Origin of the sequence: Mesorhizobium sp. LNHC232B00 (assembly GCF_000502435.1) — a bacterium.
GTDB lineage: Bacteria > Pseudomonadota > Alphaproteobacteria > Rhizobiales > Rhizobiaceae > Mesorhizobium > Mesorhizobium opportunistum.
The window spans coordinates 1-56,600 of the sequence record NZ_AYWP01000004.1 but is presented as its reverse complement, the minus strand read 5'-3'; the positions used below and the strand labels follow the sequence as shown (position 1 = coordinate 56,600).

54 protein-coding genes and 5 pseudogenes (1 of these 59 running past the window's edge) are annotated in these 56,600 nt (G+C 62.4%); 36 read left to right on the top strand and 23 right to left on the bottom strand.

Annotated elements, in window-relative coordinates:
• Positions 1-1,167, bottom strand: partial view of an FAD-binding oxidoreductase gene (locus tag X743_RS161060; RefSeq protein ID WP_023764684.1) — the 5' portion only. The gene continues 180 nt to the left of window position 1, outside the view; the window shows 1,167 of its 1,347 coding nt (coding positions 1-1,167); its start codon is at positions 1,165-1,167; its stop codon lies beyond the left edge, outside the window.
• Between the two features lie 310 nt (positions 1,168-1,477).
• On the opposite strand from X743_RS161060, the gene X743_RS161065 reads away from it, so the two are divergent.
• The 3 genes from X743_RS161065 (at position 1,478) to X743_RS161075 (ending at position 5,819) form a co-directional block, all read left to right on the top strand.
• Entirely contained in the window at positions 1,478-3,376 is a 1,899-nt protein-coding gene (locus tag X743_RS161065; RefSeq protein WP_023764683.1) for an ABC transporter ATP-binding protein, read from the top strand.
• A gap of 48 nt (positions 3,377-3,424) precedes the next feature.
• Positions 3,425-5,317, top strand: coding sequence for an ABC transporter ATP-binding protein (locus tag X743_RS161070; RefSeq protein ID WP_023764682.1), 1,893 nt, complete (start codon positions 3,425-3,427; stop codon positions 5,315-5,317).
• A gap of 172 nt (positions 5,318-5,489) precedes the next feature.
• Positions 5,490-5,819, top strand: coding sequence for a hypothetical protein (locus X743_RS161075; protein WP_023764681.1), 330 nt, complete (start codon positions 5,490-5,492; stop codon positions 5,817-5,819).
• A 44-nt stretch (positions 5,820-5,863) separates the two neighbouring features.
• On the opposite strand, the gene X743_RS161080 is transcribed toward X743_RS161075, so the two are convergent.
• The 8 genes from X743_RS161080 to X743_RS161115 form a co-directional block, all read right to left on the bottom strand.
• Positions 5,864-6,646: an ABC transporter ATP-binding protein gene (locus X743_RS161080; protein WP_023764680.1), complete on the bottom strand. Its 783-nt coding sequence runs from the start codon at positions 6,644-6,646 to the stop codon at positions 5,864-5,866.
• 10 nt (positions 6,647-6,656) lie between these two features.
• On the bottom strand, positions 6,657-7,424 hold the full coding sequence (locus tag X743_RS161085; protein WP_198028421.1) for an ABC transporter permease: 768 nt from the start codon (positions 7,422-7,424) through the stop codon (positions 6,657-6,659).
• 124 nt (positions 7,425-7,548) lie between these two features.
• A complete protein-coding gene (locus X743_RS161090) occupies positions 7,549-8,556 on the bottom strand; it encodes an ABC transporter substrate-binding protein (protein ID WP_023764678.1) in 1,008 nt (335 codons plus the stop codon).
• A 245-nt stretch (positions 8,557-8,801) separates the two neighbouring features.
• A complete protein-coding gene (locus tag X743_RS161095; RefSeq protein ID WP_023764677.1) occupies positions 8,802-10,094 on the bottom strand; it encodes a hypothetical protein in 1,293 nt (430 codons plus the stop codon).
• 108 nt (positions 10,095-10,202) lie between these two features.
• Entirely contained in the window at positions 10,203-10,934 is a 732-nt protein-coding gene (gene hutC / locus X743_RS161100; RefSeq protein ID WP_023764676.1) for a histidine utilization repressor, read from the bottom strand.
• Positions 10,935-10,965: 31 nt separating this feature from the next.
• Entirely contained in the window at positions 10,966-11,991 is a 1,026-nt protein-coding gene (locus X743_RS161105) for a zinc-binding dehydrogenase (protein WP_023764675.1), read from the bottom strand.
• 15 nt (positions 11,992-12,006) lie between these two features.
• Positions 12,007-13,329: a histidinol dehydrogenase gene (gene hisD / locus X743_RS161110; protein WP_023764674.1), complete on the bottom strand. Its 1,323-nt coding sequence runs from the start codon at positions 13,327-13,329 to the stop codon at positions 12,007-12,009.
• An 82-nt stretch (positions 13,330-13,411) separates the two neighbouring features.
• Positions 13,412-14,185 (bottom strand): glucose 1-dehydrogenase, encoded by a 774-nt coding sequence (locus X743_RS161115; protein WP_023764673.1) that lies wholly within the window; start codon positions 14,183-14,185, stop codon positions 13,412-13,414.
• 380 nt (positions 14,186-14,565) lie between these two features.
• On the opposite strand from X743_RS161115, the gene X743_RS161120 reads away from it, so the two are divergent.
• The gene (locus X743_RS161120; protein ID WP_023764671.1) at positions 14,566-15,849 is read left to right on the top strand and encodes an FAD-binding oxidoreductase; all 1,284 of its coding nucleotides are present in this window, start codon (positions 14,566-14,568) and stop codon (positions 15,847-15,849) included.
• A gap of 304 nt (positions 15,850-16,153) precedes the next feature.
• On the opposite strand, the pseudogene fghA reads toward X743_RS161120, so the two are convergent.
• A pseudogene (fghA, locus tag X743_RS01000000168755) lies at positions 16,154-16,985 on the bottom strand (S-formylglutathione hydrolase).
• Between the two features lie 230 nt (positions 16,986-17,215).
• Between fghA and X743_RS161125 the strand changes: the two are divergent.
• Positions 17,216-17,413 (top strand): hypothetical protein, encoded by a 198-nt coding sequence (locus X743_RS161125; RefSeq protein WP_023764670.1) that lies wholly within the window; start codon positions 17,216-17,218, stop codon positions 17,411-17,413.
• Between the two features lie 32 nt (positions 17,414-17,445).
• Here the strand turns inward: X743_RS161125 and X743_RS1000000170430 are convergent, their stop codons facing one another.
• Complete coding sequence (locus tag X743_RS1000000170430; RefSeq protein WP_023764669.1) at positions 17,446-17,595, bottom strand: hypothetical protein; 150 nt, start codon at positions 17,593-17,595, stop codon at positions 17,446-17,448.
• A 43-nt stretch (positions 17,596-17,638) separates the two neighbouring features.
• Between X743_RS1000000170430 and X743_RS161130 the strand changes: the two genes are divergently transcribed.
• Positions 17,639-18,448, top strand: coding sequence for a substrate-binding domain-containing protein (locus tag X743_RS161130; RefSeq protein WP_023764668.1), 810 nt, complete (start codon positions 17,639-17,641; stop codon positions 18,446-18,448).
• Positions 18,449-18,516: 68 nt separating this feature from the next.
• Here X743_RS161130 and X743_RS161135 read toward each other — a convergent pair whose 3' ends face one another.
• A complete protein-coding gene (locus X743_RS161135; RefSeq protein ID WP_023764667.1) occupies positions 18,517-19,545 on the bottom strand; it encodes an ROK family protein in 1,029 nt (342 codons plus the stop codon).
• Here X743_RS161135 and X743_RS1000000173245 point away from each other — a divergent pair.
• The 8 genes from X743_RS1000000173245 to X743_RS161170 all read left to right on the top strand — a co-directional run bounded on the left by X743_RS1000000173245 (position 19,472) and on the right by X743_RS161170 (position 26,859).
• Positions 19,472-19,744, top strand: coding sequence for a hypothetical protein (locus tag X743_RS1000000173245; protein WP_245264178.1), 273 nt, complete (start codon positions 19,472-19,474; stop codon positions 19,742-19,744). The two genes, X743_RS161135 and X743_RS1000000173245, sit on opposite strands and share 74 nt — an antisense overlap.
• A 123-nt stretch (positions 19,745-19,867) precedes the next feature.
• On the top strand, positions 19,868-21,133 hold the full coding sequence (locus tag X743_RS161140) for an ABC transporter substrate-binding protein (protein WP_013897043.1): 1,266 nt from the start codon (positions 19,868-19,870) through the stop codon (positions 21,131-21,133).
• 66 nt (positions 21,134-21,199) lie between these two features.
• Positions 21,200-22,135, top strand: coding sequence for a sugar ABC transporter permease (locus tag X743_RS161145; protein WP_023764666.1), 936 nt, complete (start codon positions 21,200-21,202; stop codon positions 22,133-22,135).
• Positions 22,128-23,033 carry a carbohydrate ABC transporter permease gene (locus tag X743_RS161150; protein ID WP_023764665.1) on the top strand — a complete coding sequence of 302 codons (906 nt, stop codon included), beginning with the start codon at positions 22,128-22,130 and terminating at the stop codon, positions 23,031-23,033. Before X743_RS161145 ends, X743_RS161150 begins: the two co-directional genes overlap by 8 nt.
• Before the next feature lie 67 nt (positions 23,034-23,100).
• On the top strand, positions 23,101-24,207 hold the full coding sequence (gene ugpC / locus X743_RS161155) for a sn-glycerol-3-phosphate ABC transporter ATP-binding protein UgpC (RefSeq protein ID WP_023764664.1): 1,107 nt from the start codon (positions 23,101-23,103) through the stop codon (positions 24,205-24,207).
• Positions 24,208-24,240: 33 nt separating this feature from the next.
• Positions 24,241-25,020: an SDR family oxidoreductase gene (locus X743_RS161160; protein WP_031257543.1), complete on the top strand. Its 780-nt coding sequence runs from the start codon at positions 24,241-24,243 to the stop codon at positions 25,018-25,020.
• A gap of 29 nt (positions 25,021-25,049) precedes the next feature.
• Entirely contained in the window at positions 25,050-26,027 is a 978-nt protein-coding gene (locus X743_RS161165) for a sugar phosphate isomerase/epimerase (protein WP_031257542.1), read from the top strand.
• A 19-nt stretch (positions 26,028-26,046) separates the two neighbouring features.
• Positions 26,047-26,859, top strand: coding sequence for an SDR family oxidoreductase (locus X743_RS161170; protein WP_023764661.1), 813 nt, complete (start codon positions 26,047-26,049; stop codon positions 26,857-26,859).
• Between the two features lie 95 nt (positions 26,860-26,954).
• Here X743_RS161170 and X743_RS161175 read toward each other — a convergent pair whose 3' ends face one another.
• Positions 26,955-27,863 carry a LysR family transcriptional regulator gene (locus tag X743_RS161175; RefSeq protein WP_023764660.1) on the bottom strand — a complete coding sequence of 303 codons (909 nt, stop codon included), beginning with the start codon at positions 27,861-27,863 and terminating at the stop codon, positions 26,955-26,957.
• A 275-nt stretch (positions 27,864-28,138) separates the two neighbouring features.
• Here X743_RS161175 and X743_RS161180 point away from each other — a divergent pair, with 275 nt between their 5' ends.
• The 4 genes from X743_RS161180 to X743_RS161190 all read left to right on the top strand — a co-directional run bounded on the left by X743_RS161180 (position 28,139) and on the right by X743_RS161190 (position 30,963).
• Entirely contained in the window at positions 28,139-28,873 is a 735-nt protein-coding gene (locus tag X743_RS161180) for an SDR family oxidoreductase (protein ID WP_023764659.1), read from the top strand.
• Positions 28,874-28,947: 74 nt separating this feature from the next.
• Positions 28,948-29,547 carry an NADPH-dependent F420 reductase gene (locus tag X743_RS161185; RefSeq protein ID WP_023764658.1) on the top strand — a complete coding sequence of 200 codons (600 nt, stop codon included), beginning with the start codon at positions 28,948-28,950 and terminating at the stop codon, positions 29,545-29,547.
• 3 nt (positions 29,548-29,550) lie between these two features.
• The gene (locus X743_RS01000000168750) at positions 29,551-29,943 is read left to right on the top strand and encodes a hypothetical protein (RefSeq protein WP_245264177.1); all 393 of its coding nucleotides are present in this window, start codon (positions 29,551-29,553) and stop codon (positions 29,941-29,943) included.
• A 207-nt stretch (positions 29,944-30,150) separates the two neighbouring features.
• Complete coding sequence (locus tag X743_RS161190) at positions 30,151-30,963, top strand: SDR family oxidoreductase (RefSeq protein ID WP_023764657.1); 813 nt, start codon at positions 30,151-30,153, stop codon at positions 30,961-30,963.
• 301 nt (positions 30,964-31,264) lie between these two features.
• Here the strand turns inward: X743_RS161190 and X743_RS161195 are convergent, their stop codons facing one another.
• Positions 31,265-32,761, bottom strand: coding sequence for an aldehyde dehydrogenase family protein (locus X743_RS161195; protein WP_023764656.1), 1,497 nt, complete (start codon positions 32,759-32,761; stop codon positions 31,265-31,267).
• Between the two features lie 784 nt (positions 32,762-33,545).
• Between X743_RS161195 and X743_RS161200 the strand changes: the two genes are divergently transcribed.
• The 3 genes from X743_RS161200 to X743_RS161210 all read left to right on the top strand — a co-directional run bounded on the left by X743_RS161200 (position 33,546) and on the right by X743_RS161210 (position 36,586).
• Positions 33,546-34,514 (top strand): GAF domain-containing protein, encoded by a 969-nt coding sequence (locus X743_RS161200; protein ID WP_013897060.1) that lies wholly within the window; start codon positions 33,546-33,548, stop codon positions 34,512-34,514.
• 143 nt (positions 34,515-34,657) lie between these two features.
• Complete coding sequence (gene adh, locus X743_RS161205; protein ID WP_023764655.1) at positions 34,658-36,175, top strand: aldehyde dehydrogenase; 1,518 nt, start codon at positions 34,658-34,660, stop codon at positions 36,173-36,175.
• Between the two features lie 66 nt (positions 36,176-36,241).
• Entirely contained in the window at positions 36,242-36,586 is a 345-nt protein-coding gene (locus X743_RS161210; protein ID WP_013897062.1) for a DUF779 domain-containing protein, read from the top strand.
• A 50-nt stretch (positions 36,587-36,636) separates the two neighbouring features.
• Here X743_RS161210 and hemN read toward each other — a convergent pair whose 3' ends face one another.
• Positions 36,637-37,986 (bottom strand): oxygen-independent coproporphyrinogen III oxidase, encoded by a 1,350-nt coding sequence (gene hemN / locus X743_RS161215; RefSeq protein ID WP_023764654.1) that lies wholly within the window; start codon positions 37,984-37,986, stop codon positions 36,637-36,639.
• Between the two features lie 162 nt (positions 37,987-38,148).
• Between hemN and X743_RS161220 the strand changes: the two genes are divergently transcribed.
• Positions 38,149-38,877 (top strand): Crp/Fnr family transcriptional regulator, encoded by a 729-nt coding sequence (locus X743_RS161220; RefSeq protein WP_023764653.1) that lies wholly within the window; start codon positions 38,149-38,151, stop codon positions 38,875-38,877.
• 6 nt (positions 38,878-38,883) lie between these two features.
• On the opposite strand, the gene X743_RS161225 is transcribed toward X743_RS161220, so the two are convergent.
• The gene (locus X743_RS161225) at positions 38,884-39,375 is read right to left on the bottom strand and encodes a hemerythrin domain-containing protein (protein WP_318013426.1); all 492 of its coding nucleotides are present in this window, start codon (positions 39,373-39,375) and stop codon (positions 38,884-38,886) included.
• 150 nt (positions 39,376-39,525) lie between these two features.
• On the opposite strand from X743_RS161225, the pseudogene ccoN reads away from it, so the two are divergent.
• From ccoN to X743_RS161265, 10 genes and pseudogenes are all read left to right on the top strand, one after another.
• Positions 39,526-41,210, top strand: a pseudogene (gene ccoN / locus X743_RS01000000168745) (cytochrome-c oxidase, cbb3-type subunit I).
• An 11-nt stretch (positions 41,211-41,221) separates the two neighbouring features.
• Positions 41,222-41,953, top strand: coding sequence for a cytochrome-c oxidase, cbb3-type subunit II (gene ccoO, locus X743_RS161230; RefSeq protein WP_023764651.1), 732 nt, complete (start codon positions 41,222-41,224; stop codon positions 41,951-41,953).
• Between the two features lie 12 nt (positions 41,954-41,965).
• Positions 41,966-42,115: a CcoQ/FixQ family Cbb3-type cytochrome c oxidase assembly chaperone gene (locus tag X743_RS161235; protein ID WP_023764650.1), complete on the top strand. Its 150-nt coding sequence runs from the start codon at positions 41,966-41,968 to the stop codon at positions 42,113-42,115.
• A gap of 2 nt (positions 42,116-42,117) precedes the next feature.
• The gene (gene ccoP / locus X743_RS161240) at positions 42,118-42,981 is read left to right on the top strand and encodes a cytochrome-c oxidase, cbb3-type subunit III (RefSeq protein ID WP_023764649.1); all 864 of its coding nucleotides are present in this window, start codon (positions 42,118-42,120) and stop codon (positions 42,979-42,981) included.
• Positions 42,982-43,153: 172 nt separating this feature from the next.
• Positions 43,154-44,724, top strand: a pseudogene (gene ccoG, locus X743_RS01000000168740) (cytochrome c oxidase accessory protein CcoG).
• A complete protein-coding gene (locus tag X743_RS161245) occupies positions 44,721-45,218 on the top strand; it encodes a FixH family protein (protein ID WP_023764648.1) in 498 nt (165 codons plus the stop codon). The pseudogene ccoG and the gene X743_RS161245 overlap by 4 nt, the downstream one beginning before the upstream one ends.
• Positions 45,215-47,521, top strand: a complete 2,307-nt coding sequence (locus tag X743_RS161250) for a cation-translocating P-type ATPase (RefSeq protein WP_023764647.1) — start codon at positions 45,215-45,217, stop codon at positions 47,519-47,521. The genes X743_RS161245 and X743_RS161250 overlap by 4 nt, the downstream gene beginning before the upstream one ends.
• Positions 47,518-47,679, top strand: coding sequence for a cbb3-type cytochrome oxidase assembly protein CcoS (gene ccoS / locus X743_RS161255; RefSeq protein WP_013897073.1), 162 nt, complete (start codon positions 47,518-47,520; stop codon positions 47,677-47,679). Before X743_RS161250 ends, ccoS begins: the two co-directional genes overlap by 4 nt.
• Before the next feature lie 203 nt (positions 47,680-47,882).
• Entirely contained in the window at positions 47,883-48,989 is a 1,107-nt protein-coding gene (gene nirK / locus X743_RS161260; protein ID WP_023764646.1) for a copper-containing nitrite reductase, read from the top strand.
• Positions 48,990-49,042: 53 nt separating this feature from the next.
• A complete protein-coding gene (locus X743_RS161265; RefSeq protein WP_023764645.1) occupies positions 49,043-49,912 on the top strand; it encodes an SUMF1/EgtB/PvdO family nonheme iron enzyme in 870 nt (289 codons plus the stop codon).
• 68 nt (positions 49,913-49,980) lie between these two features.
• On the opposite strand, the gene X743_RS23805 is transcribed toward X743_RS161265, so the two are convergent.
• The 3 genes from X743_RS23805 to X743_RS161275 form a co-directional block, all read right to left on the bottom strand.
• Entirely contained in the window at positions 49,981-50,286 is a 306-nt protein-coding gene (locus X743_RS23805; protein ID WP_280801281.1) for a cytochrome b/b6 domain-containing protein, read from the bottom strand.
• Between the two features lie 101 nt (positions 50,287-50,387).
• Entirely contained in the window at positions 50,388-51,563 is a 1,176-nt protein-coding gene (locus X743_RS161270) for an NnrS family protein (protein ID WP_023764643.1), read from the bottom strand.
• 118 nt (positions 51,564-51,681) lie between these two features.
• On the bottom strand, positions 51,682-52,116 hold the full coding sequence (locus X743_RS161275; protein ID WP_013897078.1) for a pseudoazurin: 435 nt from the start codon (positions 52,114-52,116) through the stop codon (positions 51,682-51,684).
• Positions 52,117-52,268: 152 nt separating this feature from the next.
• Here X743_RS161275 and X743_RS161280 point away from each other — a divergent pair, with 152 nt between their 5' ends.
• Positions 52,269-52,970: a Crp/Fnr family transcriptional regulator gene (locus tag X743_RS161280; protein ID WP_023764642.1), complete on the top strand. Its 702-nt coding sequence runs from the start codon at positions 52,269-52,271 to the stop codon at positions 52,968-52,970.
• 3 nt (positions 52,971-52,973) lie between these two features.
• Here X743_RS161280 and X743_RS161285 read toward each other — a convergent pair whose 3' ends face one another.
• Entirely contained in the window at positions 52,974-53,189 is a 216-nt protein-coding gene (locus X743_RS161285; RefSeq protein WP_023764641.1) for a DUF1858 domain-containing protein, read from the bottom strand.
• Positions 53,190-53,372: 183 nt separating this feature from the next.
• Between X743_RS161285 and X743_RS1000000171960 the strand changes: the two genes are divergently transcribed.
• Positions 53,373-53,477, top strand: a complete 105-nt coding sequence (locus tag X743_RS1000000171960; protein ID WP_348625895.1) for a CBS domain-containing protein — start codon at positions 53,373-53,375, stop codon at positions 53,475-53,477.
• An 83-nt stretch (positions 53,478-53,560) separates the two neighbouring features.
• Here the strand turns inward: X743_RS1000000171960 and X743_RS161295 are convergent, their stop codons facing one another.
• Positions 53,561-53,830 (bottom strand): DUF6455 family protein, encoded by a 270-nt coding sequence (locus tag X743_RS161295; protein ID WP_023764639.1) that lies wholly within the window; start codon positions 53,828-53,830, stop codon positions 53,561-53,563.
• Between the two features lie 208 nt (positions 53,831-54,038).
• Positions 54,039-54,851, bottom strand: a complete 813-nt coding sequence (locus X743_RS161300; protein ID WP_023764638.1) for a universal stress protein — start codon at positions 54,849-54,851, stop codon at positions 54,039-54,041.
• 148 nt (positions 54,852-54,999) lie between these two features.
• On the opposite strand from X743_RS161300, the pseudogene X743_RS161305 reads away from it, so the two are divergent.
• Positions 55,000-55,321, top strand: a pseudogene (locus tag X743_RS161305) (PAS domain-containing sensor histidine kinase); the annotation flags it as partial.
• 83 nt (positions 55,322-55,404) lie between these two features.
• On the opposite strand, the gene X743_RS161310 reads toward X743_RS161305, so the two are convergent.
• Positions 55,405-55,677, bottom strand: coding sequence for a hypothetical protein (locus X743_RS161310; RefSeq protein WP_318013424.1), 273 nt, complete (start codon positions 55,675-55,677; stop codon positions 55,405-55,407).
• Positions 55,678-55,912: 235 nt separating this feature from the next.
• On the opposite strand from X743_RS161310, the pseudogene X743_RS01000000168735 reads away from it, so the two are divergent.
• A pseudogene (locus X743_RS01000000168735) lies at positions 55,913-56,600 on the top strand (aminotransferase class I/II-fold pyridoxal phosphate-dependent enzyme); the annotation flags it as partial.

Here is a 56,600-nt window from a genome sequence, read left to right as displayed (position 1 = left end):
GGCGGCGCGATCAACGATGGGCACGACGTCCGGCATCGCATCGATCATGCCCGCCCAGCTCGCCTTGAGCGGCACTGTCTTGAACTGCGGGAAAAGTGCAGTGAATTCGCGGTCGATATTGCGTAGCGCGGAGGCTTTGGGGGCGGGATCCAGGATACGCATCCGTTCGAACGGGCTTTCCTCGTCCGCGTTCCATTTGCGCGGGGTCGACCAGCTGTCCGGATAGCCTCGCGGCGCCGCCGGCAGGTAGCGGATGCCAAGAGGATTGGCCATCAGGGCGGGAACATATTTGCGCGCGTGACGAAACGCGTCAGGCCCGACATAGAGTTGACTGGAGCCTCCCGATGCGAGCGTGTAGCCGCCATCCTGCCTGCGCCGGAATGCGATATGCTCATCGGCGACGGCACCCGAATGGATTTCAGGCATGGGTTGGGTCGCGGCGACCGTCGACCTGACGCTGAGCTGCGGGATGGAGACGCCATGTGCACCCAGGAAGAGCGACGTCCACGCACCACTCGCGACGACGACGTTCGAGGTGACGATACGACCCTGCTCGGTCCAGACACCGCTGATGCGTCCCGCCGAAATGTCGAGCATCCGCGCCGCACAATTCTCGATGATGGTGACGCCCTGCCGGGCGGCCAGGCGAGCAAGTGCCGGCACCGCTACCCAGGGCTCGGCGCGCATGTCCGATGGGGTGATCATCGCGCCCTTGAAGGGACGCGACATAGAAGGGATCAGCCTGGCCGTCTCGCCCTGGTCAAGCAGACGCGTGTCGACGCCATGCATCTGGGCGATCTTCAGGAACTTGGCGAAACCGGCCATCTCCTTGTCGGTTCGCGCGAGATAGGTAACGCCCGTTTGCTTCAACCCGATGTCTTCGCCGCAGTCTTCGGCCAGTTGACGCCAGAGCCGTTGCGCTTCGATCACGATCGGCAGTTCATCGGCATCTCGACCCTGCTGCCGGATCCAGCCCCAGTTCCGCGACGATTGCTCGCCGGCAATGCGCCCCTTTTCCAGCAATGTCACCGAAATGTTCCGTCGCGCCAGGAACAAAGCCGTCGTCACGCCGATGATGCCGCCTCCAATGATCACAACCTCCGCATCCTTCGGCAACGGCGCCTGAAACTGGATCGGCATGGCTTCGGTGAAAGGAAAACGTGTCAAAGAATACGATCCTCCTGGTATTCCACGGCGGTGGCTGGCCCTTGGCCGCCTTGGCCGCTTGCGTGGAATGTCGGCGATACCTGACCGAACTGATAGTCCGTCATGGCTGGGCCGGGCTGGAGAATCTGCGTGCCAATGCAATAAAGTTGTTGATGCAGATGGGACCCAATCGCCGCGCCGCTTCAGGCACAGTGCGATGCCGCCATTGGCCCCTTGAACGGTCAAGTCGGACACGCGTAACATCGCACCATCAGAACTGAGTCTGTTTCATTCGTCCGGGCTAATGTCCGGATTGGACTGGATATTTTCCTTGCTTACGGATGCAACCAGCAGCGCGGCGAAGCGCGGCAAGTCGTTTGCCCATGTGGCGGAAGCCTCCTGGGGCAAGGGCCTCAGCACGCTGCTGCGCATCGTGCGCATGACGCTGCGCCATCCCTGGCAAGTCGCCATCACCCTGGTCTCGACCTTCATCGCCGCGACGCTGCAGCTCTTCATCCCACGCCTCTTGGGACGCGCCATCGACCAGGCGCAAGGCGTGATGGCCGCGGGTGCCGGCGCGGCGGCGGAACAGGCGCTGTGGAACACGGCGCTGACGCTGCTCGTGGTCAGCATCCTGCGCGGTCTCTTCACCATGGCGCAGAACTACTATGGCGAGGCCGTCGGCCACCGGACCGGCTACGAATTGCGCCTGGCGTTCTACGAGAAGATCCAGCGCCTGAGCTTCTCCTTCCACGACAAGGTCCACACCGGCGATCTGATCACGCTCGGTCTGCTCGATCTCGACGGCGTGCGCATGTTCTTTTCCACCGGCATCCTGCGCGTGGTGCTGCTCAGTGTGCTGATCGGCGTCGGCGCCTATCTCCTGATCAGCACCGATCTCGTGCTCGGGCTGCTCAGCCTGAGCTTCGTGCCGTTCGTCGCCTGGCGCTCATCGGTGACGCAACTGGCGCTGCGCAGCACCTGGCTGACGCTGCAGGAGCGTCTGTCGGTGCTGAGCCGGGTGATGGACGAGAATCTCGGCGGCATCCGTGTCGTGCGTGCCTTCGCGGCGCAGCGGCACGAGCTCAAAAAATTCGACCGTGCCAAGCAGGATGCGCTGGACCTCGCCAATAAGCGCGTCGACATCCGCGTCAGCAACACCAGCGCCATGAACTTTTCCTTCCTGGCCGCCATGGGCCTGGTGCTCTGGTTCGGCGGCCAGAAAGTGATCGCAGGCCAGATCAGCGTCGGCACACTGGCCCAGTTCCTCACCTTCATGACCATTTTGCAGATGCCGGTGCGCCAGCTCGGCCTGATGGTCAACTCGTTCGCGCGCGCCTCGACCTGCGGCACGCGGCTGTTCGAACTGCTCGATGCCGAACTCGATATCAAGGATGCGCCCGACGCGAAGGAGCTCATCGTCACCGAGGGCGTGCTGCGCTTCGATGATGTCGGCTTCCGTTACGCGGCCTCAGGCGGCCGGCCGACACTGTCGGGTATTTCGTTCGAAGCCAGGTCCGGCGAAACCATCGGCATTGTCGGCCCGCCGGGTAGCGGCAAGTCGACCATCGCGCATCTGATCCCGCGCTTCTACGACGTCACATCGGGCGCGATCACCATCGACGGCCAGGACATCCGCAAGGTCACGCTGCAATCATTGCGCAAGGCGGTCGGCGTCGTGCAGCAGGACGCGTTCCTGTTCACCACCTCGATCGAGAACAACATCGCCTATGGCAATCCGTGGGCGCGCGAGACCCGCATCGGGCAGGCAGCCGAATATGCCCAGTTGCACAACTACATCATCGGGCTCCCCGCCGGCTACACCACGGTCGTCGGCGAACGCGGCGCATCGCTTTCCGGCGGCCAACGGCAGCGCCTGACCATCGCGCGCAGCCTTATGCTGCGGCCATCGGTGCTGGTCTTCGATGATTCGACCGCAGCCATCGACGCTGGCACCGAGCAGCGGATACGGGCGGCGATGAAGCGCTTCGCCAGGGATCGAGTGACGCTGATCATCTCGCATCGGCTGAGTTCGCTGATGCATGCCGACCAGATCCTGTTCGTCGAAGGGGGCCGGATCGTCGAGCGCGGCACGCATGAGGAGCTGCTGGCGCAAGGTGGACGCTATCGTGCGCTTTACGACCTGCAATTGCGGCCCGACGAGGACCGACCCGTGGCGAGAGCAATTCCAGGAAAAGTGGAAACCGGTTTTCCCGGGAAAAGCGCGTAGCGCTTTCCCTTGGGAATTGCGTCAAAACTAAAGAGATAGAGCCGCGTGATGTCGAAACACATCGACGATGAGAAGGAAGACACCAGCGGGCGGCCGACCAAGGCCGTCGTCGGATCGCATCGCGACGAGGAAGAGGTTTTCGGCAAGGCTTACGATCCGCGCATCATCAGGCGTATCTGGAGCTTCGTCAGGCCGTATCGGGGCCGGATTTTCATCTCGGTCGCCGCTGTGCTGGTGTTCACGCTGACGCAGCTCGCAATCCCGCTGGTTATCCGCTACGCCATCGACCACGGCATGGCAGCGGGCAAGCTCGACCGCTCGGTGATGATCTCGGCGACAGGCGTCTTCGCGGTGATCATCCTCATCAACTATGCCGCCAGCCATGTGCAGGAAAGCGTCGTCGGCAAGGTGGCCGAGAACGTGCTGTCCGATTTGCGTCGCGCCATGTTCAGCCACCTGCAGCGGGTCTCGCTGAGCTTCATGGACAAGACCGAGGTCGGCCGCCTGATGTCGCGCCTGCAGGGCGACGTCAATTCGATGCAGGAATTCCTCGAGACGTCCGTGATGTCGGTGGGCGACATCGTGCTCTTGTTCGGTATCGTCTGCGTGCTTTTGTGGCTCGACTTCCGGCTCGGGCTCTTGACGCTGTCGACCATGCCGGTGCTGTTCATCGTGCGCCTGTTCTGGCTGCCGCGCGCGAAGGTCGCCTTCATGGCGGCGCACGAGACCAACTCGATCGCCAACGGGGCGCTCGCCGAAGGCATCCATGGCGTGCGCACCGTGCAGAGCCTCGAGCGCCAGCATGTCAATTTCGACCTCTACGACGAGAAGGTGCTGGCCAATCTCAATGCCCATCTGCGGTCGGCCAAATACGCGCAGGTGATGGTGCCGATCGTCGATACGCTGACCGGCATCGCCATGGCGACGGTCATCGTCGTCGGCGGTTCGATGGTGTTGTCGCACAGCCTCGACGTCGGCGTCATGGTGGCGTTCCTGTTCTACATCCAGCGTTTCTTCGACCCGATCCGCTCGCTCACCATGCAGTACAGCGTCATGCAGCGCGCCATGGCTTCGGGCCAGCGCATCTCCGAAGTGCTCGACGTACCGGTGGATGTCAGCGACAAGGAAAATGCCGTGACGCTGTCGCGCGACATGGACGGTTCGGTCGAGTTCAGGAACGTCACCTTCGGCTACCGGCCTAACCAGCCGGTGCTGAAGAACATCTCGTTCCGCGTCAATCCGGGCGAGACCGTCGCCCTTGTCGGGCCGACCGGATCGGGCAAGTCGAGTTCCATGGCGCTGGTGCACCGTTTCTACGATGTCTGGTCCGGCGAGGTCCTCGTCGGCGGGCACGACGTGCGCGACCTGACGCAGGACTCGCTCGGCGACCAGGTGGCCATGGTGCTGCAGGAGCCGTTCTTGTTTTCCGGCACCGTGCTGGAGAACATCCGCTATCACAAGACCAGCGCCACCCGCGAGGAAGTGGTGCGCGCGGCACAAGCCGTCGGCGCGCACGACTTCATCGAGCACCTGCCCAATGGCTACGACACCGAACTCGAGCAGCGCGGCGGCAATCTCTCGCTCGGCCAGCGCCAGCTGATCAGTTTTGCACGCGCACTGGTGGCCGACGCCAAGATCCTGGTGCTCGATGAGGCCACGGCCAGCATCGATTCCTACACCGAGATGCTGATCCAGAAGGCGCTGATCAAGCTGCTGGAAGGCCGCACCGGGCTGGTGATTGCCCATCGGCTCGCCACCATACGCGGCGCCGACCGCATCATTGTCCTGCAGAACGGCGAGATCGTCGAAAGCGGCAACCACGAACAGCTGATGCGGAAGAAAGGCCTCTACGCCCGCCTCTACAACATGAACTACGCTTCGTTCGACGACATTTCCGAGGAGGAAATGAGAATGGACGCGGCTGTCGGCAAAGCGACGTGAGGGTTGCGGCAGAACCGGACAGGAATGGAGAGCAGCGGGATGATCGCTGTCAGCGGTTGCCCAGGGACACAATGCATCCGGCGAATCCCTGTCCCGATTTTGTGAAGGAACGCATCGGGTGCGGAGGCCGTTTTCTGGTCATGCATGTCTCGCATGAACAGGAGGCATCCTCATGAAACGGCAGATGATGTTCACCGGTGTCATCATATTGGCGGCCGCGAGCGCGATTTCATTCAGTTCCATCGCCGATGCCGCGGTCAGGCACCATGCGGTCAGGCACCATTTTGTCCACACCACAACTCATCATGGTGACAGGTATCGGCACGCCGTTCACCACGAATATGTGGTGGTTGGCGACGGTTTGACTGGCGACAACTCGGCCGGCGTCAATGGCGGGATGGACAGCTACTACAATGGCTACGGCAGCTATCGTGGGTATGTCGGCGGCTTCTGCGGAACCATTGCATGGACGCTCGGCATATGCAGTCCCCATGGTCCTTGAGTCCTGACCGCTGAGCGGATCGGCAAAGTGTGAGCGCGCGGATGCTACGCCATTTCGGGACGTCTTGACGCCTCGCGGATCGCCTTGTGCACGCCGCGCTGCAAATCCATGAAAGCCGGAGTTTCCATCACCTCTTCCCGGCGCGGACGCTCGATGTCGACGTTGAAGGTCTGCATGATGCGTCCCGGGCCGATCCCCATGACGACGATGCGGTCCGACAGATAGACGGCCTCCTCGACGTCATGCGTGACGAAGAGCACGGTGAGCCGGTGCTCCTCCCATATCTGGGTCAGCAGTTCCTGCATCTGGTGCCGGGTCAAGGCGTCCAGCGCGCCAAAAGGCTCGTCCATCAAAAGCATCTTGGGCCGATAGGAAAGCGCGCGCGCAATGGCGACGCGCTGCTTCATGCCGCCCGAGAGCTCCGATGGATAGCGCTCGGCGCTGTCCGACAGCTTGACGAGATCGAGATGCTCGAGCGCGATCTCGCGGCAGGCCGCGCGATCGTAACCGGCGGCCTTGAGGGCAAACTCGATGTTCTGCCGCGCCGTCAGCCACGGAAGCAGCGTGTAGGACTGGAAGACGACGCCACGATCGAGACCCGGCTGCAGGATCGGTGCGCCATCGATGCTGAGATCACCGGCGTCGAAGTCCTGCAGTCCGGCCACGATCGACAGCAGTGTGCTCTTGCCGCAGCCCGATGTGCCGACGAGAGAAACGAATTCGTTGTCGGCAAGATCGAGGTTGATGTCGCGCAGCACCTCGGTGCGCCGCTCTCCCGTGCCGAAGCTCTTGTGGAGACCCGCGATGCGCAATTTGGGAGGGTTCATCGGCCGTTCCTCATTGCGAGTGGCCATCCTGCCTGAACAGCACCTTTTCCAGTGCCTTCATGACCTGGTCGGTGATGAGGCCGAGCACGCCGAGCAGCAGGATGTAGCCGATGATGGTGTTTGTCTGGAAATAGCGCTGCGACACGGTAATGCGATAGCCGAGGCCAGATGTCGCCGCGACGAGTTCGGCCAGCACCAGCCAGGTCCATGCCCAGCCCAGGCTGATGCGCAGCGTATCCCAGATGCCGGGCAAGGCACTGGGAACGACGATGCGCGTCAGGATCTTTCGGTCCGGCAGGCCGAGCGTGCGGCCGAGGCCGATGAAATCGGCCGGCACCCGCTTCACATTGTCCATGATCATCAGCACCTGCTGGAAGAAGGTGCCGATGAAGATGATCAGGAATTTCTGCGTGTCCCCGGTGCCCGCCCACAGGATGGAGAGGGGTACGAAAGCGACGACCGGCATGTAGCGGATGAAATCCACCAGCGGCTCGATGGCCGCTTCCCATGAGCGGAAACTGCCGATCAGCACGCCGATCGGTATGGACAGCGCCGAAGCGATGAGGAAACCAATGGAAATACGATACATCGAGGCCCTGAGATCCAGCCACAACGTACCCTCGGTCGCGAGCTTGGCGATCTGGGTCGCGACACTGCCCGGCGACGGCAGGAAGATGGGCTTTACCCATCCCAGGCCGGTCGCCGCCCACCAGGCGAGACCAAGCCCGACAAAGACGGCTACGGCGATCATCAGGAAACGCGACCTGGCGATCGGCACGCCGATCCCGGAGGATCGACGGCGCCTTGCCTGTTTCGTGACCGATTCCGGTGCGGAGCGAGCCGGGGCCGTTTTCGCGGAGGGTTGTGCGGACATCTGCGTCACCACCGCGATCCGGCCGTCGTCATTCCGCCGCCTTGACGAAGGACGGGTCGATCATCTGCTCCGGCGTCACATCGGCCTGCAGCAGCTTGGCGTTCTTGGCCGCCGCCTCGACATCGGCGAATGTCTTGGTGGTGAAGTCGCCGGTGAGCGCCGTCTTGTTTTCGGCGAGCGAATAGTAACGCACGCCATCAAAGGCGGTGTTGAGATCCTTGACGTCCGAACCGACGGCCTTGGCGATGATGGCGCGGCCACCAGGCGTGTCGGCCTTGTAGTCCTTCAGCGCCGCATCCCAGGTTTTGATCATGGCCAGTACCTGGCCGGGCCGTGACTTGATCACCTCGTCGCGCACCACCAGCACGTCGCTGATCAGGCCGGGATCCTCGCCTGCGGTGAACAGCAGCTTGACGTCCTTGTTCTGCGCCATGGCCACAGTGAGATACGGCTCGTAGGTGACCGCGACCGGTACCTGGCCCGCGATCAAGGCACCACCGGCATCGGCGGCAGGCATTGGAACCGGCTGGATATCGGCGACCGACATGCCGTTCCTGGAGAGCGCGTATTTGAGCAGGATGTCGCTCGTCGTGCCTTCCTCGAAAGCGACCTGCTTGCCTTTGAGGTCGGCGATGGAGGTGACGTCCTTGCCGGCGATGATGGCGTCGGCCGTCATGGAGACATCGAGCAGCAAAACGATCTTCACCGGCAGGCCGGCGGCAACCATCCCCATCGCCGTGTGGGTGGCGATGTTGGCGGCGTCGAGCTGGCCGCTGGCGAGCGCGGCATTGATGTCCTTGTCCTCGGCGAAGTTGACGATCTGAACGTCCGACAGCCCGTTTGCCTTGAACAGGCCCTTGGCGTCGGCGACATGCCACTGGCCATAGCCGAGCCAGGGCTCGATGCCGATCTTGAACGATCCGGCCTCAGGCGTCGTGGGAATGGCCGCATCGGCCGCGTGGGCTGCCGGGGCGGCAGCGATCCCGATGGCGGCGGCCATCACGAGCGCGCGAAATTGTCCTGCTAGCTTGTGCATCTGAGTTCCCCTTGATGATCAGACCGCTCTTTTACCAGGCGTCCGGTCTGGTGAGACTGCGGGGTCTGCTCTTGCGGCACTGTGCCTCGGCGTCTTGCCCGCCACTTCATGGTGAAGTGCGAGGATATTTCAGCGTTAGCGGAAGCGGATGTCAAGGCTAAAATACATACATGCATATACAAGTTGGAGTGACTCAAATTTTCGCCGTGGCCAGGCTTTCCGCCCGCATCCCCCGCAGCCATCACTCATGCTCTTTCAGGATCGATCCGGTCGAGGAAATCGCTCACCCGATCGGCTCCGGTGTCAGGCTCGCTGCCGACCATGACCGCGACCGAAAAGGCAATGAGGGAGGAGACCGGCGTGTGACTGCGCGCACCGGCCCGCAGGTTCATGACCAAGGTCGGCGACAGGAAGAGCCCTGAGCGCAGGACCGATCGCCAATCCGCCGGGAGCATGCCGCGCCGCTTGAGTTCCAGCAGCAATGGCCGCCACAGTGCGGTCGCCTTGACCTCCAGCAAGTCGCGGCGGATCGGGCTCAGATCCCAGTCCGTGTCGACATGGAGCAGGTTCCCGTCCAGCCGCGCCTGCGCGCGAAAAGCCTCGGTCGCGATGGCCGGATCGTAGAGCCAGAACGGATGGGCGAAGATGTTGTGGAACGTCGCCTTCACTTCCGCCAGCAGCGGCGGGATATGCGAGCCGGCAAAGGCGGGATCGAAGAAGGACAGTACCGCCCTCCCCGTTTTCTCGGTGTACCAGACATTGGCGTTGTGGGCGTCACCGTGCGCGACCACGCCGCCGGCATCGGCAAGCCGATCCGGCCGCAAGCGCGCGGCCGCGGCATCGAAAAGCTCACCGATGCCCTTGGTGTAAAGCTGGCCGTTGATGACGAACTTCAGCCGCGAAAACCGGTCCCAGTCGAGTTCCGCGCCGGGAAAGGCAAACGACTTGCCGACATAGAAATCGGCCAGCCGGCCGCCTGGGGATGCGCGTGTATCCGGGTCGATCAGCCGCTCATAAAACAGCCGGTGGATCGGCTCCGCAGACACTTCCGCGGCGGTCACGGGATGCAGCGTCTCGAGATAGACCTCGAGCAACCTAGCCGACAGCTCGCGCTCGGCAAGGACCGCCTGTCGCCTTTTCTCGGGATCATCTTCGGCATCCAGCGCGAACAGAACGTCCGAAAATCTCGGATCCGTGCGGCGGCGATAGACAAGGATCTGTTCGCCCGGCTGGGCCGACATATGGACGGGCTGGTCGACCGGGAGGCCGGCGCGCGACAGAATCTCGGCCCGGTAATACTCACCGGTCATGCCCTCCTCCCGTTCCTCCTGATGGAACTTGAAGAAGTAGGCCTCGCCGTCGCTATCGAAGAAACCGTTCAGAGAATTGAGGCTGTATTTGTCCACGTTTATGCGGACATTGCCGGGGCTCATCCCGAACAGATCGCCCAGCAATGCCGATAGCGCGTGCTGCGCCGCCACGACATCATGCTGCGCGAGAGTCCGGATTCGCGCCGTGCGGCTCTGTGGCTGTGTCATCTGCCGTCCCTTCCAGCCAGGCCCTCCACCAGAGGTAAAGCCACCTTCATCAATACATGTATATACATTTACAGCGAATCCTCCGCGGCTTGTGCTTTCTCGTTGACGTCAGTTGGTTCTGGAGGGGGAATAGCGGCTGCCGAGCGAATAGCGGCTGCCGACGTAGGTCAGCTTGCTGATCGTGGCGACGACCGCGCCCGTCCACGTGCGGCGGTGCAGGAGAAGGCAACAGCTGCCGACATCGATGCCCAGATGCCGCGCCGTCTCCTTGTCGGCCGGAATCGCGGAGATGATGTGCTCGACCTCGGTCACCGGGGTCTTCTGCATGAGGTAGTCGTAGGTCGCCGTCTTCGAAAAATCCTGCTTGTCGTAGTCGGGTATCAGGCTCGGATTGACGAAGCGCTCTTCCAGCTGCACCGGCAGGTCGTTCTCGAAATTGACGACCACCGAATGATAGATCGAGACCCGCTTTGAAAACTCAAACGACAGCGCGAGCTCCTTCGACGGCATGATCGTTTCGAGGACGAGAACCTCGGAGCGATGCCTGTTGCCACGCTCGACGATCTCCGCCGCGATGTTGTTGATCTCGATCAGCGTCGACTGCGGCCGAGGCGGCGCGATGAACGTGCCGACACCTTGCAATCGGATCAGGAATCCCGCCGCGGTCAATTCCCGCAAAGCCCGGTGAACCGTCATTCGCGACACACCAAGCGAAACCACCAACTCATTCTCGGACGGCAGTTTGCGATCCTTGCCCCACCGGCCCGTTCCGATGTTGGTCAGGATGTAGTCCTTCACCTTCTCGTAGAGCGGGCTCGCCGTATCGGGCAAATCGATCATGTCAAAGTCCTTTCCGGCACTTTATCGGAATTCACCGATGCTCGACAGGTTGCCGCATGCGGATGATTGTTTTCAAGCCGTCGCTCTTCCCCGCCAACAGCCGCTCATACGCAGCCGGAATGTCATCCAGGCCGATCTCGCGATCGATCAGGGCCAGCAGCGGTTCGCTGAGTTCACCCAGCATCCGCACGGCGTCGGGCAGTTCGTCGGCGAAGGCATGGCATCCCAGCAACGCAATCTCGCGTTCGACCAGAAGGTTGGGATCGATGTCGAGGCGACCATGGAAGATGCCGACCATCGCGACCGCGCTGCCGGAATCGAGCACGCCGAGCAATTGGTTGAACGCAGCGACACTACCGGTCGCCTCGACGGCCGCCAGCAGCGGGGCATTGGCGGTTGCCGCGGCAATGGCATCGCGGTCGAGATCGACAATCGTTGCACCGGTCACCTGCGCCACGCGGGCACAACGGGCCTGGTTGCGGTCGGCGACCAGCACCGTGCCGGCGAAGGTTCGTGCAAGCAGCAGCGCGGCAAGACCGCCGATCGGCCCGCAGCCGACGACAAGCACCGAGCCTGCCGTTTTCGGCAGACGCCGCACCGCATGCAGCGCCACCGCAAGCGGCTCGGCCATCGCGGCAACCCGCTCGTCAAGGTCGGCATCGATGACATGCAGCAGACGTGCGGGCAACACGGCCTCTTCGGCAAAGCCGCCGTCGCAGATTTCTCCAACGAAACCCAGCGACCCGCAGAGATGCCGCCTGCCGGCGCGGCATTGCGCGCAGTCCCCGCACCAGAATCGGGAATCGGCGACCACCCTGTCGCCGACGGAGACGGTATCGACGCCCTCGCCGATGGCGATCACCGTGCCGGTCAGCTCATGGCCGGCCGTCGATGGCGAGCGGCTTATCCACTGCCCGGTGCGGAAATTGTGCAAGTCCGAACCGCAGATGCCGGCGGCATCGACCCTGAGCTTCACCCAGCCCACATCCGGAATCCCTGGCGTGGCGATATCTTCGACGCGCAGATCACCGGGGCCATAAAGTCGTGCCGCCTTCATCGCGATCGCCTCCGTTCAGCCGGCGAGGTAGCGGTCGCGGATCTCCGAGACGGCGTTTTCATGCGAGCTGAAACCCTCGTAGCGGGCGAGCCTGCGGGCGTGTTGCGCCAGTTCCGGATAGGCGGCCGAGGTGACATAGCCAACCGACGAGCGCTTGACGAAATCCGTCACCGAGAGCGGCCCATAGGTTCGCGCCCAGCGGCTGGTCGGCAGCACGGCATTGGGGCCAAGGACGAAGTTGGCAAGGGTCACCGGCGTGTGCGGGCCCATGAGGATTTCGGCCGCCTCGGTGATGTGCCCGAGATGCGCGAACGGCTCCTTCGACAGTATCTCGAGATGTTCGGGCGCATAGTCGTTGATGAAACGGTAGCTGTCCTCCAGCGATGCGGTCAGCACGATGCCACCGCGCCTTCCGGTCAGCACCGCGCGTGAAAACTCGACGCGCTGTTCGGTCATCCGCGACCAATGTTCAGGAAGTGCCGCAAGTGCTACATCGGCCACCTTGCGGCTGTGGGTCACCAGATAGGCCGAGGAATCCGGCCCGTGCTCGGCTTCGATCAAAAGATCGAGCGCGGCAAGGCCGCCGTCGACGCTGTCGTCGGCAAAGATGATGGCTTCAGACGGGCCGGCAGGCAGGCCGGTGTTGATGATCGAGGACAGCACGCTCTTGGCCGCCACCACCCACGGGCTGCCGGGACCGACGATCTTGAGCGCCGGTTGCACAGTTTCGGTGCCGTAGGCGACGGCGGCAACCGCTTGCGCGCCGCCGCATTTGTAGACGGTGCTCACTCCGGCGAGACGAGCGGCGATCAAGGTCGCTGCATCCACCGAACCATCCGCTGTCGGCGGCGTCACGATCGCGATCTGCGGCACGCCGGCAATGACAGCCGGTACCGATGTCATCATCGTCACCGAGGGAAATGCACCCTTGCCGCGCGGCACGTAAAGCGCCGCGGAGGCGATCGGCGTGTACCGATCGCCGGCATAGGCGCCCGGCCGGACCTCCTTGAGCCACATCGTTTCCGGCTTCTGCTCCTCATGGAAGCGCCTGATGTTGTCGATGCCGAAGCCGATGCTTTCCACGACATCCTTTTCGACCTTGTCGAATGCCGCGTCGAACTCGGCTTCCGACACCTTCAGCCCGCCTTCGGCCACATTGGCCTTGTCGAGCTCCCTGGCGAAGCGGATCAGGGCGGCGTCGCCCTCGTCCTTGACGGCCTGGATGATCGGGCGGACCTTTTCGACGAAGACCGACAGATCGCCCTCGGCGCGTTTCAGAAGGGCGGCCCGCTGGGTGGCATCGAGCGATGACAGATCGTGGAAACTGACGTCGGACATGGAAATTTCCTTCTGTTGGAACGCAACGTGCCGGCCGGTCACATTGCGGAAGACTTTGATTTCGAACCTATGGCGGGCCGCCTCAGATCGATGCCAGGAAGCCGCCATCCACCGGAATGGATTGGCCGGTGATGTAGGCTGCAGCATCCGAGGCAAGGAACACGGCTACGCCGTGCAGGTCGCGCAGATCGCCGAAACGGTGCTGCGGGATCTTGGCCAACATCGACTGCCGCCACGCCTCGCTGCTGTAGAACACGTCCGTCATCGCCGTCCTGAAGTAGCCCGGGGCGATGGCATTCACCCTGATGCCCAGATCCGCCCACTCCGCTGCCAGCGCCCGCGTCATGCCGAGCAGGCCCGTCTTGGACGAGCCGTACGGGACCGCGGTCGGAATGCCGACTTCGGATGTCAGCGAGCATAGATTGATGATGGCGCCGGGCCGTCCGGCGTTGCGCATCTGCCGCGCCGCCGCTTGGGCGCAGAAGAAGGCGCCCTTGAGATTGGTATCGACGATCCGGTCCCACAGCGCCTCGTCGACATCGAGCGAGGGCCGCACTTCTTCCATCCCGGCATTGTTGACGAGGATGTCGAGACCGTCCAGCAGGCTAGCAGCCTCGGCAGTGGCCGCCCGGCAGCGGCCGACATCGGTGACGTCGAGGGCGACGGCATGCGCAACGCCGCCGGCCGCGCGGATGGCCGCAGTCGTCTCATCGAGGGAGGCCAGGCTGCGCGCCGTGACCGCGACGTCGGCGCCGGCAGCGCTCAACGCCTCGGCGATGCTGCGCCCGATACCGCGGCTGGCACCGGTGACAAGCGCTTTCCTGCCGGCGAGGTCGAAGAGAGAAGCATTGCGCATGTGATCCTCCTGGGCAGCTTCGGCGCCAAGTCCAAGACTAACCAGCCTTAGGTTCCATATACAAGCATATACAAACCATTTCGGCTAGGCTATTTGTGACGTCGTCCACCAGTGCACCCTGCAGGCGACCGGCTTGCCCCCGGGAGGATGCAGCGAAATCCGGTGTTTGAGAACCCGCCGATGACGACACATACGTGCGTGTCAGCATCGGCTCACCGTTGGAGGACGATCACTTCATGGCTGCGCTCTCGCAACTGTTGTGATTTCCCGAAAGCCATGCTGAATTGTCCCGCGCCCGGCTCGATTTCGCGGGCCTGCCGTTCCCTCATGGAATTTCTCGCGGGCGCAGTCACGCCACCAAGCCCATAAGAGCCCGCAACATGCCCGAGAGCAGCCCGCCCAGGAGCCTCTACCGCGAAACGGCAGGTGGCACCGGTAGTTATCCGACGCTTGCCGGCGCGCAGCGGGCAAGGATCGCCATTGTCGGCGGCGGCTTCACAGGCCTTTCGACCGCCTTGCATCTGGCGGAAGCCGGCGACGACGTTGCCGTGATCGAGGCTCAGCAGCCGGGTTGGGGCGCTTCGGGCAGAAATGGCGGCCAGGTCAATCCCGGCCTCAAATACGATCCCGACACGATCGAGGCGATGTTCGGCCCGGAACTGGGGCCGCGGATGGTCGATTTCTCCTATGGCGCGCCGGATTTCACCTTCGGCCTCATCAAACGCCTGTCGATCGCCTGCGAGGCGCGGCAGAACGGCACCATACGCGCGGCCATCCGGCCGAAGCCGGCAGCCGCCGTACGGGCCACGGCCGCGCAATGCGCGCGGCGAGGCATGCCGGTCGACATGCTGGACGCAAAGGCGATGGCGGCACGCACCGGAACCGACAGATATACATCCGGCATGTTCGACGCCCGCGGCGGTGATCTCCATCCGTTGAAATACAGCCTTGGTCTGGCAGCCGCAGCGCAGAGCGCCGGTGCGCGGATTTTTGGCGGCAGCGAAGTCCTCGCGCTGAACAGGCAAGCCGGGCGATGGGTTCTCAAAACCGCCAGCGGCACCGTCAGCGCGGAGAAGGTGCTTGTCGCGACCAACGGCTATACAGGCGCCCTGTGGCCGGGCCTGGAGCAGTCCCTGGTTACGGTGTTCAGCGCGATTGCGGCGACCGAACCGCTTCCGCCGCCGCTCGCGGCCGCGATCCTTCCGCAAAGGCCGGTGCTTTACGAAGCCGGCAACATCACCGTGTACTACCGCATCGATGCCGACGGGCGCCTTCTCATGGGCGGCCGGGGACCGATGAAGCCCATTGGCGATGCCTCCGCCATTCGCTATCTCACCGACTATGCGCTGCGGCTCTGGCCGGCGTTTGCCGGGGTGCGCTGGACACATGGCTGGAACGGCCGGGTCGCGATCACCAAGGACCATCTCCTGCACGTTCACGAGCCGGAGGACGGCATCCTGATCTGCCTTGGCTACAACGGCCGTGGCGTCGCCATGGCCTCGGCGATGGGCGCTGCCCTGGCGCGGCGCCTGCGCGGCGATGAGACGTCGCCGTTTCCCATGCCGATATCGCCGCTCAAGCCAATCCGGTTTCACCGCTTCTGGCCGCTCGGCGTGAAGGCGGCGATCCTTTCGGGGCGACTGAAGGACCGGTTCGGCCTCTGACGCGAAGAGTTCGCCCGGCCTAACGGCCCGGGACCGCGACCTGTCCCGGACTGCCGGCGTCTTTGGTCCGCGCCCTTTTCATTCGAACGCGAAGCCAGCCATTTTCGCTCGGTAGCGTTACCGCGTGGCCGACCAAATTATAGGCACACTTGCCGATTAACAAAAATCATAACAGGCGACCAAGATCATATGACCATCAACGATCTTGGTCCCGAGGTTGCCCCTCGGCATTGGCGAAAAGGAGAGCCAGATGCCCGTTCAGCAGAGAGTGACCCATCGTTCGAAACAATCTCGGGGATAATCTCTAGGACAATCTCTGGGCATGCCATCTCAGATGGTCTTCCATGAATGTCGAGATGAAGAAATACGAGTGATCGTAGCCGTCTTGCATGCGCAGGGTCAGCGCAATGCCGGCCTTCGCGCAGGCCGCTTCCAGGAGCCAGGGCCTCAGCCCGTCATTGAGAAATCCGTCCGACGTTCCCTGATCGACGAAAAACTCCGGGAAGCGGTGGCCATCCTCGATGAGCGAGGTGGCATCGTAGCCACGCCATGATGTCTCATCCGCGCCGAGATACTTTTCGAGGGCCGGCCGCGACCAGCCGGCGGTGCTCGGCTGCACGATCGGCGCGAAGGCCGAGCAGCTCTTGAAGCGCTCGGGATTCTTGAGCGCTATGGTCAGCGCGCCATGCCCGCCCATGGAGTGGCCAAAGATCGCCTGGCGTGCCATGTCGGCCGGAAATTCTCGCGCGATCAACGCCGGCAATTCCTCGGTTACATAGGAATACATGCGGTAGTTCGTGGCGTAGGGCGTTTGCGTCGCGTCGACGTAGAAGCCGGCGCCGCAGCCAAACTGCCAATTGTCCTTCTCGTCAGGGATGTCGGCGCCGCGAGGACTGGTGTCGGGACAGACGACGATCAGGCCAAGCTCGGCGGCCATCCGCCTGTATTCCCCCTTGTCCATCGCATTGGCATGCGTACAGGTGAGGCCGGAGATACCATACGACGGGGCAAGGCTTTTCACGGGCCTGGGGCGGCACGAAGGCGGCAAAAATCATGTCGCAGGCGCAGACCTCCGAAGCATGGGAATAGACGCCCTGCACACCGCCATGCGACGTCGCAACGGAGATGGTCTTCATCTGGTCCGACATGTATTTCTTCTCCACCATTGGAAAACGTCGTTACGGCCGCCTGTCTACGGCATCGGTCGGGATCACGGCAACCTTGATGGATTGGATCATGCTTTGGCACCATTCCGTTCCAAGGAACCGAAGCCTACATGCGGTGGCGGCGCATGCATGCCGCTCCCAAGCACCGAGACTGACGGATCGCGCGGCGTCCACAGGCTAGGTTGTCGACAAATTATCGCATGGTCCTCATGACAAACGGCTGGTCATCTCGAGCGCAGCAATTTCTGCGCGATGGACCAGGCCTGTTCGACATGATGCCGGGCGGCGGCCTCGGCCTTGTCGGGGTCGCGCGACTTGAGGCGTCCATGATCGCGGTCATTTCGGCTATCGCCGGTTCCCGGCGATTGCTCGAACTTATGGTCATCGAGCGCAGTTGATTGATGCGAACATTCAACCCCTGCACGATCTGCTAAGCCGCCTTGACGATGCGGAACCCCTCGACCTCCTTGACCACCGGCAAGCCCTTCCAGCGTTCGGAATCGTGAAGAATGATCAGCCGGTCAAGATTGCCGCCGATCTCGGTATTGATGCGGTCGATGGTCTTGAGCTGGTCCCACACGCTGCCGACAGCGTTGTTGAGCGGCTGATAGACGCCGTCGTGCTTGGCAAACCCGTTCTATGCCCGTATCGTCACCGCGGCCGAGGCGGCGGTCGCCGCCTGGGGCTACTCGCTTGTGCTGTTCAACAGCGATGAAAAGCCCGACATCGTAAGACGCATTCTTTCGCGCATTCGAACATTGGGGTGCGATGGGTCGGTGGTCGTTCCGGTGGGACCCGAAAGCCATTACCAGCGGCGGGATTTCGAGGGCATGCCGGTGGTCCTGCTCGGCCGTTCGATCGGCGACGCCGGTGTCGACACCGTCACCATCGACAATCTGTCGGCCGGCAAGCAGGCGACCAACTATCTCCTAGACCTTGGCCACCGCCATATCGGTTCGATCACCGGGCCCATGCAATTGACGACGGGCAGCGGTCGGCTGCAAGGCATGCTCGAAGCGATGGCGGCGCGCGGGCTTGCCCCGAAAACCGGGCATGTCCGTTCCGGCGAGTTCCGCGAAGACACCGCCTATTCGGTCGCGCGCGACCTGCTCGGACAGCCGGACCGGCCAACCGCCCTCTACGTTGCCAATGGCGTCATGGCGATCGGGGTCATGCGGGCCGTTGCCGATCTCGGGCTGCGCTGTCCCGAGGACGTTTCGATCGCCTCGACCGACACGGTGGCAGGAGCAGGCGGGCTGAAGCCGCGCCTTACCCGTACCGAGCATCCGGTTACCGACATGACCAATGAGGCACTGCGCATGCTGGTCGACCGCATCGAAGGCAAGGTCGCCCAACCTGCCCGCAACGTGGTTTTCCAGCCGGCGCTAGTGGTTGGAGAAAGCTGCTCGCCACTCAAGCTCCCAACGCATTGATCGGAGCCGGAACAATTCCGATGCGGGCAGTCAGCGGATTGTCGCCCGCCGATGACTGACACTGACGATCAGCCGAGAGACAGTTCCTTCGTCTGATGTCTCAGCACGAGGCCGACCGCGCCCAGCAATGCATCGTTCTGGGTGTGCTTGCCAACGATGATCCGCGTGCGCAGGGCCGGAGCGATATCGCGGGACTTGATGAGCGTGTGGCGTTCATAGGAGGCGATCAGCGGCGTCAACAGAATGTCGCCCGCCAAGGCCATGTGGCCCCCGATTATGATAAGCGGCGGATTGAGCACCGATCCGATCAAGCCGAGACCCCGGCCGGCGATCTCGGCGGTATCCTCGATCATGCGCAAGGCCCTGATGTCGCCCTGCTCGGCCATCGTGATGACATCGTCCATCGTGACTTGCCGCCGCACGATACGCGAAATCTGTTCGAGTGGCCGGGCAAAACTCGCATAGAGCTCCAGGCATCCACGATTGCCGCACCGGCAAAGATCGCCGCCGGGGTCGATGCTGATATGCCCGAATTCGCCGGCGCCACCGGCGATGCCCGTTACCAGCCGGCCATGCTGGACAATGGCGCCACCGACGCCCAGATCGATCTTGAACAGCACGAAATCATCCTGGCCGATGGCCGCACCCCACATCAGCTCCGCAATGGCCGAGCAGTTGCTTTCGTTGTCGGCGAAGATCGGCCGCTCCAGGACAGGCCCGAACACATCTCGTATGTTGACGCCGGCCCATGTTGGAACGATGCTTGCGCGCAGCACCACTCCATCGCGGCTGACAGGGCCGGAGACGGAAACCCCAACCCCCAGGAGCCCCGCCACCGGCAGACCGTTTTCCTCGTAAGATCGGGCAATTGCCGATTTGGCCATCTGGGCCGCCTGTTGCGGCTGGTAGTCCAGAGCCATGGGGATAGTTTGTTCGGCAATGACGGAATGTGAGACATCGGCAAGGATGAGCCGCATCTCCTGAAGACCCAGGTGAATCCCGACGCAGGTGCCCGCTGTCGGATTGAGCGTCAAGGCCGCGGCTGGCCTGCCGATACTCCTGATCCCATCGCGGCTGGCCGGAGCTTCGATCACCATACCCGACTTTCTCAAGCCATTGAGCGCGGTTGAGACAGTAGAGCGCGCCAGACCAGTGACGTGTGTGATCTGCGACGCGGAGAGTACGCCGCGCTCGCTCAAGCATCGCACGATCATGCTCTCCGGCGACGCGGACCGTCTGCCGATCAGCCAGGTCCTAAGCGAAGGTTTTGTCATGGATCAACATAAACATCGTTGACTGATAGCGCCAATATGTCATCTTGGAAAGAACTCGAGATTAACGCATCTCGCCGGCGGCGGCTTCAAACCGCGGCCATAAGCGGTCGATACGAACCGTGCAACACCATATGGGAGTGAAACGATGAAATCCGTCATGACCGCCCTCGCGGCCGCCACTGTGTGCACCTTTTTCGCGGGGGCAGCCTTAGCCGAGCCCAAGACGAACCTGCTACACCAATGGGCGACCGGATCGGACGCCCAGGCGATCGCCAAGCTCGGCGAGATGTTCACCGCCAAAGGCGGCAAATGGGAACAGACGTCGATCGCCGGTCACACGGCCAATACGCTGGCCAAGCTGCGTGCCGACGTGATCGCCGGCAATGCGCCGCCTGCCGTGCAGCTCAAAGGCCCGGAAATCGCCGAGTGGAACAAGACCGGCATGACCGCCGACCTCGACGAGCTGGCAGCCTCGGAAGGATGGGAGAAAGTGGTGGCGCCGGAATTGCTTCCGGTGATGAAGCCGACAGGCAAATGGGTCGCGGCTCCCATGAACATCCACCGCATCAACTGGCTCTGGGCCTCGCCGAAGGTCATGCAGGCGGCGGGCGTGGCGGAAATGCCCAAGACCTGGGCCGAGTTCAACGCGGCCTGCGACAAGATCGTCGCCTCAGGCAAGATCTGCATCTCGCATTCGACCGCCGACTGGACGGATTCGACGGTGTTCGAGGTCGTGCTCTATGGCCAGGACATCGACCTCTATCGCAAGGCCTTCGTCGAAGGCGATGTCGAATCCATGCGCAGCCCGGGGATGGTCAAGGCCTTCGAGCAGATGCGCCTGATGACGACCAAATACATGGATCCGGGCATGGTTGGCCGCGACTGGGATTCGATGTCGGCGCTCGTCGGCAAGGGCGACGCGGCGTTCCACATCATGGGCGACTGGACGATCGGCCTGCTGACCGCCGCAGGCTTCAAGGAAGGCACCGACTATGTCTGCGCCCAGGCACCGACCGATTGGGGCAAACCCGGCTTCATCCTCAACTCCGACTCGGTCGTGTTCTTCAAGCAGAAGGACCAGGATTACATCGACGGCCAGAAGCTGCTTGCCAGCCTGATCCTGTCGCCCGATTTCCAGACGGTCTTCAACCAGGCCAAAGGCTCGATCCCCGCGCGCCTGGATATCGATCTGTCGAAGGGCTTCAATCCGTGCCAGCAGCTCTCGCAGAAGGACCTGCAGGCTTCGATCAAGGACGGCACGCTGGTCCGCTCGATGGCGCACAACATGACCATCCCGCAGAAGATGCGCGGCGCGATCATGGACTCCATCACCGAGTTCGTGGCGACGCCCGACATGTCAGCCGAGGACGGCGCCAATGCGATGGCCGACGCGGCAGAAGCACAGAAGTAAGCGGGAACGGCCGGGCGCAATTTCTATCAGCACCCGGCCATCCTCCATCCCAGTCCCGCGCTCAAGATGTCAAATCACGACCTGATCCTATCGGTCCCGGCGCCCGCCCGCCCCTGGCGGCAGCGGCTGGGCTCGGCGATGCCCTTGCTGGTGCTCGGTCCCTCCCTCGTGGCGAGCTTCGTCTACGTCTTCGTGTTCACCGGCTGGACGCTCTACATCTCGCTCTCGAACTCCTCGCTGCTTCCGACCTACGGCTTCGTCGGCCTGGACAACTACGCGTCACTCTGGGCGAACCGGCGCTGGAACATCGCCTACAACAACCTCTTTTTCTTCAGCGGTTTCTACATCGTCGGCTCGATGGCCGTGGGGCTGCTGCTGGCGATCCTGATCGACCAGCGCGTGCGCGGCGAAGCGGCATGGCGCACGATCTTCCTCTATCCGCTGGCCGTCTCCTTCATCGTCACCGGCACGGTCTGGAGCTGGCTCTACAACCCGAGCGACGGTATCCAGGCGATGGTGCGCGGATTGGGTTGGACGAATTTCAGTTTCGCACTCGCCAGCGACCGACACTACGCGATCTACGCGGTGATCATCACCGGTGTCTGGCAGTCCTCGGGCTTTGCCATGGCGCTCTTCCTGGCTGGTCTGCGCTCGGTGGATTCGGATCTCGTCAAGGCCGCGCAGATCGACGGCGCTTCGACCTTCCGCATCTATCGCAAAGTGCTTCTGCCAACGATTGCGCCGATCTTCCTGGCGGTCGCCGTCATCCAGATCCAGTTCGCCATCAAGACCTTCGACCTCGTGGCTGCGCTGACGAAAGGCGGTCCGGGAATATCGACCACCTTCCCCGCCATCTACGTCTATGACCTGATGTTCCAACGGGGCCAGATCGGCGAAGGTGCGGCGGCGGCCATCATGATGCTTGCCGCTCTTGCCGTGGTGCTGGTGCCCTATTCGTTCTGGGTGGTCTGGCGCCGGCGCAAGGAAGCCGGCCATGGCTGACGCAGCGCTGGACCAGTCGCATGATCATCGCGCCGCCGCAGTCGCGACGCGCAGGCATTTCCTCACCCGCTTCGTCATCTATGGGCTGCTGGTTGTCTTCGCGGCGATCTACCTGGTCCCGTTGCTGGTCGTGGTGCTGAATTCATTCCGCGATCAGCAAGAGATCGCGCGCAACGGGCTGATCTCGCTGCCACGCAGCTTCCGCCTCGAAGCGTGGGGCCAGGCCTGGAGCACCTATTGCATCGGCGGCACCTGCGAAGGCATGCAGCGCAACTTCTACAATTCCCTGAAAATGACGATCCCGGCGACGATCATCTCGACGGCGGTCGGCGCGATGAACGGTTACATCTTGTCGAAATGGCGCTTCAAGGGTTCGGAAGCGCTGTTCACCTGCATGTTGCTTGGTGTCTTCATACCAGGCCAGATTTCGTTGATGCCCTGGGCGTTCATCCTCGGCAATCTGGGCCTCAGCAATTCGACCTACGGGCTCATCGTCATCCATGTCATCCAGGGCATTTCATTCACCACCCTGTTCTGCCGCAACTATTACGTCAGCATCCCCGACGATCTCATCAAGGCGGCGCGCATCGACGGCGCGGGCTTCTGGCGCATCTTCCGCAAGATCATCCTGCCGCTCTCCTCGCCGATCCTGATCGTCACGGTGATCTGGCAGTTCACCGGCATCTGGAACGAATATCTGTTCGGTGTCGTCTTCACCTCCGGACAGCAACAGCCGATCACGGCCGCGCTCGTCGCGCTGACGGCAAGCGGCACGAATGTACGCGCCTACGACGTCATGAGTGCCGCCGTGCTGATCGGCGCGCTGCCGCCGCTGCTGATCTATCTCTTCGGCGGCAAGTATTTCGTCCGCGGCCTGACCCAGGGTGCGATCAAATGAGGCGCGATCAAGCGAGCGGAGCCTGTCTCATGTCGCCGATCGCTCCGACCGGCAAGAAGGGCATCGCATGTCGACATTGACCATCCGATCCCTGCGCAAGAACTTCGGCGCGGTCGAGGTGCTGAAGGGCATCGATCTCGAGGCGCAGAACGGCGAGTTCATCGCGCTGGTCGGACCATCCGGATGCGGCAAGTCCACCCTGCTCGCGATGATCGCCGGGCTGGAAACCGTAACCTCCGGCGAGATCCGGATCGACGGCCGGCTGGTCAATTCGGTTGCGCCGAAGGACCGCGACATCGCCATGGTGTTCCAGTCCTACGCGCTTTACCCGACGATGACGGTGCGCGAGAACATCACCTTCGGCATGGAAAGCCGCCGCGTACCGAAGCCGCAGCAGGACGAGGCTGTCAAGCGGGTTGCAGCTTTCCTGCAGATCGAACCGCTGCTTGGGCGCAAGCCCGGACAGCTTTCGGGCGGCCAGCGCCAGCGTGTCGCGATGGGCCGGGCGCTGGTGCGTGATCCGAAACTGTTCCTGTTCGACGAGCCGCTCTCCAATCTCGACGCCAAGCTGCGCGTCGACATGCGTACCGAAATCAAGAAGCTGCATCACCGCGTCGGCAAGACGACGGTTTACGTCACACACGATCAGGTCGAGGCGATGACGCTCGCCTCGCGCATCGCCGTGATGCATCAGGGCGAAGTCCAGCAATTCGATGAGCCGGCCACGATCTACAACCGTCCGGCCAACATGTTCGTCGCGGGCTTCATGGGTTCGCCGGCGATGAACTTCCTGCCGGCCGAACTGAGCCAGGAAGGCGGTTGCCCCACTGTTGCCTTGCAGACCGCCGACGGCAAGCCGCCCAGCCTGCCGGTCGTCCAGACGCTTGCCGCCGGTACGCCGCGACAGCTGGTGCTCGGCATCCGCCCGGAGCACATCTACCGGTTCGATCCCGATCTTCAGCGTCGCAAGCCAGGCATCGCGCCAATCGATGCCGTGGTCGAACTGGTCGAGCCGACAGGTGCGGAGACCATGGCCGTTCTGCGCCTGGGCGGCAAGGAGATCACCGGTCGTTTCGACCCCGACAGCACGCCACGGATGGGTGAGACGGTGACGCTGGGTATCGACATGGCGCGTGCGTGCTTGTTCGACCCGACGACCCAACGCCTGATCTGACCAACGCCTGATCTGACCAACGCCTGATCTGAAATGAGCTCCGCATTGTCCTTTGCCACCTACCCGAGCCTCGCCGACCGTGTCGTGTTGATCACTGGCGGCGCGTCGGGCATCGGCGCCGACACGGTCCGCGCCTTCGCTGCCAATGGCGCGCGCGTCGCGTTTCTCGATCTGCAGCGGGAGGCCGGCGAGGATCTCGCGCGGGAACTCGCCGGCACGGCACAGCACGCACCACTATTCTTGCGCTGCGACGTGACCGATATTCCCGCTCTCCAGGCTGCGATCGGCACGGTGCGCGACCGCCTCGGATCTGTAGCGGTGCTGGTCAACAACGCCGCCGACGACAATCGCCACCCAGTCGCCGACGTGACGCAGGAGTACTGGGACCACGCCCAGGACGTGAACCTCAGGCACCATTTCTTTGCCGCGCAAGCCGTGCATCCGCACATGAAGGAGTTGGGCTTTGGTTCGATCGTCAATTTTTCCTCGATCGCCTGGCGTTTCGGCGCTGCGGAGATGGCGCCCTATGCGACGGCCAAGGCTGCGGTGGTCGGGTTGACGTTCGCGCTGGCGCGGGCGTTTGGCCCCGACAACATCCGCGTCAACGCCATCGAGCCGGGTGCCGTCATCACCGACCGGCAACGGCAGCTTTGGTTCAAGACGCAGGCATCGGTCGACCAGGTCGTGCAGCGGCAGATGATCCGCCGGGTTCTGCTCGGCGCAGAGGTCGCGCGCGCGGTGCTGTTCCTTGCCGCCGACGACAGCCGGATGATCACCAAACAGTCGATCACCGTGGATGCCGGCCTGCGATGACCGCAAAACCCGAACCAAAGGATCGCTCCATGCTCGAGGTCGGCCTGAACCCCTATGGCCTGACCTATCATCTCGGCCTTCAGGCCCGCGGCACGCCACGCGCCAACCCCGAGCCGGCAGGGCTGGAAGGTTTCATCGCGCTGGCGACCGAACTCGGCGCGCGGGTGCTGGAGATCTGGGTGCCATGGCTGGCGGAACTTTCCGACGACGCGGTGATCGCGCTGCGCGAAAGGCTCGCCGGCCTTGGGATCGCACCGATCGTCAGCGGCGGCCTGCTGGTGGGCGAACCGCTCGACGCAGCATTTCGGGCCGCACGCCTGCTGAGGGCCAAGATCATCCGAACGGCGCTGACGCCGGTTCTCTGCGGCGACCGCAACGCTGCCGGCGAGAAATGGAGCGAGTTCGCTGGCATCATTCGAGACAGATTGAAGGAATGGGGTCCCCGCGCGATTGCCGAAGGCCATGTCCTTGCGATCGAAAACCACCAGGACTTCACCAGCGGGGAAATCGTCGATTTCTGCGCGCTCGGCGGCGAAGGCGTCGGGGTCACCTTCGACACCGGCAACACATTCCCGGTCGGCGAAGCGCCGCTCGATTTTGCGCGGCGGATCGCACCTTATGTCCGCCATGTCCACCTCAAGGATTACCGCGTGCAGTTCACGACCGAAGGCTACCGGCTGATCCGTTGCGCCATCGGCGATGGCGCGGTGCCGTTTGCCGAGTTGTTTGCAATTCTCGGCCAACACCACGATCGCATGACCGCCGTTCTCGAACCGGGGGCATTGGAGGCGCGGCATGTCCGCTTTCTAAGTGACGACTGGTGGCACGGCTATCCGCCGAAGACGGCACGGGAATTTGCCGCTTGCCTGCTGGCAGCGCAGCGCAATCGGCTACCCGACGATGCCGACTACCGTACCCCTTGGGAACGCGAAGACGACGGTTCCCTGGTTTCCTATGAGCTCGACATGATCCGGCGCAGCGCCGCCAACATGCGCAACCTGGTTTGATGAAAGTGGAGAATATCTGATGACGGCACGTGAACTCGATGGATTGACCGCCTTCGTAACCGGCTCCGGCCGTGGCCTCGGTCGCGTGATGGCCGAGCGTCTGGCGGTATTGGGCGCCAATGTCGCGATCCATGACATGGACGAAACGGCGCCGGCCAAATACGGCGAGTTCGCCAATCTCGGCGAGGTGGTCGAGCGATTGAAGCGGCATGGGACGAAGGTCACGTCGGTGACCGGCAACATTGGCGACCAGAAGGCGGTGGCCGAGATGAAGCGCAAGATCGAGGCCGACCTCGGCGACGTCCATGTGCTGGTCAATTGCGCCGGCGGCGACATCGGCGCCAAGGGCGGCAAGCCGAACCCGAACAACGCCCTCGACATCGAACTGGACGACATCCGCGTGCTCACCGAGAACAACCTGATCGGCACGATGCTGGTCTGCCAGGCCTTCGTGCCCCCCATGAAGCAGCGCGGCGGCGGCTCCGTCATCAACATCGCGTCGGCGGCGGCACATCTCGGCTGCTCGCCCGAAGTCGTCTACTCGACGTTGAAGGCGGCGGTCGTGCATTACACGCGCTGCCTCGCCAAGGAACTGATCGACGATGGCGTCCGCATCAATGCGGTCAGCCCCGGCGCCACCAAGACGGCACGGTTCCAGGCGACCCGTGTGGTCGATCCGGAGCGCATGGATTCGAGCAGGAAATCGCTGAACCGGTATGCGGAGCCGGAAGAGATCGCCGAGGCGGTGGCTTTTCTTGCCGGTCCGCGCGCGCGCTTCATCAACGGCCAGGTCATCCGCGTCGATGGCGGTTTCACTATCTTTCCAGGTTGAATGGGCTTCCAGGCTGAATGGCTTTCCAGGTTGAATCGGCTGCCGACTGACCTGGAACCCCGTCGAGCGCGCCCACCAAATGGTGGTGCTCAACGTCACCTGCGAGAGTCTGCTTCAGGTATGGACAGCCCTGCGAGAAGCGGAGCGTACGCGGCGAGCCTGCCGGATACGAACTCCGTGAAGAGCCGCACGCGCTTCGTCTTGCGTGTCTCACCCTGCGTGAGAAGCCAGAGCGTTCCGTACAGGTGCAGCTCGGTGCCCGGCACCCTCACCAGGAGGGGGTCGGCATCTCCGACGAAGCACGGCAGTGTCGTGATCCCGAGTCCTTGCCGTACAGCAACGATCTGCGCTGCGGCGTCCGTGGTCCTGAATGGAACCCCCGTCGTGCGAAGCTCACCCTCGCTGGCCCAATCCGGAATTCCATGAATGCTTATGACGATCCACCGGATGGGATCAGAGGCGCCCGCACGCCATGCGGCTAGTCGATCGCGAGACATATAGACGGTCCCGAACAGCTCCGGGCCCTTCAGGCCGTGAAGATTGAGCGGCAGGGTTTTTCGGTCGTAGACGACGCGGATCGCCACGTCGGCCTCTCGGTTGGTCAGATTTGCCAGCTCGCCGGACGACAAGACGTCCATCTCGATGTCCGGATGCAGACGCGCGAACTCGGCGAAATCCGGCATGAGCAGGTGTGTCGCGAGGGTCGGAGCCAACGTCACCCGCAGGAGCCCGCGCACGCTCTGGTCGCGCCCGAAGACGCGTGTCTCCAACTGGTGCGACGACGCTTCCATCTGGTTCGCGAGCTCGAGCACCTCCTCGCCCGCAGCCGTCAGGCGGTAGCCCGAAGGCCGCTTTTCGAACATCCGCGCCCCGAGGCGTTCCTCGAGCTGTGCAACGCGTCGCAGCACCGTCGAGTGGTTCACACCGAGGCGCTCGCCGGCAGCCCGCACCGAGCCTCCGCGCGCCACGGCCAGAAAATAGCGAACGTCATCCCAGTCGATCATGGTGCGATCCCGCACCGCGCGGTGCGCCTTCCAAAGCCCGTATCCAATGCAGTCGTACAGCAGTGTGGGCGGTCATCATAGCTTATGTCGACGAGCGCGGCCCAATTCCGAACGGCGGACACCGATCGTCGCGACTGGCGGCGGTAGCCCAGCCGGATCGATTTTGCACCACCGATGTGCGCACTTCCGCACTCAAAGCCTGACCCCTACAGGCCTATTTCCAGGCTCTCGGGGTTCTTCCCGAACGATCAAGGCAGAGCCTGGAAGGAAAAGTCATGGGAAAGCTAAACGGTAAGGTTGCAGTCATCACGGGTGGCGCTACCGGCATCGGCCGCGCCGCGGCAAAGCGCTTCATCGAGGAGGGCGCCTTCGTTTTCATCTTCGGCCGCCGGCAGGCAACGCTCGACGCGGCTCTGGCCGAACTCGGGCCCAATGCCCGCGCGGTGACGGGCTCGGTCTCGGATGAGGCCGACCTCGACCGACTCTACGCGATGGTGAAGGCCGAGCGCGGAACGCTCGACATCGTCTTCGCCAATGCCGGGGCGGGAAGCCAGCTTGTGCTCGGCGAGATCACCGCCGAGCACATCGACGAAACCTTCGACACCAATGTGAAGGGTACGATCTTCACTGTCCAGAAGGCGCTGCCGCTGATGGGCCAGGGCGGTTCGATAATCCTGACCGGATCGAGCGCCGGCACCACGGGCGCCCCGGCAATGAGCGCCTACAGCGCGAGCAAGGCGGCGGTGCGCAACCTCGCTCGGACCTGGGCGGAGGATCTGAAGGGCACCGGCATACGGGTAAACGTGCTGTCCCCCGGCGCGACAGCGACCGAACTCGCGAAGGAAGCGCTCGGTGAGGAGGGCCAGAAGGTCTTCGCCTCGATGACTCCGCTCCAGCGCATGGCCGATCCAGCGGAAATCGGGGCGGTGGCCGCCTTTCTCGCGTCGTCGGACAGCAGCTTCATGACCGCCAGCGAGGTCGCCGTCGACGGCGGCCTTGCGCAACTCTGAGCCACGCCCGGCCGGTCACTCCATTCAATTAACCAGCGCCGGAATCAAATACCAACGCGGAACGGAGAAGTATTATGAGCTATGCGATTGTAGGATTCGGTAAGATAGGCCAGGCCCTCGCCCACGCCTTCGCCCGTAAAAACATCGAGGTGGCCGTCGCGAGCCGCCGTCCGCCCGAGGCGTTGGCGGCACAGACCCGGGCGATCGGACCCACGGTCGTCGCCAAGTCGCTGCGGGATGCACTCGAGGCCGACACAATCTTCCTGGCGGTCCCGTTCGGAGAGCATCGCGAGGTCGCGAAGGCCCTGCCGAATTGGGAAGGCAAGACGGTCATCGACGCGACGAACGCGTTCCCTGTCCCTGAAGAGCTGGACGGCCTCCCGTCCTCCGCTTTCGTCGCGAAGGCGTTCACCGGCGCCAAGCTCGTCAAAGGGTTCAATCACCTGATTGCGGCCACCCTGGCTGCCGATCCGATCGTCGAGGGCGGGCACCGGGTCGTCTTTCTGTCTGCTGACGATGAGGACGCGATCGCTCCCGTGGCGGCCTTGGCCAAACAACTCGGGTTCGCACCCGTCAAGCTGGGAAAGCTCAATGAGGGTGGCGCGCTGGTGCACGCACGCGGCCGCACTTGGGGCCAGCTCATCTTCCAGGACCTGTTCAAGAAGGAACAGTGATCGATGTATGACCACGTGATTTGGCCCGAGCGATATGATCCGAAAACGTCGGCTATCTACGCACTCAACGACATTGACGTGAAGGCGCCGCCTGAAGTGGTCTGGAAGCTGCTGGTCGATGCCGAGAATTGGTCGAGCTACTTTCCCGCCGAGGATCAGGTCAATATCCTGGGCGGCAAGCCGGAACTGGCGCTTCAGATACATCCGGGTGACGGTTGGCTTTCCGATGAGTCTGGTCGTGACGGAGTGCGAACCCTTCCGCAGGCTGGCATGGGCGACAACAGTCGATGGCGACGTTACCGGATCGAGCGCGTACCACGGCTGGGTCATCACTCCTACAGCCGATGGCTGCCATGTGCTGACCGAAGAAACGCAGCAGGGCCCTTGGTTCCTTGAGGAACTCGGGCGCAAGCATCCCGGTGCACTCTACCGTTATCACCAGGAATGGGTCGAAAGCCTTGCCCGCGCAGCGGAGGCGGAAGTCGCGAACAAGGCGGATTGACGTGCTTGTCCTGAGGCGTCGCCGCGTCGCCTGGGCCGCGACGCTTTCGACCGAAGTCTGGATCGGCGGATGATCACCACCTACCATTGGAGATGAATGATATGAATATTGAACTCAAGGGCCGCAAGGCGATTGTCACCGGATCGACCGCCGGTATCGGCCGCGCGACGGCGGAGGGGCTGGCCCGTGCCGGCGCATCGGTCGTCGTCAACGGCCGTGGGAATACCCGGGTCGACGAGGCGGTGCGGCAGATGCGGCAGGCCTTTCCCGGAAGCGACATCTCAGGCATCGCCGCCGATCTTGCGACAGCGGAGGGTGCCGAGGCCTTGATCGCGCAGGCGCCGGACGCCGACATCCTTGTGAACAACGTTGGTACGGCTCACATCCGGAGCTACAATGGCGTCGAGGACATCGCGAAAATCCCCGACGAGGACTGGCTCGGCCTCTTCCAGTTGAACGTGATGAGTGGCGTACGCGTGACCCGTCATTACCTGCCGCGGATGGTGGCGAAAGGCTGGGGCCGTGTCGTGTTTGTAAGTAGCGAGTCCGCGGTCAACATCCCCAAGGATATGCTTGACTACGGCATGACCAAGACAGCTCAACTCGCGATCTCGCGCGGGCTTGCCGAGGCGGTCGCGGCCACGGGCGTCACTGTCAACGCCGTCTTGCCGGGTCCTACCCGCTCCGAGATCCTGGGCGACTTCATGGCGAAGCAAGCTGACGCAAACGGGATCACGCAGCAGGAAGCCGAGCAGGGCTTCCTGAAGGCAATGCGTCCAACCACCCTTATCCAACGCTTCTCGACCACCGACGAGGTGGCCAACATGATCATCTATGCGTGCTCGGAGCAGGCTTCGGCGACAACCGGCGCGGCTTTACGGGTGGATGGCGGCGTGGTCCGTTTCGTTGCGTAGCTGCCGAGAAGATTATGGGTCAATGGCGCCGACCAGCGGACGGTCGACGCCATTGGGTGAGCCTCCGTTGAGTTTTTCCTGCCCGGTGTCTTAAGGCCGACCCGGCGTCTTCAGGCCGAATACTGGCCGTGATCTTCACCTGTTTCTCGATATATCCTGCAATAGAGCAATTCTAGGAAAAGTGTGATACGGTTTTCCGTCCGGAACTGCGTAAAAACAAAGGGATAGGGCGGTTCGCCGTTTCCGTGAAACGGTGAATTGCTCGTACGGAAAACCGTATCACACTTTTCCTGGGATTGCTCTAATCCGTCTGGATCCAGATCGCCTTTGTCTCCAGATACTCATGCAGATGCTCGACGCCGCCCTCGCGGCCATAGCCCGACATCTTCATGCCGCCGAACGGCACCGCAGGGTCGATGGCGTGGTACATGTTGACCCAGACCGAGCCGGCCTTGACGCGGCGGGCGAGCTTGTGCGCGGTGCCGAGATGGGTGGTGAAGATGCCGGCGGCCAGGCCGTAGGGTGTCGCATTGGCGCGGGCGACGGCTTCATCCAGCGTGTCGAAAGGCATCGCGGAAATGACCGGACCGAAAATCTCTTCCCGCGCGATGGTCATCTTGTCCGATACCGAACCGAAGACGGTTGGCGCGATGAAGTTGCCGCCGTCATAGAGTTCGCCCGTCAACCGCGAGCCGCCGGCGACCAGCTTGGCGCCCTCGTCGCTGCCGGCCTTGATGTAACCCTCGACCTTGCCGGCCTGCCTGGCGTTGATCAGCGGCCCGATCTCCGTCTCTGCCTCGATGCCGTGGCCGACGCGCAGCCTGCCGGCGAATTCGGCGACCCGGCGCACGAACTCGTCATGGATCTCGCGCGCCACGAATAGCCGCGAGCCGGCAATGCAGATCTGACCCGAATGAACGAACACCGCCATGGCCGCGACCGGGACGGCCTTGTCGATATCGGCGTCGCGGCAGACGATGATCGGCGATTTGCCGCCGAGCTCCAGCGAAACGCGCTTGAGGTTGGCGACACCGGCGCGGGCGATCGCTTGGCCGGTCAGCGTCGAGCCGGTGAAGACGATCTTGTTGACATCGGGATGTTCGGCGAGCCGCGCGCCGGCCTCGGCTCCCGTGCCGGTGACGATGTTGACGACGCCGTCGGGCACGCCTGCTTCCTGCATCAGCCGCGCGATCAGCAGTGGCGTCAGCGACGCATCCTCCGACGGTTTCAGCACGATGGTGCAGCCGGTGGCGAGCGCTGGTGCGATCTTCCAGATCGACGCGGCGGTCGGAGCGTTCCAGGGAATGATCGCGCCGACGACGCCCACCGGTTCTCGCCGGGTGAAAGTGACGATCTCGCCGGGAATGGAATTGTCGATCGCCTCGCCATGCAGCGCCGTGGCCATGCCGGCATAGTAGCGTAGCATGCCGATGACGCGACGCCGGTTGGCGAGCGTGCGCGTGATCGGCAGTCCCATGTCGAGCGTGTCGGAAACACTGAGCTCTTCCCAATGCGCCTCGAAGAGATCGGCGATGCGCAAAAGCACGCACTGCCGCTCATAGGGCGAGAATGTCGACCACGGCCCTTCGAACGCCATGCGCGCAGCAGCCACAGCCGCGTCGACATCGGCGGCCGAGCCGCGCGGCACCGTCGCCAGCACCGCGCCGGTCGCCGGATTCAGCGCCTGCATCTCCTGACCGGACTGCGCCGCCACCCACTTGCCGCCAATGAACATCGGCCGGAATTCGCCATGGTAGAGCGTCGCGGCCTTCGCCCTCGGGTCGAAGTTCAGCGTCATCTTTTCCTCCTCGCAATTCCGACGCGACTATTACTCCCGGCGCGGGCGAGCTCAAACAAGGAAAGCTAAAAGGGCGTTCAGATAATCGGACTGTGCAACGCGCGTGTCTTCCCCGATGGTTCGGGCAACGGAGGAACAGATATGAGACTTGCCGGGAAGGTCGCCATCGTCACCGATGGCGGGTCTGGATTTGGCGAAGGCATCGTCAAGAAATTCGTGCTCGGGCCTTCGGCGGTCTCGACATACTGGTCAACAATGCCGGCGTGGCGCAGCCGCCCTTGCCGCTCGAGACGATGGACGAAGAGATGTTCGACCGGATCGCCAACGACAACATGCGCTCGATCTAAAACGGCGCCCGTGCGGTGGTCCCGCATTTCAAATCCATCAAAGCAATCGAGCTACCTCCCCGTGCCTTCCTTCGCGCCGGAAGCGGTCTTGAATGTGAGGGTACGTTTGTGGGTACCTTTTCGACCATCATCGCCCGCGCGATGATAGTCATGCCGCCGCGACAGCGGCCGCAAGCATTTCCGACAACCCCAAATGGCTCGCATTGACGGGCTTCCGGCCAGGTTTCGCAATGTGGATAGCCGCCCAAGCGAAGTTTGCTCCCGATCAATGAACGCGATTCGTTCTGTTGATAGGCTTCCTCGATGGGGCGGCCATTGGATGGCAATGGCAGGCAAGAGATCTGTCCTTCTGCTCCTTTCGACGAATTGACTAAGTGCCGATCGAACCGCAGACCGGATCAGACCGGGAGGAAATTCATCAGGGTTGGAGGATAAGTATGGGAGAAGATCTATCCGGTCATCATGCCGACCGCATCCAGGCGGCGATTGCGTCGGACGCGGCGGCGAAGTCCGCCCTGGTTGCCTCCTGGCGACGGTCTTCCAATTTGCATCGGCTCGAACCAGCCGATTGCAGCCCTCCACATTATCTGACGGAGGCCGAACTGGCGCAGGCCCGGCAACGGATCGAACCTCTCCTTCGTGCTGCCCAAGCCAGTCTCGACCGTCTCTATCTCGCGGTAGGCGGCGTCGGATGCTGTGTCCTGCTCGCCGATCGCGACGGCGTGCCGGTCGAACGGCGCGGCGCGCCTGTCGATGATGAGACGTTTCATTCCTGGGGTTTGTGGACTGGCTCCGTCTGGAATGAGGAAAGCCAGGGCACCAACGGGATCGGCACCTGCCTGGTCGAACGCCGGGCGTTGACGATCCACCGTGACCAGCATTTCCACACGCGCAACACCCTGCTCAGCTGCACCACAGCCCCGATCCACGACCATGAGGGAAACCTCGTGGCGGCGCTTGACGTGTCCTCCTGCCGGGCCGATCTGACCGAAGCGTTTGTCAATCTCATCTCGATGGCTGTCGTCGACGCGGCGCGCCGGATCGAAAGCGAAAACTTCAAAATGGCATTCCCGAAGGCACGAATTCTGCTTGCGCCGGTGACCGACAAGGGTTCGGGCGCGCTGATCGCCATCGACGCGGACGATCTGGTGGTCGGCGCTACCCGTTCGGCCCGCCTGGCGCTTGGCATTACACAGCAGTGCCTCGACAAACCAATGCCCGCCGCCGATCTGCTCGGCTGGGCTGAGATTGGCCCTAAGGTTCTTGCTGAGGCAGAGCGCGGGGCCCTCCAGCGTGCGCTCGCGCGGGCTGACGGAAATGTCTCGGCCGCGGCGCAGGCGCTTGGCATCAGCCGCGCGACGCTTCACCGCAAACTCAACCGCCTAGATGTCCATCGGCCTCACTGAAACGCCGAGATCCCGTGACTGTCGCAATTCTGCGACACATCCTGCCCAGCCGCGGCGACCGGTGCGGTGACAACCACAGGCGGAAACCGCAAGTCTCTCCCGAAGCGTCGCATCCCGCGACGCCAGCTTTGGGAGGAAGACACATGAACAAGGTTGAATTCTCACGCCCGGTCAAGGCGCCCTTCGACAAGCGCTATGGCAATTTCATCGGTGGCAAATGGGCCGAGCCCCGCTCCGGCCGCTATTTCGAGAACTTCTCGCCGGTGAATGGCCAGCTGCTATGCGAAGTAGCGCGCTCGGACGGCCAGGACATCGAGGCGGCCCTTGACGCCGCGCATGCCGCCAAGGACGCCTGGGCGCGCACCAGCGTCGCCGAGCGCTCCCTCATCCTCAACCGCATCGCCGATCGAATGGAGGAAAACCTCGATCTCCTCGCATGCGCCGAGACCTGGGACAACGGCAAGCCGATCCGCGAAACGACCGCGGCCGACCTGCCTTTGGCCATCGACCATTTCCGCTATTTCGCCGGCGCGGTGCGTGGCCAGGAAGGCAGCCTCTCCCAGATCGACGACGACACCGTCGCCTATCATTTCCATGAGCCGCTCGGCGTGGTCGGCCAGATCATCCCGTGGAACTTCCCGTTGCTGATGGCATGCTGGAAACTTGCTCCCGCGCTTGCTGCCGGCAATTGCGTCGTCCTGAAACCCGCCGAGCAGACCCCGGCTGCCATCCTGCTCTGGGCCGATCTTGTCGGCGATCTGCTGCCGCCGGGCGTGCTCAACATCGTCAACGGCTTTGGCCTCGAGGCCGGCAAGCCGCTGGCTTCGTCGCCGCGCATTGCCAAGATCGCCTTTACCGGCGAGACGACGACGGGCCGGCTGATCATGCAGTATGCCAGCCAGAACCTGATCCCGGTGACGCTCGAGCTCGGCGGCAAGTCACCCAACATTTTCTTCAAGGATGTCGTCGCCGAAGACGACGATTTCTTCGACAAGGCGATCGAAGGCTTCGTCATGTTCGCGCTGAACCAGGGCGAGGTGTGCACCTGCCCGAGCCGCGCGCTCATCCATGAATCGATTTACGACAGGTTCATGGAACGCGCCCTCAAGCGCGTCGAGGCGATCGTGCAGGGCGATCCGCTCGATCCGGCAACGATGATCGGGGCCCAGGCTTCGTCCGAGCAGATGGAAAAGATCCTGTCCTATATCGATATCGGCCGCCAGGAAGGAGCCGAGTTGCTGACGGGTGGGCAGCGCAATCTTCTGCCCGGCGACCTGGCCGGCGGCTACTACGTCCAACCCACGGTGTTCAAGGGCCACAACAAGATGCGCATCTTCCAGGAGGAGATTTTCGGGCCGGTGGTTTCGGTCACGACCTTCAAGGACGACGACGAAGCGCTCAGCATAGCCAACGATACGCTCTACGGCCTGGGTGCCGGCGTCTGGACACGCGATGCCAACCGCGCCTATCGCTTCGGCCGCGCGATCCAGGCTGGCCGCGTCTGGACCAACTGCTACCATGCCTATCCCGCGCATGCGGCTTTCGGCGGCTACAAGCAGTCCGGCATCGGCCGAGAGACCCACAAGATGATGCTCGACCACTACCAGCAGACGAAGAACATGCTGGTCAGCTACAGCCCGAAGAAGCTCGGCTTCTTCTGATCGCCTCATTGGATCAAAGGCGCGGCTCCGCAGGGGGCCGCGCCCCAGGCTGGAAATCGAAAACCCATGCATGCCAAGGTCACGGCAACGCCGGCAGCGCTTGAACTGATCGCGGAGATCGTCGCCGAGCACGGTCCGGTGCTGTTCCATCAATCCGGCGGCTGCTGCGACGGCTCTTCGCCCATGTGCTATCCGCTGGACGGATTCATCGTCGGCGACCACGATGTCCTGCTCGGCCATATCGGTGACGCGCCGTTCTACATCGGCGCCTCGCAATTCGAAGCCTGGAAGCATACCGATCTCATTATCGATGTGGTGCCAGGCCGCGGCGGCATGTTCTCGCTGGATAATGGAAGGGAGAAGCGTTTCCTGACGCGGTCGACGATCTGCGCTGTTCAGACCGGGATATAGGCATTTCACATGACTTGCCGGCCCGGGAGCATTCCTGACGCAGCCGATGTTCAGACCGCCACGGAATGCCTCGCCTTGCCGGTTTCGAAATATTTGTCGAACTTCGCCGCGACGCTTCTGACAAAGGGGCGGCTTTCGACCGGCACGACGAAGCGGTCACCGTGAAGTTCAAGCAACCGGGCAGGATCAAGAAGGGCGGTGGAACTCGCTTTGCCGAGAAGCCTTTGGCCAGCCTCGCCAAAGCGCTCAACCAGGTCGATCGCTGAAAAGCCGGAATCGCACATCAGCCGCTCGATGATCCAACCGCGAGCGCGGTCGTCGTCGGAAAAAGCAATTCCGCGAACCGAAGCCAACCCACCGTCATCCACCATGCGGCCATACTCGGCGGTCGTAGGCATGTTCTGTACATAGCCTTGCCGGAATTGGCTGATGGATGACGGGCCGAGGCCGATCAAGGTTTCGCAGCGATCCTCGGTGTAGCCCTGAAAGTTGCGACGCAACATCCCCGCATGCGCGGCAAGCGCCAGCGCATCGCCCGGTTTGGCGAAATGGTCGAGCCCGATTGCTTCGTATCCTTGGTCGAGTATGGCGCGAGCTGCCAGCTGCGATTGGGCAAACCGCTCCTCCGGGCCTGGCAACCAGGCCTCGTCGATCATGGTCTGATGTTTCTTGAACCATGGCACATGGGCATAGCCAAAAAGGGCGATCCGGTCGGGCTCGAGCGTCAGCGCCTGCATGACAGTGGACAAGACGCTCTCCCTGGTCTGGTGCGGCAAGCCGTAGAGCAGGTCCAGGTTGACCGACTCGACGCCGCGTGTCCGAACGCCGTCGACGACTGTCTTGGTCTGCAAGAAGGTCTGTTCGCGATTGATGGCCTTCTGCACCTTCGGATCGAAATCCTGGACCCCGAGGCTGGCCCTCGTCATGCCGATTTCGGCAAGCGCGTCGAGGCGGGCTTCGTCCATATCGTTGGGTTCGATTTCGACGCTGATCTTGGCGCCGGGAAGAAATGAGAAGCTGTTGCGCAGAACGTCTCCCAGCGCCACCATGTCCTGTGGTTTGAGCATCGTCGGTGAGCCGCCACCGAAATGGACGGCACGTACCCGGCCCTTGCCTCCGGCGAGCCTTGAGACGGTGGCGATCTCCGCATGCAGCGATCTCAGATATTTCGTGACCGGTTCGTAGTGGCGTGTCTGCTTGGTATGGCACGCACAGAACCAGCAAAGCTTGTCGCAATAGGGGATGTGCAGATAGAGCGAGATCTCGTCGCCCTCATTGAGCGCCTGCAGCCAGCCACGACAGACGGCGGCATCGACGCCCGGATGAAAATGCGGCGCCGTTGGGTAACTCGTGTAACGCGGCACGTTCTCACCAAGCCTGGCAACTAATTCTGGCCGCATGTCGCTCTCAACTCCGGAACGTTTCGCGCGATATTGTGCAAGGTGGGCAACAGCCGCCTTGATTTCGGTCAATGCCCATCGGCTGCGGACAAACTGCCGCAAGGCTTTTTCTTGGGTCGATGCTATATCCTGACGGAACCTTTAGGTTCGCGGACGACCACGATGACAGTGCGTCAGGATGTACATAGCGCCGGCATTCCCGTGCTTTGCCAGTCATGCGAAGCGCGGCATCATGGCGTTTGCGGCGCGCTCGATCCGGACCAGCTGGTGGGCCTCGCCAAGACCTCATCGAAGCATACCGTCGAAGCGGGCGTGGAATTGATCGGTGACGCCGAGGCCGTCGACAGCTACGCGAATGTGCTTTCCGGCGTGGTCAAGCTGATGAAGAGCCTTTCGGACGGGCGCCAGCAGATTGTCGGGCTTCAATTTGCTCCCGATTTTCTGGGCAGGCCCTTCAAGGTGGAAAGCGCGATCAACGCCGAAGCCGCAACCGCAGTTTCCCTGTGCTCGTTCCCAAAGGCGGCCATCGAACGGATGATGAAGGAATCGCCGGGACTGGAGCATCGTCTCTTCAAGCAGACGCTGAACGAACTCGATGATGCCCGCGACTGGATGGTGACGCTGGGCCGCAAGAGTGCTTCGGAAAAGGTGGCGAGCTTCCTACTCATGATCGCCAGGAACATCGACCCCACGCTTGATCCGGCCGTCCAGTCGACAAGTTTCGATCTGCCGTTGACCCGCGCCGACATCGCCGATTTCCTCGGTCTGACGATCGAGACCGTCAGCCGTCAGCTGACCCGGCTGCGATCAGATGGCGTGATCCGCATCGAGAACAATCGGCATGTAATCGTCGATAGCTTGAATCGGCTGCAGCGCCGCTCCGGCGCCTAGCTAGGTTCAATCGACAAACCCAATCATCGGCAGGACATGCTCGCGCTCGAAGGCGATATGCCGGCGCAGGCTTTCGAAGAACCCGCGCAGCATGAACCCAACCGCCTCGGCATTGTCGATCGTCTTGCCGTGGCCGATCGCCAGCAACATCTCGGTCACCTCACCGGCAAAGCATTCGTCCTCGATATGCTCGGCGCTCAATCGCCTTGCTGAATCAAGATTGGCATCACCGCCGGCCAACGCCGTCTCGTAGGCGGGAAATATGACCGTCTCTTCGTATCGATGACTGTCGCGCAACAGCGGAACGATTGCGTTTGCTACCGCCAAGCATGCCAAAATGTCGACCTTGGGCAGCGTGTCCGCGATCCTTTCCAAGGCATCGCAGAGCTGCAGTTTTTCCAAGTGTACACGTTTCATCACCGCAGCAGACCCTGCCGGCATCGAATTTTTGCCGCCTGCATGCAGTGGAAACGGTCCCCCTCCTGTCTGCGAGTTCAACGGCAATCTCCTGATCGTTCGCGGGATCAAGCCTGCCCAATCCAAATGCACATGACTTTGACATGGATCAAGGCGGGGACGTGCCGGCTGCGGAATTGGTGTTGCCGCGGATTGGCGTCCGCGCAGGGAATCCGAGGTCGGGGAAATGTCATGAAGTTCGGCACACAAATCTTCGCGTTGAGCCTTTTTACTTTCGCGGCCTTGGTGGCCGCCGGCTTCGGCGTGGACGAGCCGTTCCGGCAGCACATGTGGGTGCTGTTCTTCGTGCTGCTCGGTTTTGTCGCCATCCTCATTCGCAACTCGAGCTTCGAAGTGGCCGCTCCGATCGACCCATCCGCTTACATGGACGGTCCAATCCGCTACGGCGCCATCGCCACGATGTTCTGGGGTGTCGTCGGCATGCTGGTCGGCGTGGTCATCGCGCTGCAGCTGGCCTACCCCGATCTCAACATTCAGCCTTGGTTCAATTTCGGCCGCTTGCGGCCGCTGCACACGTCCGGCGTCGTCTTCGCCTTCGGCGGCAACGCGCTGCTGTGCACGTCATTGTACGTCGTGCAACGTACTTGCCGCGCCCGCCTGTTCGGCGGCGATCTCGCCTGGTTCGTCTTCTGGGGCTACCAGCTTTTCATCGTAATGGCCGCGACGGGCTACCTGCTAGGCATCACCGAGAGCCGCGAATACGCCGAACCCGAATGGTACGTGGACATCTGGCTGACCATCGTCTGGGTCGCTTACCTCATCCTGTTCCTTGGCACGATCCTGAAGCGCAAGGAACCGCACATCTACGTCGCCAACTGGTTCTACCTGTCCTTCATCGTCACCATCGCGATGCTGCATGTGGTCAACAACCTTTCGATGCCGGCCTCTCTCCTCGGTTCCAAAAGTTACTCCGCCTTTTCCGGCGTCCAGGACGCGCTGACGCAATGGTGGTACGGCCACAACGCGGTCGGCTTCTTCCTGACCGCCGGCTTCCTCGGCATGATGTATTATTTCGTGCCCAAGCAGGCGAACCGGCCAGTCTATTCCTACCGGCTCTCGATCATCCATTTCTGGGCAATCATCTTTCTCTATATCTGGGCCGGGCCGCATCACCTGCACTACACCGCCCTGCCCGACTGGGCGCAGACGCTCGGCATGGTATTCTCGATCATGCTGTGGATGCCGTCCTGGGGCGGCATGATCAATGGCCTGATGACGCTGTCCGGCGCCTGGGACAAGCTGCGCACCGACCCGATCATCCGCATGATGGTGATGGCCATCGCCTTCTATGGCATGTCGACCTTCGAAGGCCCGATGATGTCGATCAAGGCGGTCAACTCGCTATCGCATTACACCGACTGGACAATTGGTCACGTGCACTCCGGTGCACTCGGCTGGGTCGGCATGATCTCGTTCGGCGCGATCTACTACATGGTGCCGAAGCTCTGGAACCGTAACCGGCTCTATTCGCTGCGGCTGGTTACCTGGCATTTCTGGCTGGCGACCCTGGGGATCGTCGTCTACGCCGCGGTCATGTGGGTGTCCGGCATCATGCAGGGCCTGATGTGGCGCGAATACGACGAGCAGGGCTTCCTGGTCTACNGGTCATGTGGGTGTCCGGCATCATGCAGGGCCTGATGTGGCGCGAATACGACGAGCAGGGCTTCCTGGTCTACTCCTTCGCCGAGACCGTCGCTGCCATGCACCCCTACTACGTCATGCGCGCCATGGGCGGGGCCATGTATCTCTCGGGTGCCCTGATCATGGCCTGGAACATCACCATGACCATCCTCGGCCACCAGCGTGAGGAGCAACCGATGCCAGGCTCCGTTCCCGCCCTTCAGCCTGCCGAATAAGGAGCCAGAACATGGGCTTGATGGATAGACATGCACTAATCGAGAAGAACGCCACGCTTCTTCTCGTAGGCTCCCTTCTTGTGGTGACCGTCGGCGGCATCGTCGAGATCGCACCCCTCTTCTACCTCGATAACACGATCGAGAAAGTCGAAGGCATGCGGCCCTACTCGCCGCTCGAGCTTGCCGGACGCAACATCTATGTGCGCGAGGGCTGCTACCTCTGCCACAGTCAGATGATCAGGCCGTTCCGCGACGAAGTCGAGCGCTACGGCCACTACAGTCTGGCCGCCGAGTCGATGTACGATCATCCCTTTCAGTGGGGATCGAAGCGGACGGGGCCGGATCTCGCCCGGGTAGGCGACCGATATTCGAATTCATGGCATGTCGCGCATCTCTCCGATCCGCGTTCCGTTGTGCCGGAATCCATCATGCCCAGCTACGCGTTCCTGAAGGACGCGCCGATCGACGTGAAGGACTTCTCGACGCACCTGGTCGCCAACCGGCGGGTCGGCGTCCCCTATGACGATGATATGGTCGCGCACGCCAATGCCGATCTGATGGCGCAGGCTGATCCCAACGCCGACACATCAGGTCTTGAGGCCCGGTATCCCAAAGCCAAGATCGGCGACTTCGACGGCAACCCGCAACAGGTCACCGAAATGGATGCCCTCGTCGCCTATCTGCAGATGCTGGGCACGCTGGTCGATTTCAAGAACTACGACGAAGCCGCCGGCTACCGCTGAGGAGTTTTTTCCATGAATTACAATCTTATGCGGGAGTTTGCCGACAGCTGGGGTCTTGTCGCCATGGCGCTTTTCTTTGCGGGGGCAATTGTCTTCGCCCTGCGCCCCGGCAGCCGCAAGCTTGCGGACGAAGCAGCCCGGATTCCCCTCGAGGACGAGTGATCATGAGCGACGAACACATCGACGAAATCTCCGGCGTCTCAACCACGGGTCACGAATGGGACGGCATCCGGGAGCTGAACAACCCACTTCCGCGCTGGTGGGTCATCACGTTCTACGTCACCATCGTCTGGGCGATCGGCTACACCATCGCCTATCCGGCATGGCCGCTGCTGCACTCGGCGACAACGGGCGTTCTCGGCTATTCGAGCCGCAACGACGTCAAGAACGAGCTGGCGGCAGCGGAAACAGCGAAGGGCAAATACGTCGCGGCGGTGGAGTCGAAAAGCGTTTCCGAAATCGCTGCGGACGATGCCTTGCGGGAATTCGCGGTCGCGGCCGGCGGCGCCGCATTCAAGGTCAACTGCACGCAGTGCCACGGCTCCGGCGCCCAGGGTTCCAAGGGCTTTCCCAACCTCAACGACGACGACTGGCTGTGGGGCGGCAAGGCCGAGCAGATCCAGCAGACGATCACGCACGGCATCCGCTTCGCTTCGGATCCGGACACGCGCCTGTCGGAAATGCCGGCCTTCGGGGACATCATCACCGCCGACCAGATCGCTCAGGTCAGCGCCTACGTTGCCAGCCTGTCCGGCAAGGTCCGCGATGCAACTCTTATTCAACCCGGCGCCAAGGTCTTCGCCGAAAACTGCGTCGCCTGTCACGGCGACAATGCGAAAGGCAACAGGGAACTCGGCGCCCCCGACCTGACCGACGCGATCTGGCTTTACGGGTCGGGCGAGACGGCAATCGGTGACCAGGTTCGCGCACCGAAGCAGGGCGTGATGCCAGCGTGGGGCGCGCGTCTCGGCGAGACCAAGGTCAAGGAGTTGGCGGTCTACATCCATTCGCTCGGCGGTGGGGAATAGGTCGGGGGCCCTATTCCTGCCCTTCGCCGTCTGAGCGACGAGGCCCGGCCAGTCCGGGCCTCGATCTTTTCGGCATTCGCCGATTGACCTGCATCAACGCGGGTCGATCCATGCGGCGGCAATGTTGCCCAGCGCGCTCAAAATCACAGTCCGCGCGCAAGTGGAGATAGTCGTGCTGGACAAGACGCAGGTAGAACGGCTGGAAGCCGAGGCGGTCAATTCCGCCAAGACACGTCAGCCCCTCTACGCTGCGCGCAAGAAAATCTTCCCAAAGCGCGCCTCGGGCAACTTTCGCCGCTTCAAATGGCTGGTGATGGCGATCACGCTTGGCATCTACTACCTGACGCCGTGGCTGCGTTGGGATCGCGGTCCATTTGCCCCGGACCAGGCCGTGCTGCTCGATGTTGCCAATCGGCGCTTCTACTTCTTCTTCATCGAGATATGGCCCCAGGAATTCTTCTATGTGGCCGGCCTCCTGGTCATGGCCGGCGTTGGACTTTTCCTGATCACCTCGACTGTCGGCCGTGCCTGGTGCGGCTATGCATGTCCGCAGACCGTATGGGTCGATCTGTTCCTTGTCGTCGAACGTGGGGTCGAGGGGGACCGCAACGCCCGCATGAAACTTGACGCCGGCCCCTGGACCGCCCGCAAGCTGATGCTGCGCCTATCGAAGCACGCCGTCTGGTTGGTCATCGGCGCGGCGACCGGCGGCGCCTGGATTTTCTATTTCGCTGATGCACCGACACTTATGGGCGAGCTTTTCACCGGTACCGCCGCGCCTGTCGCCTACATCACCATCGCCGTGTTGACGGCGACCACCTACACGTTCGGCGGCCTGATGCGCGAACAGGTCTGCACCTATATGTGCCCATGGCCGCGCATCCAGGCAGCCATGCTCGACGAGAACTCGCTCACCGTCACCTACAATGACTGGCGCGGCGAACCGCGCTCGCGTCACGCCAAGAAGGTGCAAGCGATAGGGCAGTCCGTCGGCGACTGCGTCGACTGCAATGCCTGCGTTGCGGTCTGCCCAATGGGGATCGACATTCGCGATGGCCAACAACTCGAATGCATTACCTGCGCGCTGTGTATCGACGCCTGCGACGGCGTCATGGACAAGCTCGGCAAAGAGCGCGGGCTGATCTCCTACGCGACGCTCTCCGATTACAACGCCAACATGATGCTGGCGACCGCAGGCGGCTCCAGTTCAATCAATCCGTCGCTGGTCAGGACTGCCGTCGGCACCTTCTCCGATCAGGTGGCGCATTTTCACGTTCGCAAGATCTTCCGGCCGCGCACCTACGTCTACATGGGCCTGTGGTCGCTGATCGGGCTGGGCCTGCTCTATTCGCTGCTGACGCGNTGCTGACGCGCGATCGGCTCGAGCTGAACGTGCTGCATGACCGCAATCCGCAATTCGTCACGCTATCCGATGGCTCCATCCGCAACGGCTATACCGTCAAGCTGCTCAACATGATCCCTGAGCCAAGGACGATCGTCGTCACCATGCAGGGCCTGGAGGGTGCCGATATGGTCGTCGTCGGCGACGACATCCCGGCCGGCCGGTCTTTCGCCATCCCGGTCGAGCCCGACCGCCTGAAAACGTTGAAGGTCTTCGTTCGCCGGCCGGCGGACCAGATCCACGCACCGGCACAGACCTTCAAGTTCCGTGTCGAGGATAGAGCTAGCTTCGAGTCGAACGAGTACACCGCCACATTCAACGCGCCAGAGGCCGCCAAATGACCGCCAATGCCCAAAAGCCTCGCGAATTCACAGGCAGGCACATGCTGGCCATCATTCTCACCTTTTTCGGGGTGGTCATCGCGGTCAACCTGACCATGGCTACGCTCGCCAATACGAGTTGGACCGGCCTCGTCGTTGAGAACACCTATGTGGCCAGCCAGCAATTCAACAAGGAGGCCGAGGCCGGCCGCGCCCAAGCGGCGCTCGGTTGGACCGGCAAGCTGACCATCGCATGGGGCGAAGTCCGCTACAGCCTCTCCGACGCAGCCGGCAAGCCGGTTCCTCTGCACGGTGTCAAGGTGCTGTTTCGTCATCCCGCCTACGAGAAAGAGGACGAATCCGTCACGCTCGCCCTCGCCTCAGGCAAGGAATTCGCAGCGCAGCATATGCCGAAGGACGGCGTCTGGATCGTCGAAGTCGACGCCGATGCCGGCCTGGCGCGACCCTATCGCGACGTCCGCAGGATCATGATTTCTCATGGAGCGCTGCAGTGAGCTGTTGTGCACCGGGCGCTGAAATGGCGCTGGATCTGAACGGCGCCACATCGGTCCTGCCATCCAGCCAGGAAATCAGGTTGGCGAGCCGATCGCTTGGCGACGATCTTCGGCAGACCGACCTTTCAGTGCCGACGGTTCATTGCGCCGCCTGCATCCAGACGATCGAAGCGGCACTTGGAAGGCTCGATCACGTCGAAAGCGCGCGCGTCAACCTGTCGACGAAACGGGTCGCGGTCCGGTGGCGTGGAGACGAGGTGCCACCGTTCGTCGCCGCGCTTGGCAGGCTGGGCTACGAGGCGCATCTGTTCGCACCCGAGATCGACGACAAGGACAAGACGCTTGCCGAACTGATCCGCGCCGTCGCTGTTGCCGGCTTTGCGGCGGGCAACATCATGCTGCTTTCGGTCTCTGTCTGGTCCGGCGCCGAAGGTGCTACCCGCGACCTGTTTCACTGGGTCTCGGCACTGATCGCCATTCCTGCCCTCGCCTTCGCCGGCGGCATCTTCTTCCGGTCGGCCTGGAACGCCTTGCGTCATGGCCGCATGAATATGGACGTGCCCATCGCGGTCGGTGTTTCGCTCGCCTACGCCATGAGCCTCTATGAGACGATCAATCATGGCGACCACGCTTATTTCGACGCGTCGGTATCGCTGCTGTTCTTCCTTTTGATCGGACGTACGCTGGATCATGTGATGCGGGAGCGTGCCCGGACTGCCGTGAAAGGCCTGTCTCAGCTGGCCGCGCGTGGCGCCATGGTGCTGCGCGGCGATGGCGCGCGCGACTATCTGCCGGTCCGCGAGATCGAACCAGGCATGCGGATGTTGATCGCGGCCGGTGAGAGGATCCCCGTCGACGGCAAGATCATCCAGGGAACGTCGGATCTCGACTGCTCGCTGGCCTCAGGCGAAAGCACGCCGAAAAACGTGGCGCCGGGCGAAGCGGTACAGGCCGGCGTGCTCAATCTTACCGGCCCGCTGACGATTGAGGCGACAGCCGCCGCAAAGGATTCATTCCTGGCGGAAATGGTCCGGTTGATGGAGGCCGCCGAGGGCGGCCGCGCGCAATATCGCCGTATAGCCGACCGCGTTTCAGCGCTTTATGCCCCGGTGGTCCATCTCACGGCGTTTGTGACATTCCTGGGCTGGATAGCGGCGACCGGCGACTGGCATCGGGCGATGACGATCGCCATCGCCGTCCTCATCATCACATGCCCGTGCGCGCTTGGCCTCGCGGTGCCGATCGTGCAGGTGGTCGCCGCACGGCGCCTGTTCGAGAACGGCATCATGGTCAAGGACGGCTCCGCCATGGAACGCCTGGCAAGCGTGGACATTGCGGTGTTCGACAAGACCGGAACGCTGACGCTTGGCCAGCCCCGGCTCGTCAACGCGCCGTCGATCGATCCGGCCATGCTGACAGTCGCAGCCGACCTGGCGGCGCACTCGCGTCATCCGTTTTCAAAGGCCATAGCCGGCTTTGCCATTCCTGGCGGGCAGCTCAAATTCGATGCCGTCACCGAGCATCCGGGATTTGGAATCGAGGCCACTGACGCGGGAAGCACCTGGCGCGCGGGAAGTACCTGGCGACTGGGCCGACGCGGATGGGCTGGCTGGAAGGCTCGAACCGGCGGTGAAGGCAAACACGGCTACGGCGGAACGGTGCTGACGAGAAACGGGATGATCGCCGCATGCTTCGTTTTCGAGGATGCATTGCGCGCCGACGCCAGAGCGGCCATCGATCAATTGAGCGACGCCGGGGTTCCCGTGGAGATGCTGTCGGGCGATACCGCGGCAGCCTGTGCCGAGGTTGCGAAGTCACTCGGAATCGAACACTTCGTTCCGTGCCTGCTGCCATCCGGCAAGCTCGAGCGCATCGAAACCCTCGCCAAAGTGGGGCACAGGGTTCTGATGGTTGGCGACGGCCTCAATGATACGCCGGCGCTGAGCGCAGCGCATGTCTCGATCGCACCGGCCACCGCCGCCGATGTTGGCCGCAACGCCGCGGATTTCGTCTTCCTGCGCGAAAGCCTCGTGGCGGTGCCGCTCGCGCTGGACGTCTCGCGCAAGGCAGGAAGCCTGATCCGGCAGAACATCGCAATCGCAATCGTCTACAATGCGGTGGCAGTACCGATCGCCATACTTGGGCACGTCACGCCCTTGATAGCCGCAATTGCCATGTCCGCTTCATCACTGCTGGTCATCGGAAATGCGCTGCGACTGCGAACCGCCGAGCCCATTTCACAGGCCAAAAATGTTCGCCGTGACAGGCTGTCCGACTTCAACGAACTGGCCCGGTCGTCATGACCACCCTCACCTATCTCATACCCGTCGCTCTCTTTCTTGGCGCGCTTGGCTTGGGCGGCTTCCTGTGGGCGTTGAAAAGTGGCCAGTATGAAGATCTCGACGGTGCAGCTGAGCGAATTCTCATCGATCCAGAAGAGAAAAAGCGTCCACTGATCTAAAGATAATCGTTGGCGACAGCTCTCCTTTGGAAGAAGACCGAGACACCAACCTCTTCACCTCAATCGTGGCGCGCGAGATCGTTGTATTCCAGGCTGTTGTTTCTCCGACTAACGCCCATCAATTTGCGCCAGCGCAAAGAAACCCTGCGTCAGGTCCTGTAGCTTTCTTCTCATCCGCAACGGTCGAGACACAGGAGATTGACATGATCACGCGACGCGAAGCCCTCTTCGGAGCAGCGCTCGGCGCTGCCGCCGTTGCGGCACTGCCGGCATTGTCGGCAACGGTCACAAAGGCGGAGATCCGCGGGCTGCCCCGTGAAAAGATCACGCTCGTGGCACCGCCTTTTGTGCATCCGCATGACCAGATCGCCAAGAGCGGGCCGAAGATCGTCGAGTTCACCATGACGATCGAGGAAAAACCTATCGTCATCGATGCCGACGGCGCAAAGCTCAACGCGATGACCTACAACGGCTCGATCCCAGGCCCGCTGATGGTCGTGCACCAGGACGACTACCTCGAGCTGACGCTCATCAATCCCGACACCAACTCGCTCGCCCACAACATCGACTTCCACGCCGCGACCGGCGGCCTGGGTGGCGGCGGCCTGACCTTGATCAATCCGGGCGAACAGGTGACCCTGCGCTTCAAGGCGACGCGGACGGGAACGTTTGTCTATCACTGCGCCCCTGGCGGCGCGATGATCCCCTGGCACGTCGTGTCCGGCATGAACGGTGCCGTCATGGTGCTGCCGCGCGACGGGCTGAGGAACGAAAAGGGCGAACCGGTCAAGTACGACAAGATCTTCTACATCGGCGAGAGTGACTTCTACATTCCGCGCGACGAGAAGGGCAATTTCAAGAGCTACGAATCCGCCGGCGACGGCTACGATGACACCGTCAAGGTGATGCGTGGGCTTATTCCGACCCATGTGGTGTTCAACGGCAAGGTCGGATCCCTGACCGGCGACAACGCCATGAAGTCCAAGGTCGGCGAAACGGTGCTCATCGTCCATTCTCAGGCCAATCGCGATACGCGGCCGCATTTGATCGGCGGCCACGGCGATTATGTCTGGGAGCTGGGCAAATTCGCAAACCCACCGGCCAAGGATCTGGAGACTTGGTTCATCCGCGGCGGTTCTGCGGGGGCGGCGCTCTATACATTCCTGCAGCCGGGCGTCTACGCCTACGTCAATCACAATCTGATCGAGGCCGTGGAACTCGGAGCAACCGCTCACTTCAAGGTCGAGGGCGATTGGAATGACGACCTGATGACGCAGGTCGAAGCGCCCAAACCCATCGCCATCAACTGAACGGCACTTTCAATTGCCCGGACAGCAATGCTGTCCGGGCATGGACAAAAGACATGTCGGCTTTCATCCTGAAACTCATGCCGATCGCCATGATGGCCGCAGCCGTGCCGGTTGGGCTATCGATACAGGCAGCCAGTGGCCATAGACAGTCCCATGTCGCTGCCATGACGGTCAGCCTGCTTCCAGGTTCGATCATCTATCCGATGCCGGGCGAGTACCTTAGGGGCGGACGCCCGCAAGCAAATCCCAAAGTCGAGCGGCAACTCAACGGTCCGCTCGAGATCATGACCAATCAGGTCAGCGCTGCCGACTACGCGGATTGTGTGTCGGCTGGCGTCTGTCGGCCGGCGGAGGAGACCCGCTCAATCCCGCGCGATGCACCTGCAACAGGAGTGAGCTACCTCGACGCCGTTGCCTACGCCCGGTGGTATTCTGATGTGACCGGCAGCCTGTGGCGGCTGCCATCCGACGAAGAGTGGGCCTTTGCCGCGGCGGAGCGGTTCGCTGGGGAATTCGAGGGTGTCGAAAACGATGCCAACAACCCCGCCAGACGTTGGCTCACCAGCTACCAGGCAGAACTTGACCTCAATCGCAAGCCGGACCCGTTGCCAAGGAGCCGGGGCTCCTTTGGTGTGAATTCGCGCGGCCTGGCCGACTTCTCCGGCAACGTCTGGGAGTGGACTTCGACTTGTTATGTCCGCACGACGCTGGCCGAAGACGGAAGCGGTGTTGCGAGTTCGGTCGACAATTGCGGCGTCCACGTCCTCGAAGGCCTTCACAGAGCCTATATGTCGAACTTCGTCAGCGACGGAAAAAGCGGAGGCTGCGCTGTTGCCCTGCCCCCCGACAATCTGGGGTTCAGGCTGGTTCGGGATCGCCCTGGCTGGGCGAGCGATCTGCTCTCCCATTTGGGCATGATCTGACGGCAGGCGCCGTCAGAGTATGCCAACAGGCACGGCTTTGACATGGGCGACAAATTTCCAGACCCGTCCTATCGGCCGGGCGACAGCATCCGCTTCAGCGTGCCATCGCGAAGCCAGTATTGGTGGAACAGTGCCGCCAAGGCATGAACCGAAATCAGGACGATAAACACCGGCTTGCTGAGCGAATGGATGTCGCCCCACGGATCGCCAACATAGAAAGCGAGGAGCCCAACAATCGGCGTTGCGAGCAAGACAAGATAGAAAAGGCCGTGCGATCCACGCGCGGCGATCCGCATCCAGACGGGCCCGCGGTCCGCCGGGCGAGGAGCATCGGGCGCGAATCCTCCTGGAATTGTGGCCGGAAGCTTACGCATTTGTAAGCTGACGGGCATGCGTGTCATGAAAGCGCAGCCGCCGCCCTGCCGCCTTGACTGTAGCGGCAGGGGCTGGCGTCACAGTCTCTTCCGTCGCATCGCTACCTGGCCTTCTGCGTCGTCAAGGCCATGCCGTAAGTCAGGAGGAAGCCGGCATACGCCAGAATCCATGCAGCGCCCGCGGCATGAACGATCCCCTCATAGGGTATAAAAACAGCAAGTATGCGCAACAGGGCTGCGATGAGGATCGCTGCGAAGACAACAATCGCTTGCGGTCCGGCCCGTAGTTGCCGACCGGTATGGCCAAGCGTGGCGCGGGCCATCACCGCGATCGTCATCGAGCCGACGGCGCCGGCGCCCAAAGCATGGAGTCCGGCAGCAACCGGCACCATCGCAGGCAAGAAAATCGACGCCGAAATCAGCCAAAGTCCAACCGGCACGAAGGCGTATGCGAGGTGAAGAATGAGAACGAGCGGATCTCGCAAGGTGCGATCGCCAGCCCACCGCGCCAACCGCCATGCCTGGCTGGCGGCGGCGGCTCCCAGGAGCAGCCCGGAGATATCGTTGTCGGGGGCGAACGTCCAGGCGCCCAGAGCGATGGCTGAAATGGTCAGAGATGCAATGTCGAAACGGTCGAATGGCGTCGGCAGCCTGCCAGGATTTTCGCGCACGAGCCAATTGCGCGTGAAGCTTGGAATGATGCGCCCGCCGATCAGCGAAATGAGCAGGATCGCCGCGGACATTCCGAGCCTGCGGCTGATGTCCGACTTGCCCTGGACATGGGCCTCGATGTGGAACGCACCGTTGGCGCAGGCCATCACGACAAGCGGCAGCAGCACCTTGAGGTTGCGCCAGTTGCGCCCGGCGATGATTTCACGGGCGGCGGCGGCAGCCACCGCAAACAGAAATGAGCCGTCGATCACCGCGGCTGCTTGCCAGCCGATGTCAGCCGAGAAGAAGACAGCGGCGCGCCCGGCAAGCCACAGGACAACTAGCGCCAGCAGCGGCAGGCCTTGTACGGGCAGCCGACCAGTCCAATTGGGGATGGCGGTCAGCAAGAACCCGGTAACGATCGCCGGCAGATAGCCGAACAGCATCTCGTGGATATGCCAATCGATCGGAACAAATACACTGTGGGCCTCGAGCTCGCCCGCATAGATCGGCAGCCAGAGCAGAATCGAGAGCGCGGCATACAATGACCCAAGGAAGAAGAAGGGCCTGAACCCGTAGGAAAGAAAGGCGGGGCCGGAATAGCGCCGCAGACGTGCAATTGCCATGACTTGTGTCCCCAAATGAGTTGTATCCTCAAATGAAAAGGGCCGGATGAACCGCCGCCCTCGGTCCGTCCGGCCCTTGCCCACTCCGACTTGCGGCGAGCAGGCTGTCTGATTGCGGCTAGTTGGCCGCAACCTGGGTGAACAGGTCGGCGAACACCGTCTTTGCCTTGCCTACGTGCTTGACCGCTTTCGCCGCATCCAGGTTTACCGGCTTGCCGACAACGATCAGAGCGACCATCCCCATGCCATAGTGGGGCGCGCATTTGACGCCGTAGACGCCTTCCTTGGTCAGCGTAACGGTGATCTCCTCACTCGGCTTGCCCTTGAACGGCTCGGCGCCATCCGGAATCATGCCCTTGATCGACTCGGCGTCATGGGTCTTGTCGGTCGGCACGAACTTTACGGTATCGCCGGGTGCGGCCTTGACGAAGGCCGGCTGGAAAACCATGGCGCCTTTTTCGCCCTTGTTGAGCATCTGCACGACATGCTCTTCCGCGCTTGCGCCGCCGGCGAGCGCGAGGAGGGAGATTGCAGCAGCGAGGAAGAGTTTCATCGATTTATCCTTTGTCTCATGTTCGCGGCATTGCGCCGTTCCACGTCATTTAGCCCGATGCGGCTGCGAACAATTTGCGCTGGCGCAAACTCGCGCTAAGAAAGGTTTGCCGCGCGATTGGCGCAGCGTCTCGGGTCGTGAGGAAATTCGTTTTGGCTGCGCTGGACCGATCGCTGATATCGCAGCTGCCGCTCTTCCAGGGGATGGCTCCCGAAGAGCAAAACGAAATCCTCCGTAGCGCTCGATCGTCACGCTATGCCAAGGAGTCCGCGATCTTCGAACAGGAAAGCGAGGCTCATTCGTTTTTCGTGCTGATTTCGGGCCACATACGGGTCGTCCGCACCACGCCGGATGGACAGCAGGTCATCGCCAGATACATCAGCGAAGGCGAGATCTTTGGCGTCGCCGCCGCGCTGGGCCGGACAACCTATCCCGCCAGCGCCGTCGCTGCGGTCGACTGCGTGGTGCTGGCCTGGCCCAACGCACTCTGGCCGGAGTTGGTGCGACGATTTCCGGCGTTTGGAGCAACCACCTACAAGACCGTCGGTACCAGGCTGCAGGAGACCCAGACGCGGGTGGTCGAGATGTCGACGGAGCAGGTCGAGCAGCGGGTCGCGCATGCGTTGCTGCGTTTGGCAAACCAGACCGGCCGAAAGACCGACAGCGGCATCGAAATCGACTTCCCAATTTCCAGGCAGGATATTGCCGAGATGACAGGCACGACGCTGCACACGGTAAGCCGTCTGCTAAGCAAATGGGAAGACGTCGGAATAATCGTCAGCGGACGCCAGAAAGTCACGGTCAAGGATGCGCATCGCCTCGTGGTTCTCGCCGAGAGCCGGGGAAAGGGATGATCCTCACCGTTCTCCTCGAACGACCGATTCCAGGTCCGAAATGAATCGGGTTTCGTCGACCTGATGCTCGCGGCATGCTTCGGCCACGGTATGGAAAGCGCCGATCGGACAGCCGACGCAAAGCATTCTGTAGCTCAGCACCACCGGCACCGTTGCCGGCCATTTCCTCATGATCTCGTCCACGACCATGTCAGGTCTGATAGAACCGGACTTCTTCACGGTCGCCTCCGCAGTTGAGAGTGTCATCATACATCCCACCAACCCTGCGGTCGTTGCGCTTTCGCAACCTGCCGCCGACGTTGCCGATTTCTAAAAATGATTCAGATCAAGGGCGCCGCGAGCGAGACTTCGATATGCGTGGGGAAATCGTCCGAGGAGGCAGCCAGGCAAGCCGAAGCGATAATGACCACGCCGGTCATCGCGGTTGACCCGTCTGCGTCAGTCGCCGATGCGGCAGCACTGATGCTCGCCAACAAGATCAGCGGTCAGCGCGATCAGACCGGCTGAGTGCCTGAAGCCGCTGGCGGTGATCGCTCGCGGCTTTCGCTGGCCGCGTTCATTTCATTTTGCTGTCCAGATGAGCTGAAAGACTATCGGTCGCCAGACACGTGTTGCAACCGAGCGATCAGGTCGCTGTTGCGGCAATAGGCCGGTGGCTCGTCAGCTTGGTGGTGATCGTCGAGCCAGGTCGAGCATTCGTCCTGATGACCGCAGGCACGGCAGCGGTTTGCCGCCCGGTCGGTGACAGCCGCGTGATCCGGCACGACCTTCAATTGCCTGTCGACGCCCAGTGCCCGCATCATGCGGCCCATCAACGCCGTCCTGGCGTCAACCGAAATCAGATAGTCGAGAAAGGTCATGTGGTTTGCTCCTGCACATGCCAATCATTGCCTGCAGGCAGCACCATGACATTGATCTCGGTCAACAAACTGCTTCGTCGGCGTCCGGTCCCCCGCTTCCGATTTCCGAGCCAGCAATTGTGATCACGGTCAAAGGCTCCCTTGAGGGATCGGTTCGATCCGGACTGTGACTTCGTGCCCCATAGTTGTAAGCAGCCAGGTTATGGCCTCAGTACGACATGAGCCGATTGATGCCGCTCTCCCGAAGCAGTGTGCGGGTGATGCCGCCGAACGCCCATTCCTGCAATCGGCTGTGACCATAGGTGCCAGAGACGATCAGATCAGCGCGGATCGAGCGCGCGAACGCCACGAGCCGTTCTGCTTTGGCCTCGCCGGTGAGTATTTCCGTCCTCGCCATGATGCCGTGGTGCTCGAGATAGACCGCCACGTCCGCCAGGCTGTTGCGGACACTGTCATCGGCATCGCCCTCTATCGTGGCGACGACCACCTCATTGGCCTTCGACAGAAAGGGCAAGGCATCAGCGATCGCCCGGCGCGCCTCCCTGGCATCCCTCCAAGCGACGAGGACGGTCTTTGCCAAGACATGCTCGACATTGTCGGCCGCGACAAAGACGGGTCGACCGCTGCCAAGCGCCAGGCTACCGACATCGACGGCGCGGAAGACATTACCGCCTTCACCACCGCCGGTCACGATCAGGTCAACCGCTCGGGCGGCAATGCTAAGCAGGCGGGTCGGACTGCAGACCTGCTGCATCCATTCGCTGCTGACGGCGGACGGAACCAGCCGCTCGAATTCGCCGCGCAGTTCGGCGAGGCGTTTTTCGATTTCCGTCCGCTGGATCTGCATGACCTCACCTTCGTAGACCAACCCCTCGCCGGTTCGGACCAGTGGCGGGACATCCGCAGCCGCCAGGCCAATCAGATGAGCGTCAAAGCGCTCGGCAAGGCCCGCAGCGAGCTTCACGATGGGCGCCGGATCCGCGTCTACTGCGAGATTGACGATTATCGACCTGTAGGACATGAAAACTCCTCGCGCTGAAGACGGTGGAATGCCTTGCCAATTGCATGCTTCGGCCTCCGACACCTTGATGCGGGTCAAAGGACGGCGTCTTGATTGTCGCGGCGGTGGGGCGATTCTACTCGTTCCAGAGCGGTATGCCTGCGAAAGGATGAGTGCTACGTCAGCCAGCGTTGCCGGTTCTCAAATCCAAGGGCTGCATGTGAGCAAGAAGGCGCCAGTCCCATCTGGCCGCGAAACCGCGGCGGCAGTGCTTTCCGATGGTAAGCGCGAGGAACAGCGCGGCGCCGCGGGAACATGAGCTTCTTGCCCTGATGTTTGAGCAAGCTCCCGGGTTCATGACCTTGCTGAGCGAGCCCGGCCATGTTTTCCAATTGACCAACGCCGCCTATCAACGCTTGATCGGTCAGCGGCAGGTCATCGGAAAACCGGTGCGGGAGGCCTTGCCTGAGCTTGAGGGTCAGCGCTTTTTTCATCGCGCGAATGTCATGAGCAAGATGGGCGCGGGCAGCCTGTCGCACCTCGTGCGCATGGCGATGATCGCCGACTCCACGCATTAAGCAGGAAGTGAATTTGTCTGCTTGTGTTCTGGCTTCCAGTGCCGCCAGTGGGTCGGCCGAATGCCAACGCGAGCACCGGTGGCGGCGTCCTTCCAGCCTTCCTTACCTTTTTCACAGGGGAATACGAGCGTGTGCAAGCCATCATCATCGATGACGGCCAGTTCGAGGCTACGGCCATATGGCGCGCTTGCGATCGGATTCCACATCGCGCCACTGTGAAAGAAGGACTCCTGCAGCGCTTTGATTTGAATCATTTTCGCGGCGGCCAAATGCTATTTGTAATGGTGGGTTGGGCCCGGCCAACGTGGCAGTGCTCAGACATGCTTTTGCGCTTGGGAGTCCGTTCTTCGAACTGGAGGAAGGAAGTCATTTCGCCGAACCGTCGAGCGCGCTAGCAAAAATTGACCTGGCTCAATGCGAGCCTGTCTTGCCGCTGCAAAGGTGACGCCAAGAGCTTCCATGCTCTCACGGCCACTCGGCTTTTTTCAATCAGGAAGGTTTGACATGAACTACCAGCGGTTCTTCGAAGAAGCGATCGACCAGCTCCATGCCGAGCGGCGTTATCGCGTCTTCGCCGATCTCGAGCGCATCGCGGGCCGGTTTCCGCGCGCCATATGGCGTTCCAACGGTCGCGCCGAGGAAATCACCGTCTGGTGCTCCAACGACTATCTCGGCATGGGCCAGCATCCCGACGTCATCGCCGCGTTCCAGAACGCGGCCGGCAAGATGGGCTCGGGCGCCGGCGNCTGGAAAGCCTGCTGCAGGCGGCGGGCCGCGAACGCGCCAAGCTGATCGTCTTCGAAAGCGTCTATTCGATGGATGGCGACATCGCGCCGATCAGAGAGATCGTCGAACTGGCCGAGCGCCACAATGCCATGACCTATATCGACGAGGTCCATGCGGTGGGCATGTACGGGCCGCGCGGCGGCGGCATCACCGAGCGCGAGGGCCTGGCCGACCGCATCGACATCATCGAAGGCACGCTGGCCAAGGCGTTCGGCACGCTGGGCGGCTATATCACCGGCACCAGTGCGGTGATCGACGCGGTGCGCTCCTATGCACCGGGCTTCATCTTCACCACGGCGCTGCCGCCGGCGATCGCCGCCGCGGCCACCACCTCGATCCGCCATCTCAAGGGTTCGCAGGCCGAGCGCGACGCCCAGCAGCAGCAGGCGAGCCGGACCAAGCAGAT

Bases quoted from the DNA above. Each gene is read 5' to 3' on its own strand.
- X743_RS161070 (WP_023764682.1), top strand. From the start codon at position 3,425: ATGTCGAAACACATCGACGATGAGAAGGAAGACACCAGCGGGCGGCCG.
- X743_RS161075 (WP_023764681.1), top strand. From the start codon at position 5,490: ATGAAACGGCAGATGATGTTCACCGGTGTCATCATATTGGCGGCCGCG.
- X743_RS161080 (WP_023764680.1), bottom strand. From the start codon at position 6,646: ATGAACCCTCCCAAATTGCGCATCGCGGGTCTCCACAAGAGCTTCGGC.
- X743_RS161090 (WP_023764678.1), bottom strand. From the start codon at position 8,556: ATGCACAAGCTAGCAGGACAATTTCGCGCGCTCGTGATGGCCGCCGCC.
- X743_RS161095 (WP_023764677.1), bottom strand. From the start codon at position 10,094: ATGACACAGCCACAGAGCCGCACGGCGCGAATCCGGACTCTCGCGCAG.
- hutC (WP_023764676.1), bottom strand. From the start codon at position 10,934: ATGATCGATTTGCCCGATACGGCGAGCCCGCTCTACGAGAAGGTGAAG.
- X743_RS161105 (WP_023764675.1), bottom strand. From the start codon at position 11,991: ATGAAGGCGGCACGACTTTATGGCCCCGGTGATCTGCGCGTCGAAGAT.
- hisD (WP_023764674.1), bottom strand. From the start codon at position 13,329: ATGTCCGACGTCAGTTTCCACGATCTGTCATCGCTCGATGCCACCCAG.
- X743_RS161115 (WP_023764673.1), bottom strand. From the start codon at position 14,185: ATGCGCAATGCTTCTCTCTTCGACCTCGCCGGCAGGAAAGCGCTTGTC.
- X743_RS161120 (WP_023764671.1), top strand. From the start codon at position 14,566: ATGCCCGAGAGCAGCCCGCCCAGGAGCCTCTACCGCGAAACGGCAGGT.
- X743_RS161125 (WP_023764670.1), top strand. From the start codon at position 17,216: ATGGTCCTCATGACAAACGGCTGGTCATCTCGAGCGCAGCAATTTCTG.
- X743_RS161135 (WP_023764667.1), bottom strand. From the start codon at position 19,545: ATGGTGATCGAAGCTCCGGCCAGCCGCGATGGGATCAGGAGTATCGGC.
- X743_RS161140 (WP_013897043.1), top strand. From the start codon at position 19,868: ATGAAATCCGTCATGACCGCCCTCGCGGCCGCCACTGTGTGCACCTTT.
- X743_RS161145 (WP_023764666.1), top strand. From the start codon at position 21,200: ATGTCAAATCACGACCTGATCCTATCGGTCCCGGCGCCCGCCCGCCCC.
- X743_RS161150 (WP_023764665.1), top strand. From the start codon at position 22,128: ATGGCTGACGCAGCGCTGGACCAGTCGCATGATCATCGCGCCGCCGCA.
- ugpC (WP_023764664.1), top strand. From the start codon at position 23,101: ATGTCGACATTGACCATCCGATCCCTGCGCAAGAACTTCGGCGCGGTC.
- X743_RS161160 (WP_031257543.1), top strand. From the start codon at position 24,241: ATGAGCTCCGCATTGTCCTTTGCCACCTACCCGAGCCTCGCCGACCGT.
- X743_RS161165 (WP_031257542.1), top strand. From the start codon at position 25,050: ATGCTCGAGGTCGGCCTGAACCCCTATGGCCTGACCTATCATCTCGGC.
- X743_RS161170 (WP_023764661.1), top strand. From the start codon at position 26,047: ATGACGGCACGTGAACTCGATGGATTGACCGCCTTCGTAACCGGCTCC.
- X743_RS161175 (WP_023764660.1), bottom strand. From the start codon at position 27,863: ATGATCGACTGGGATGACGTTCGCTATTTTCTGGCCGTGGCGCGCGGA.
- X743_RS161180 (WP_023764659.1), top strand. From the start codon at position 28,139: ATGGGAAAGCTAAACGGTAAGGTTGCAGTCATCACGGGTGGCGCTACC.
- X743_RS161185 (WP_023764658.1), top strand. From the start codon at position 28,948: ATGAGCTATGCGATTGTAGGATTCGGTAAGATAGGCCAGGCCCTCGCC.
- X743_RS01000000168750 (WP_245264177.1), top strand. From the start codon at position 29,551: ATGTATGACCACGTGATTTGGCCCGAGCGATATGATCCGAAAACGTCG.
- X743_RS161190 (WP_023764657.1), top strand. From the start codon at position 30,151: ATGAATATTGAACTCAAGGGCCGCAAGGCGATTGTCACCGGATCGACC.
- X743_RS161195 (WP_023764656.1), bottom strand. From the start codon at position 32,761: ATGACGCTGAACTTCGACCCGAGGGCGAAGGCCGCGACGCTCTACCAT.
- X743_RS161200 (WP_013897060.1), top strand. From the start codon at position 33,546: ATGGGAGAAGATCTATCCGGTCATCATGCCGACCGCATCCAGGCGGCG.
- adh (WP_023764655.1), top strand. From the start codon at position 34,658: ATGAACAAGGTTGAATTCTCACGCCCGGTCAAGGCGCCCTTCGACAAG.
- X743_RS161210 (WP_013897062.1), top strand. From the start codon at position 36,242: ATGCATGCCAAGGTCACGGCAACGCCGGCAGCGCTTGAACTGATCGCG.
- hemN (WP_023764654.1), bottom strand. From the start codon at position 37,986: ATGCGGCCAGAATTAGTTGCCAGGCTTGGTGAGAACGTGCCGCGTTAC.
- X743_RS161220 (WP_023764653.1), top strand. From the start codon at position 38,149: ATGACAGTGCGTCAGGATGTACATAGCGCCGGCATTCCCGTGCTTTGC.
- ccoO (WP_023764651.1), top strand. From the start codon at position 41,222: ATGGGCTTGATGGATAGACATGCACTAATCGAGAAGAACGCCACGCTT.
- X743_RS161235 (WP_023764650.1), top strand. From the start codon at position 41,966: ATGAATTACAATCTTATGCGGGAGTTTGCCGACAGCTGGGGTCTTGTC.
- ccoP (WP_023764649.1), top strand. From the start codon at position 42,118: ATGAGCGACGAACACATCGACGAAATCTCCGGCGTCTCAACCACGGGT.
- X743_RS161245 (WP_023764648.1), top strand. From the start codon at position 44,721: ATGACCGCCAATGCCCAAAAGCCTCGCGAATTCACAGGCAGGCACATG.
- ccoS (WP_013897073.1), top strand. From the start codon at position 47,518: ATGACCACCCTCACCTATCTCATACCCGTCGCTCTCTTTCTTGGCGCG.
- nirK (WP_023764646.1), top strand. From the start codon at position 47,883: ATGATCACGCGACGCGAAGCCCTCTTCGGAGCAGCGCTCGGCGCTGCC.
- X743_RS161265 (WP_023764645.1), top strand. From the start codon at position 49,043: ATGTCGGCTTTCATCCTGAAACTCATGCCGATCGCCATGATGGCCGCA.
- X743_RS23805 (WP_280801281.1), bottom strand. From the start codon at position 50,286: ATGCGTAAGCTTCCGGCCACAATTCCAGGAGGATTCGCGCCCGATGCT.
- X743_RS161270 (WP_023764643.1), bottom strand. From the start codon at position 51,563: ATGGCAATTGCACGTCTGCGGCGCTATTCCGGCCCCGCCTTTCTTTCC.
- X743_RS161275 (WP_013897078.1), bottom strand. From the start codon at position 52,116: ATGAAACTCTTCCTCGCTGCTGCAATCTCCCTCCTCGCGCTCGCCGGC.
- X743_RS1000000171960 (WP_348625895.1), top strand. From the start codon at position 53,373: ATGACCACGCCGGTCATCGCGGTTGACCCGTCTGCGTCAGTCGCCGAT.
- X743_RS161295 (WP_023764639.1), bottom strand. From the start codon at position 53,830: ATGACCTTTCTCGACTATCTGATTTCGGTTGACGCCAGGACGGCGTTG.
- X743_RS161300 (WP_023764638.1), bottom strand. From the start codon at position 54,851: ATGTCCTACAGGTCGATAATCGTCAATCTCGCAGTAGACGCGGATCCG.